Raw genomic sequence first — 57671 nt, 5'->3', positions numbered from 1 at the left:
ACGCCGCCGCACCGCACGCGCCGGTGCCCAGACCGGCGGCGATCAGTGCCGGTACGTGGCCGCGGGCGCGGGTACGGCTCGGGGCCGGGGTGCCGTTCACGCGACGTCGGGGCCGCGACCGTGCTGCTCCGCCGAGGTGAGCAGCGGCTTCTGTGCTGCGCAGACCTCGACGACCCGGTCGAGTTGGTCGAGGGTGTGCGACGCCATGTAGCTGGTGCGCAGCCGTGGTTCGGCGGCGGGCGGCAGGACCGGATTGACGTACACGCCGTCGTCGTACATGCGCTGCCAGGCGGTGAGGGTCTGCGGCGTCCCCGGCGCGGGCAGCGCGACGATCGGCGTGCTGCTGGGGACGGTGCGCACGCCGGCTTCGGCCAGTCCGCGCCGTACGTGGGCGGCGTTGGACTGCACGGTGGTGGCCAGGTGGGGCTGGGCCCGCAGGATGCGCAGGGCGGCGAGCGCCGCCGCGGTGTTGGGCGGCGTGGTCGATGCGCTGAACATCAGGCTGCGGGCGTGGTGTCTGAGGTAGTGGATGGCCTCTTCGCTGCCGGCGACGGCGCCGCCGAGGGAGGCGAGGGACTTGCTGAAGGTGACGGTGATCAGGTCGACCTCGTCGGTGAGGCCGAAGTGCGCGGCCGTGCCGCGGCCCTCGGCGAGGACGCCGAGGCCGTGGGCGTCGTCGAGCAGGAGGCGGGCGCCGTAGGCCGAGCACGTCTTCACGAGGGCCGGCAGGTCGCACACGTCGCCCTCCATGGAGTAGACGCCGTCCACGACGACGAGCCGTCCGGCGTCGTCGGGCACGCGCTCCAGGGCCCGGCCCAGTGCGTCGGCGTCGTTGTGCGGGAACCAGCGGATCTTGGCGCCGCTCAGACGGGCGCCGTCGAGCAGCGATGCGTGCGCGCTGCGGTCCAGGAAGACGTGGTCGCGGGGGGTGAGGACGGAGCCGAGTACGCCGAGGTTCGTCTGGTAGCCGGTGGACATGACGAGTGCGGCGGGCTTGTCGAGGTAGTCGGCCAACTCCGCCTCCAACTCCTCGTGTAACTCGGTGTTGCCGTTGAGGAACCGCGAACCGGTCCGGGAGGTGCCGTACTTCTCCAGGGCCAAGCGCGCCGCGGCCAGCACCTCCGGGTGGCCGGTGAGTCCGAGGTAGTTGTTGGACCCGCACATGATCAGGGTCCGGTCGCCGCGACGGACGGCGGGGCCTTCTTTTCCCTCCAGGGGCAGGAAGAAGGGATAGCGGTCGGCCGCCATGAGGTCCCGGGCCATGGTGAAGGCGGAGAAACGCGAGTAGAGGTCCGCGGGATTACCCCGCTTGGACAATGCAGATATCGCACTCATTACCTTTGTTCCTTGATCGATCGATCAATGATGAACGTGCCGGGTGGGCTCGGTGTGCAGCCGGCCGCACACCGAGAGGCGGGGCAGTGGCATGGTTGTGCGCACACCAAATGGAGGCACGCGAAATGCCCGTGTACGTACGGGCCCATGGAATACGCGCGACAGCCAGGGGGCCAACGCCGGTGTCCCCTTGTCGCGCGTAGGTGATCGCCCGCTCTCCGGGCGGCGTCTGCTAGGCGGAGTTTCCGATCATTCTATCCCCCGTTGGTTCCGCGATGCTGGCAGTAAGCCAGTGACGATGCCTGAAAGTACCCTTGCTGGACGAAAAGTGTCAACGTCGACTTGCGTAAAGCACTTTGACTCACCTGGAATTAATGAATCCGGTTGATCGCAGACACCTTCCCGATCACGTCCGGACTCATCTGACGACATGGTAGGCTTTCGCGACCGTCCAGACGGTCGGGAATGCTGAAAAAGTCAAGAAGGAGCAGGTGGAAGCGTGCGCGACCGGATCCTCGACGCGGTGGAACGACTGCTGGTGAAGGGCGGCGTCGACGCGGTCCGCCTCGACGCCGCGGCGGCCGAGGCCGGTGTGAGCAAGGGCGGGCTGCTGCACCACTTCCCGTCCAAACTCGCCCTGGTCCAAGGCGTCGTCCGACGGCTGGTGGCCCGCTTCGAGGCGGTCCTGCCCGGCCCCGACGCACCCCCGGGCGCCTTCACCCGTGCCTGGTTGGACGCCTCGATCCCGCTGGTGGCCCCCGACGGGGAAGAAGCTCCGCAGTCCGCGGTGCCGGTCGCCCTCCTCGCGGCGGCGGGCGGCCCGGAAGTCCTCGACGTGCTCCGGGAGCGCTACGCCCACTGGCAGGAGCGGCTCGACGCGGACGGACTGCCGCCGGGGGTCAGCTCCCTGGTGCGGATGGCGGTCGACGGCTGGTGGACCGCGCGCCTGTTGGGGCTCGCCACGCCCCGGGGCGTGGACCACGAGCGGCTGCGCGCGCTCGTCGACGAACTGATCGCGCCGCGGCACCCGGACGGCGCGTGATGGGGTACTTACTGGTCGCGGCGGCGATCGTCGCGGAGGTGGCGGCCACGCTCGGTCTGCGCGCCTCCCACGGACTGACCAGGCTCGCCCCCAGCGCCTTGGTCGTGGTGGGGTACGGGACCGCCTTCGTCCTGCTCGCCCAGGCGCTCAAGTCCCTCAACGTCGGGCCGGTGTACGCGATCTGGTCGGGCGTCGGCACGGTCGGCGCCTTCCTCGGCGGCCTCCTGCTCTTCGACGAGGAAGTGCGCCTCGCCACCGTCGTCGGGGTGGCGCTGGTCGTCATCGGCGTGGCCGTGATGTACCTGGGCGGAGGGCTGGAGCACTGATGGCGACGACCCCCCGCGGCCTGCGCGCCGTCAAGACCGCGATGCTGGTGACCGACGTCGGATTCCTGCTGTACTGGTCGGTCGCGCTGCTCAACCTCATTCCGCCGGAGCACGCCTACAAGGACTACCGCGATCCGGTGATGAGCGACTGGAACTACTCGTTCCTCCCCCTGGACGTGGCCGCGAGCGTGACCGGGCTCGCCTCGCTGTACCTGGCCGGCAGCGCCCGACGCCGCCACGACCTCCACCTCCCCCTGATGCTGCTCTCCCTGGCGCTGACCAGCGCCGCCGGGCTCCAGGCCGTGTCCTTCTGGGCCCTGCGCGACGACTGGTCCCTCGCCTGGTGGATCCCGAACTTCCTGCTGTTCGCGTTCCCCGTCCCCGCGATCGTCTACGTACTGCGCGGGCCGTCTGCGCAGCGCGCACCGACGCACAGCTCCGCGTCGAGGGAGGATTCGACAGCGACGACCGCCCGCCCTTGACCGTCCGTCGCCTCCTGTGACGGGTCGCCCTGTTCGGCCGGGTCGTCCGTGACCGGGACGGCCCGGAGGAAGACCGCGGCGAGCACGGCCGCGCCGACCAGCCCGATCGCGCTGAGCACCGCAGCCGTGCGCAGCCCGTCGGCGACGGCGAGCCGCGCCGCCTCGCGCAGCGCCGCCCCCACCCCTTCCGGTAGCCGCTCGGCGACGGCCAGGGCGCCGCCCGCCGTCTCCTTCGCCTCCCGCAGCGCCGAGGCGTCGAGGGACGCCGGCGCCGTCTGGTCCAACCGGCCCTGGTAGACGGCCATGGAGACGCTGCCGAGGAAGGCCATGCCTGCGGCCAGCCCCAACTCGGCTCCGCTCTGGGAGATCCCGGAGGCGAGGCCCGCGCGTTCGGGCGGTGCGGAGCCCACGATGGCGTTGGTGGTGAGCGCGAGCGTCGGGGTCACTCCGGTGTAGACGACGGTGAAGGCGGCAACGGTCCAGGCGAGGCTCGCTTCGGTTGCCGTGGCGGCGACGACCACTGCAGCCGCGCCTGCCGTCGCGAGGCCGCAGGCGATCACCGCGGCCGGCCGCACCCGCCGGACCGCGGCGGGCACCAGCAGCGTCGCGGCGATGCCGCAGAGGACGGACGGCAGGGTCCACAGCCCCGCTTGGAGCGGTGTGAGTCCGATCGCGACCTGGAGGTACTGCATCACCAGCAGTTGGGAGCCGGCCATCGCGCACACCGCGAGGGTCTGGGTGCCGAGCGCCGCGCTGAACGCGGGCAGTCGGAACAGCGTCAGGTCCACCAGCGGCTCGGCCGACCGCCGTTGGCGGCGCAGGAAGACCGCGCCCACCAGCAGGCCGCCGACCACCCAGGCCAGGACCTCAAGGCCGGGGCCCGCGCTGGCGAGCCGCTTCGCCCCGTACACCACCGACAACACGGCCACCAGCGACAGCAGGGCGCTCGTCAGGTCGAACCTACCGGCCCTCGCCCCGCGCTGCTCGGGCAGCAGCAGCGGGCCGGTGACCAGCAGCAGGAGCATCACCGGCACACCGATCAAGAAGACCGAGCCCCACCAGAAGCGTTGCAGCATCGCCCCGCCCACCAGGGGGCCGATCGCCTCGCCCGCGGTGAAGCAGGTCATCCAGATCGCGAAGGCGAAGGTGCGTTGCGCCGGGTCGCGGAACATGGTGGTCAACAGCGCCAGAGTGGACGGCATCACGGTCGCGCCCGCCGCCCCGAGCAACGCCCTGGCCAGGATCAGCAGTTCGGCGCTGGTGGCGAAGGCGGCCAGCACGGACGCGAAGGCGAACGCCGCTGAGCCCACGAGCAGCAGCCGTCGACGGCCGATCCGGTCCCCCAGGGTGCCCATCGTCATCAGGAAGCCGGCGACGAGGAATCCGTAGACATCCAAGATCCACAGCAACTGCCCGCCGGTGGGGCCGAGGTCGGCGCTGAGGCTGGGGGCGGCGACGTGCAGCACGGTGAGGTCCATGGCCAGGACCGTCGTCGGCAGCGCCAACACCCCGAGGCCCAGCCACTCCCGTCGTCCGGCCCGGGCGGGCGGATCGCTTTTCATCAGGGTCATTCTTCGACCATTCCTCACTGAAAAGGAGCGGGAACGGGAAGGGCGGCGCCCGAGCCAACGGGTGACGCACTCCCGCGAAAGGCGCAGCAATAGCCCTTCTTGCGACGTCGAGTGTAAAGCACATGACGGTCGATTAATTCCCTGGAGGAGTAGCGAAAAGTACGCCCTGAGGTGCGAAGACGCAAAGGTGGAGCCAGGTGTGGAAAGGTCACCGAAGTCACCGGGAGGCGCCCAAGTGCGGAAGGAGGAGCCATCCGACCGAATGGCTCCTCCCTTTCGCGCTTTTTCCGTCTCACTTCGGCAGGGTCAGCGCAATTCCTGGTTGATTGCCGAAGCCTGGGTCACCCGGAGAAATGCGTGGGCGAACATGGCGAGGGTGATGTGGCGGTACCAGGCCCGCCATTTCCGCACCGCGTAGCGGTCGAGACCCGCCTCGCGGCGCGCGGAGGCGAAGTGGGACCGTACGGTCGACTCCTGGGCCGCGACCGCGACGAGTTCGTCGAGTCCGGTGCCGGCCGGTGCGTAGCACTGGTACGACCCGCCGCCCGTGCGGCCGATGCGCCACCGCACGAAGCCGTCGGCGGTCGGCTCCTTCGTCACCGGCGGCCCGCTCATGAGGCTGGCCAGCGCATAGGGCGTCCGGCTGGCCTCCAGCGCCGCGCGGAAGGCGGCGCTGTCCCCGTAGTACGGGGTGTCGGCGACCACCCAGCGGGCCGGCGCCCCGGCGTCGAGCGCGCGTTCCACCATGGCGAGGGCGAGGTCTTCGCGGGAGGTCCCCGCCGTCTCGGGGATGCCCGCCCGCTTGCGGTGCACCGGGTCGTCGGCCCGCTGCGGCGGTACGAGCAGTTCCCGGTCGATGGCGCAGCTGACCCCGCGCGGGTCCACGTGCAGGAGGAAGAGCCCGATCTGGTAGTTGTCCATCCGGCCGGACGCCGCGGAGTACTGTCGGGCGACGCCCGCCGAGTCGTGCCCCTTCTTCAGGAAGGCGTCCTCCGCGATGACGAGGACGGACTCGTCGGAGCCCATGCACGCCAGGACCATGTCCCGGGTCCGGTCCCGGACCCGGTCCTCGCTCCACCGGGCCGTGGTGAGCAGCCGGTTGCGCCCGTCGTCCGCCCCTGCGGCGGTCCGCTGCGGGTCCGGCGGGGTGAGCAGCCCCTGGAGGTAGTCCTGGGCGTGTCGGCGCGGCTCGGCCCGGGTGAACTGGTCGTCCAGCCACTCGAAGAAGTAGCTGAGCGGGCCCGGCGCTCCGCTTTCGACGGGGTTCTCCCACATGATTCCTCGGCCTTCCGGGGGTCGATGAACTCGCCACCGGTCGGCCCCGGCAGGACGATCGCATCCGTCGACCCTATGCTGCCGGCGCTCGCACCCCCGGCGGTCGCACCTCCGGCAGTCACGCCTCCCGGCGGTCAGGCCGGGAGCGAGCGCAGCGCCTTGGCCAGGTGCGGGCCGATGACGGCGAGGGCGTCCGGTTCCATCATCCGCAGGTGCTCGGCGGCCACCGGCACGACCGTGAGGTCCCCCTCGACGTGGGGGCGCCAGCGGTGCGCCATGCCGGGCCCTTGGTCGCCCTCTGCCGAGGCGAAGACCGTGAGGGCGCCGTCGTACGGATGGGTCGCCGATGCCGCGTCCAGCAGCCGGATGTTGTTCCGGGTCACCTCCAGCAGCCGCGCCTCGACCTGTTCCCCCCTCCCCCCGGGGCCCTGCCACGCGTGCCGGCCGTCGAGCGCCACCGCGCGGACGTCGCGGGGGTCGGCCGCCGTCTCCTCGTGGCCGCTGCCGACGGGCCACGCGTCGATCGCCGCGAGCAGCGCCACCCGGTGGCCGAGGGCGCGCAGCCGCAGGGCGAGGGAGTGCGCCACGGTGCCGCCGAAGGACCAGCCCGTCAGGAGGTAGGGGCCCTGCGGCTGCTCGTCGGTGATCTGCCGGCAGTAGTCGGCGACGAGTTCCCCGTAGCTCCGGGCGAGCGGGGCCGCGCCGTCGAGCCCGCGGGCCTGGAGGGCGAGCACGGGGTGTTGACGGGGGACGTACGGCAGCAGCCCCGTGTAGCTCCAGCCCACCCCGCTGCCCGGGTGGACGCACCACAGCGGCGCGCCGTCGCCCTCCCTCAGCCGCAGCAGCGGGGCGAACGCCGCCGGTGCCGCCTCGTGGTCCCGCAGCAGCGCGGCGACCGTCGGCCGCAGGAAGACCTGCTGGACGGAGACGTGGACGCCGGCCGCGTCCCGGGCCCGTTGGACCAGTCGGGGGACGAGCAGTGAGTGTCCGCCCAGTTCGAAGAAGTTGTCGTCGACGCCGACGCGGTCCGCGGCCACCTCCAGCACCTCGGCGAAGACCGCGCGCAGCGCCGACTGCGCCGACGTCAGGGGGGCGGCCGGGCCGCTGCCCGCGTCCGTCGCGGCGGGCGACGCCGGCGGCGCGGGCAGGGCCGCTCGGTCGAGTTTTCCGCTGCGGGTCATCGGCAGCGCGTCCAGCGCCACCACCGCAGCGGGCACCATGGGCTCCGGCAGGGTGTCGGCCAGCGCCCGTCGGACGCGGGCGGGGTCGATCGGCTCCGCGCCGTTCGCGGGCACCACGTAGGCCAGCAGTCGACGGTCGTCGGCGGAGCGCTCCTGGACGACGACCGCGCACCGGGCGACCTCGGGCAGGGCGCCCAACGCGGTCTCCACTTCGCCCAGTTCGATCCGGTGGCCGCGGATCTTGACCTGGTCGTCGACCCGGCCGACGTACTCCAGTGCGCCGTCGGGCAGCCGGCGGGCGAGGTCGCCGGTGCGGTACAGCCGTGAGCCGGCCGGGCCGAAGGGGTCGGCGACGAAGCGTTCCGCGGTGAGCGCGGGGCGCCCCAGGTAGCCGCGGGCCAGCCCCCACCCGGCCACGTACAACTCCCCCACCGCGCCCGGCGGCAGCAGTCCGAGGGCGGCGTCGAGGAGATACAGCCGCATGCCGTCGAGGGGTCGGCCGATGGGCACCGGGCCGGGCGGGGTGGGGTCGCCGGGCGCGATCCGGTGGTCCGTGCAGTTGACCGTGGTCTCGGTCGGGCCGTACAGGTTGTGGACCGCCACGTCGGGGTGGCGCCGGCGCCAGCGCTCCAGCACCGGGCCGTTGAGCGCCTCGCCGCCGAGCATCAGCGTGTGGCTGGGGTGGGCGGCCCGCGGCAGGGTGTTCATGAGTTCCAGGTGGCTGGGGGTCACGTCCATCTGGGTGGGTGGCGTCCGCTGCTCGGCGACCGGCCCCGCCCCGGCGTCGACGCGCACCCGTCCGCCGCTGACCAGCGGTGGGTAGAGCCCGGTGACCGCGGCGTCGAAGGAGATCGACGCGGTCAGCAGGCTCACCCCCGCGGCGCTCGGATAGCGCGCGCGACAGTCCCGCACGTAGGCGGCCAGTGAGTGGTGGGTGATCACGACACCCTTGGGGCGGCCGGTGGAGCCGGAGGTGTAGATGACGTACGCGGGGTGGGCCGGCCGCAGCACCCGCACCCGGTCGGCGTCCGCCACCGGGGCCGACTCCCCCTGTGCGCCGGCGTCGACCTCCATCACCGGGCAGCCGGGGGCGGTGCCGGGCGCGCACCCCGGCTCGGTCAGCAGCAGTCGGGGGGCCGCGTCCTCGATCATGTGGGCGATGCGCCGCTCGGGGTGCTTCGGATCAAGCGGTACGTAGGCAGCGCCCGACGTCACCACCGCCAGCAGCGCCACCACCAGGTCGAGCCCGGGCCGCAGCAGGACGGCCACCCGGTCCTCGGGGCCGACGCCCCTTTCGATCAGCGCCCGGGCGAGCCGGTTCGACCGGGCCGCCAGCCCTCCGTAGGTGAGCCGGTCCGCCGCGCACTCCACCGCGACGGCCCCGGGGGTGCGCGCCGCCTGCGCCGCGAACAGCTCCGGCAGCAGGTCCCCGTCGACGGCCGGCGACGAACCGCCGGCGCTCAGCTCCGCCCGCTCCTCGGGGGTGAGCAGCTCCACCCGGCCGATCCGCAGGTCCGGTTCGGCGGTCACGGTCGTCAGCAGCCGTAGGTACCGTTCGGCCAGGAGCGCGACGGAGCCGTGGTCGAACAGGTCGCTGGCGTAGTCCACCGCGCCTTCCAGTCCGGCGGCGGCCACCTGTTGCCCGGTGCGCAACTCGGTGAGGTGGACGGCGATGTCCACCTTGGCGCCCTGTCCCCTCAGCGGCACCACGGACGCGTCGAGGCCGGGCAGCGCGGGCACCGCGTGCACGTCCTCCACCAGGCTGAGCGCCACTTGGAAGAGCGGGTTCCAGGAGGCGGAGCGGACCGGGCGCACCTCTTCCACCAGCCGGTCGAAGGGCAGGTCCTGGTGGGCGTACGCGGACAGGCCGCGCTCGCGCACCCGGGCCAGCAGCTCCCGGAAGGTGGGGTCCCCGCCGGTGTCGGTGCGCAGCACCAGGGTGTTGACGAACATGCCGACGAGGTCGTCCAGGCCCTCGTCGGTGCGGCCGGCGACGTCCGCGCCGATGGGGATGTCGGTGCCGGTGCCGAGCCGGGTGAGCAGTGCGGCCAGGGCCGCCTGGAGGACCATGTGGAGGGTGGCGCGCTCGCTGCGGGCCAGCTCCAGCGCGGCCCGGTGGAGTTCGGGGCCGATGGACAGGGGCACGGAGCCGCCGCGGTAGGAGGCGACGGCGGGCCGCGGCCGGTCGGTGGGGAGCGGCAGGCATTCGGGGAGCCCGGCCAGGGCGTCGCGCCAGTAGGCCAGTTGCTCGCTGACGAGGCTGTCGGGGTCGCGGTCGCTGCCGAGGAGTTCTCGTTGCCACAGGGTGTAGTCGACGTACTGCACCGGCAGCGGCTGCCAGTCGGGGGCGCAGCCGCTGGTGCGGGCGCGGTACGCGTCGGCGAGGTCGCGCAGCAGCGGGGCCAGTGACCAGCCGTCGGCCGCGATGTGGTGCACCAGGACGAGCAGTACGTGGTCCCGCTCGCCGAGCACAAACAGGTCGGTGTGCAGGGGTGGTTCACGGGTGAGGTCGAAGGGGTGGCGCACCGCGGCGTCCAGGGCAGCCGCCAGCTCCGCCTCGCGCACGGTGCGGACCCGCAGCGGCGGGCTCGCGCCCCCGGCGTCGAGCACCACCTGCCGCGGTACGCCGTCGGGGGCGGGGAACACGGTCCGCAGGCTCTCGTGCCGTGCGACCAGGTCGGCGAAGGAGGCTTGCAGGGCGGCCCGGTCCAGGGCGCCGCGCAGCCGGTAGGGCAGGGCGATGCGGTAGCCGGTACCGCCGTCGAGTCCGTCGAGGAAGAGGGTGCGGGCCTGGGCGTACGAGAGGGGGATCACGGCGTCACTCCCCCCGGGGCATCGGACGCAGCGCCGGCCTGCGCCGTCGACCGCCGTCGGACCCGGGCAGGGCGGCGGCGAGCGCGGCCGGCGTCGGCGACTCGAAGACGGCCCGCACCGACAGCTCCACGCCGAGCGCGGAGCGGACCCGGCTGGTGAGCCGGGTCGCCAGCAGGGAGTGGCCGCCCAGGTCGAAGAAGGACTCGTCGATGCCGACCCGCTCCAGGCCGAGGAGTTCGGCGAAGAGCCGGCACAGGGTCTCCTCCTGCGGGGTGCGCGGCGCGCAGACCTCTACGTGTCGGGAGAAGTCCGGTGCGGGCAGCGCCCGGCGGTGCACCTTTCCGCTGAGCGTCAGCGGCATCCGGTCCAGGAACACCAGGGCGGACGGCACCATGAAGTCCGGGAGCGCGTCGGCGGCGAAGGCGCGCAGGGCCTGCTCCGTGGTCCGCGTGCCGGGGTGCGTGACGACGTACGCGACCAGGCGCCGGCCGGCGGCGGTGGCGGAGCCGTCGTCGCGGACGACCACGGCCACCTGGGCGACCTGCGGATGGCGCGCGAGCACGGCTTCGACCTCGCCAGGTTCGACCCGGAAGCCGCGGACCTTGACCTGGTCGTCGGTGCGGCCGGCGAAGGCGAGCCGTCCGTCTTCGGTCCAGCGCACCAGGTCCCCGGTGCGGTACATCCGGGTGCCGGGCGGGCCGAACGGGTCGGCGACGAACCGTCCGGCGGTGAGCTGCGGCCGGGCCCAGTAGCCGCGGGCCAGTGCGGCGCCGGCGATGTACAACTCGCCCCGCACGCCCGGGGGCACCGGTCTGAGCCGTCGGTCCAGCACATGGAGTCGGGTGTTCCAGATCGCCGCGCCGATGGGTGCGGTGGGTGCCTCCCAGTGGGCGAGGTCCGATGCGGTCAGGGCGAACGCGGTCACCAGATGGGTTTCCGTGGGGCCGTAGAGGTTGTGCAGCCGGCGCCCCGGTGTGAGGGCCAGGAACTCCCGTAGCCGCGCGGGCAGGCGCAGCGCCTCGCCGCCCTGGTTGACGTCGCGCAGCGCGGGCAGCGCACGGCCCTGTTCCAGCGCGGCGTCGGCGATGGCCTCCACCATCACCTGCGGGGCGCAGATCTCCTCGACGCGGTGCTCGTCCAACCAGCGCACCAGCGCCGCCGGGTCCCTGCGGACCTCGGCGCCGGGCACGGCGACCTGCTTGCCGGCGGTGAGCGGTTCGACGATCTCCCAGGCGGAGACGTCGAAGCTGAAGGCGGAGAACTGGGCGACCGGCCCGCACGGCGGGGTCGGCAGGCCGTCGGCGATCCACCGGGTGTGGAACTGCACCAGGTTCACCAGGGGTCCCGCGGTCATCACCACCCCCTTGGGGGTGCCGGTGGAGCCCGAGGTGTGGATGACGTACACCGGGGAGTGCGGCAGCAGCGGCCCGGTGCGCTCCTTGTCCTGCACGTCGTCGCCGGGGTGCCCGGCGAGTCGGGCGCTGACGGCCGGGTCGTCCAGGAGGATGCGCGGCGCGCCGGACGGCAGGCCGGCCGCAGTCGGCCCGGTGGCGACCAGCACCGTCGGGCGGACGTCGGACAGCAGGAACGCGATGCGCTCCGCCGGGTATCCGGGGTCGAGCGGTAGATAGGCCGCGCCCGCTTTGAGGACGGCCCAGACGGTGGCCACCAGGTCGGCGCAGCGGGGCAGCGCGATCGCCACCACCTGCTCGGGCCCCGCGCCGTGCGCGATCAGTTCGCGCGCCAGCCGGTTGGCCCGGGCGTTGAGTTCGGCGTACGTCAGGTGCTCGCCGTCGGCGGTGACGGCGGTGCGGTGCGGCTCGCTGGCCGCCCAGGACTCCAGCAGTTGCGGCAGGGTGACGTCGGCGATCTCGTGCCCGGTGGCGTTCCACCGCGCGAGGACGCTTTCCCGTTCGCCGGGGAGGAACAGGTCCAGGGAGCCGAGCGGGGCCTCGGGGCGGGCGACGACCTCGTGCAGCAGGAGCAGCAGCCGCTGTGCCGTGCGCTCCACCGTGGGCCGGTCGAACAGGTCGGTGCGGTAGTGCACGTGGCCGTCGAGCCCGGCGGGCTCCCCTGCGGAGGGTGAGGTGTCGTCCAACTCGACGACCAGGTCGAAGTGGGCCGTGCCGGTGTCGACGGGCTCCTGGCGCACGGCGATCCCGGGCAGCTCCAACCGGCCCGCGCGGGTGTTCTGGAGCGCCAGCATCACTTGGAACAGCGGATGGCGAGCCAAGGAGCGGTCCGGCACCAGCTCTTCGACGAGCTGTTCGAAGGGGACGTCCTGGTGGGTGAGGGCGTCCAGGGCCCGTTCCCGTACGCGTTCCAGCAGTTCGGCGAAGGAGGGGTCACCGGTGAGGTCGACCCGCAGCACCAGCGTGTTGCTGAAGAAGCCGACGAGTTCTTCCAGGGCGACGTCGGAGCGGCCGGCGGTGGGGAAGCCGACGGGGACGTCGTCGCCGGCGCCGAGCTTGCTCAGGAGCGCGGCGAGCGCGGACTGCACCACCATGAACAGGCTGGCGCCGCGGGACCGGGCCAGGGCGTCCAGGTCCCGGTGGAGGGCGGCGGGGATCGTCAGGGGGACGGCGGAGCCGCGGGGGGAGACGTCGGCGGGCCGGGGCCGGTCGACGGGGAGGTCGATCTCCTCGGGCAGCTCCGCGAGCGCCGTCTTCCAGTAGGCGAGTTGGCGCGCCACCACGCTGCCCGGGTCGTCGACGGTGCCCAGGGCGTCCCGCTGCCACAGGGCGTAGTCGGGGTACTGCACCGGGAGCGGCGGCAGGGCCGGGGCGCGGCCCGCGCGCCGGGCGGCGTACGCGGCCGACAGGTCCCGCATCATCGGCCGCAGGGACGAGCCGTCGCCGGCGATGTGGTGCATCACCATCAGCAGGACGTGCTCGTCGGGGCCCTGGGCGAACAGCGTCACCCGCAGCGGTACGTGGCGATCGAGCGCGAAGGGCAGCACGGCGAGCCGGGTCAGTTCGGCTGAGAGGTCTCCCGCGGGGGCCGGGGTGAGGGGCAGTGCGGTGTCCACCTCGTCGAGCGGAAGCACCCGCTGGTGGGGCTGGCCGTCGGCGGCGGGGAAGACGGTGCGCAGCGCCTCGTGGCGGTCCACCAGGTCCCGCAGTGCCGCCCGGAGGGCCGGCACGTCCAGCGGTCCGCTCAGCCGGAGCGCGAGGGGGTGGTGGTAAGTGGCGGCGGCCTGCTGCAACTGGTGCAGGAACCACAGCCGTGACTGGGCGTACGACAGCGGGATCCGCTCGGGGCGGGCGGCGCGCACCGGGCCGGACGACGGCGCCGCGGCGCGGGGCGGTGCGGCGTCGGCGTCGAGGGTGGGGTCCGGGTCGAGGCGGGGTGCGAGGGCTGCGACGGTGGGGGCCTCGTACACGGTGCGGATGCCGATCTCCCGGCCGAATTCGGCGCGGACGTGGCCCAGGAGCCGGGCCGCGGACAGGGAGTGGCCGCCCAGGGCGAAGAAGTCGCCGTCGCGCCCCACGCGTGCCGCGTCGATGCCGAGCACTTCGGCGAAGAGCGCGCACAGGGTCCGTTCCGCCTCGGTGACCGGCGGGCGGGCGGCGTCGGCAGGCTGCGGCGGCGGTACGGCGAGCGCCCGCCGGTCGACCTTGCCGTTGGCGTTCAGCCGCAGGTCGTCGACGGCCACGAGTTGGGCGGGGACCATGTGCGGCGGCAGGAAGGCGGCGACCTCCCGGCGTACGGCGTCGAGATCCGGCACCGCACCCGGCACCGGGACCACGAAACCGACGAGCCGTCCGCCGGCGGGGCCGTCGTCCGCGGCGAGGGCCGCGGCCTGGCCGACGCCGGTGCACCGGGCGAGCGCGGACTCCACCTCGCCCAGTTCGATGCGGAAGCCCCGCACCTTGACCTGGCCGTCGGCGCGGCCGACGAACTCCAGGGCGCCGCCGGCGCGGCGGCGGACCAGGTCCCCGGTGCGGTACATCCGGGTGCCGGGCGGGCCGAACGGGTCGGCCACGAAGCGTTCGCAGGTCAGCGCGGCCCGCCGCAGATAGCCACGGGCCAGGCCGGCGCCGGACAGGTACAGCTCCCCCACGACGCCGTCCGGCACGAGTTGGAGTCCGTCGTCGAGGACGTGGGCCGCGGTGCCCGCCACCGGCGGGCCGATGGCCGGGTCGACGCCGAGCGCGGGGGCGGTGCACCGCTGCCGGGTGGCGTCCACCGTGGTCTCGGTGGGGCCGTACGCGTTCCACAACTCGCGGCCGTCGGTGGCCCACCGGTCGACCGTGTCCGCCGGCATGCGCTCCCCGCCGGCGGTGACCATGCGCAGCGCGGGCAGCTCCGCCGGGCGCAGCGCGGGCATCGCCCCGGGGGTGAGGTGGGCGACGGTGACCCGCTGTTCGGCGAGGAGTGCCTGGAGGGCGTGGGGGTCGATGCGCTGGGTGTCGTCGGCGATCACCACGGTCGCGCCGACGGTCAGCGGGACGTACAGGTCGAGCACGGCGGCGTCGAAGCCGAAGGAGTGCCAGGCGAGCACGCGGTCGTCGGAGCGGATCTCGTGCTCGGCGGCGGAGTTGTGCACGAAGGCGGTGATGGCCCGGTGTTCGACGACGACGGCTTTGGGGCGGCCGGTGGAGCCGGAGGTGTACAGGGCGTACGCGGGGTGCTCCGGTCTCAGGTGCGCCAGCGGCGCGCCGGTGTCGAGGTGTGCGGCGGGCGGGTCGTCTCGCGGGTCGGCGCGCAGGTCGTCGGGGAGGTCTTCGGAGAGGTCGTCGAGGACCAGCAGGGGGCCTGCGGGCCATGCGGCGGCAGCCTGCTCGACGAGTTCGGCGACGGTCACCACCAGCGCGGGGGCACAGTCCTTGAGGACGTAGGCGATGCGTTCGTGCGGGTGGTCGGGGTCGACGGGCACATGGGCCGCCCCCGCCTTCTGCACGGCGACCGTCGCCACCACGGCGTCCAGCGAACGGGGCATCAGCAGGGCCACGAACGTCTCGGGAGCCGCGCCGCGGGCGCGCAGTGCGCGGGCGAACCGATCGGCCCGCGCGTCCAGTTCGGCGTAGGTCATGGTCTCGCGCCCCAGCACCAGCGCCGTGTGGTGGGGGGTGCGGGCCGCCTGCGCCGCGAACAGCCGGGGCAGGACGTCGTGTTCGGGCACGAGGGCCGCGATGCCCCGGCCGTCGTGGCGGGCCCGGGTGCGCTCCTGCTCGGTCAGCAGTCCGACGCGGCCCACGGGCGTGTCCGCGCCGACCTCGGTCAGCCGGTGGAAGAGCCCGGTCAGCCGGGCCAGGTGGTCGTGGTGCGCCCGCTCGTCGTACAGGCGGGGGTCGGCGTCGAGCGCGAGGCGCAGGCCGCCTTCGGGGACGTCGTCCCACAGCAGCAGCGAGAGGTCGTGGAAGGGGCCGGCGGACACGTTGTGGGTGGTGTAGGTGCCGCTGGCGAAGATGCCGTGGCAGGGGAACGGGATGACGTTCACGGTCATCGGCCACAGGCTGTCCCCGGGCACCACGCCGAGGTCGCGGCAGAGGTCTTCGGAGCGGTAGCGCTGGTGGCGCAGGGCGGTGCGGATCTGTCGGGAGACCTGGTCGGCAAGCTCCCCGAGGGAGGCGCGGGGGCGGACCGTCAGCCGCAGGGGGACCACGTTCGACATCATGGCCGGCACCACCGGCGGTCCGTCGGCGGCCGACTGGCCCGGGGTGGCCGGCTGGCCCGGCTGACCGGGGGTGCGGCGTCGCACCGCCCGGCGGCCCCGGCCGGCGACGGCGAAGCCGAGCACCACGTCCGCTTGACCGGTGACCCGGCTGACGTAGAGCGCGGTGGCCGCCGTCACCAGCCCCGAGAGGCTGGTGCCCAGGGATCCGGCCGCGGTCCGCAGCCGTTCGGTGTCCGCCGGGGTGACGGGCCGGCGCTCCCTGCGCCCTTCGCGGGCCGGCCCGTGCGGGCGCAGTCCGCTCGGGCTGCGCGGATCGGGACGGTCGGCCAACTCGGCGGTCCAGTGGGTCCGGTCGGCGGCGAACCGCTGCGAGCGGCGGTAGTCGGCCTCGTCGTCGATGAGGGTGCGCAGGGGAGCGAAGGCGCGGCCGGCGTCGGTGCGGCCGGCGGCCACGGCCCCGTAGGTCTGCGCCAGGCGCCCCGCCAACTGGGCGAAGCTGTAGCCGTCGTAGAGGATGTGGTGGCACCCCAGGTAGAAGAGATGCCGGTCGGGCCCCAGTTGGAAGAGTGCGTGGGTGGTCACCGGGCCGGTGCGCAGGTCGCGTAATCGGCGCAGGTCGGCCCGCATCCACTGAAGGGCAGCCGCACGGGGGTCGGCCTCGCCCCGGACGTCGACGACCTCCAGCCGGTGGCCCCCGCCCCCGGTCTCGTCGGCGACGTACTGCCACGGCCCGTCGTCCCCTTCGACGAAGACGAGCCGCAGGACCTCGGCCTCCTCGATGACCCGGTCCAAGGCCGTGGAGAAGAGCGTCACGTCCAAGGGCGCGGAGATGTCCAGGTATTCGGCGACGTTGAGGATCGCGCTGTCCGGATCGAATTTCTGGGCGTACCACATGCTGCGTTGGCCGGCCAGGAGGTCCAGGCGTGCCACTCGACGATCCGGCATCTCACACCTCATATCCATGACAGCGATGACGGCGGCGCGGAAGAACTCCCGGCGCTCTGCGGGAATGGGGCGAAGAACGCAGCCGGGTTAGGAAATCGGGGTGACTCCTGCGGGTGGGGTGCGCGCGGCGGGGCGGTGCCCGCCCGGCCGGCACCCGGGCCGGCGGTGCTACCGCGGAGGTAGCGCGGGCCTGCCGCGGGGCCGGCGGCGACAGCCCGTGCGGAGGTCCGGTCGGGCCGGCCGCGGAGAGTTCCCGCCCCGTGCGCGCTCACCTCGATGCGGTGTTTCGCGTGTCACTGCGTTCCCCGTTCTGACGACGGCGGCAGCCGTCTCCCAAGGCGGTCACGGGCGAAGAAGTGGACATAGTGTGACCTGAGGTCCCACGAAGGGCAACCCCCGTGTTCACCGTGGTCATGCGAAGGGCCCCGGCGCCCGAGGGCGGGCCGCCCCCTCGACAAGGGCACGTGCCATGGGCATCCTGTCACTTGCCCGCACACGGTCGTCACACCGCGAGGGGAGAAATCCGGTCGCCGCCTTCCGGGCGCCGGAGTTCAGCGACGGCGACCGTCCGCGGGCACCGTTTCTCTGCTTCTCTGCTTTCTCTGCTCTCTCTGCACGGAAGTTCTTTCCGCACGGCTCTTCCGCACGGCACGGTTTCTCTGCACAGTGTTGCTTTCGCACAGCGAGTTCTTCGCACGGCGAATTCCCTGACCCATCTGCACGGTGACCTGGGGGGAGCGAGCGGGCATGACGATCGAAGGTACCGAAAGAAGAGCGGTGGCCCACATCTACAATTCGGCCGTGGCGGCTTCGGCGCTCAGCGCCGCGTGGGAACTGGGCGCCCTGGACGAACTGAAGTCGAAAGGGGCGCTCGACGTCACGGCGTTCGCCGGCGAGCGGCGGCTCGACGTGGCGGCGACGACCGGCCTCTTCCGCGCCCTGGCCGCGGTCGACATCGTCGAGCGCGTCGACGACAAGGTCACCCCGGCGCGGAACTTCGAAGAGGCGTACCGCACGCGCTCGTTCTTCCACTGGCTCTCCCGGGGCTGCGGCGACCTCTTCCGCCGGATGCCGGAGCTGTTGCCCGAGCGGAACCGCACGGGCGACTTCTACCAGCGCGACAGCGCCGCGATCGCCCTGGCCTGCCGGGAGATCAGCTCGTTCTGCTACGACCCCTGGTTCGACGAGGCCCTGGCCGGGCTCGACTTCGAGCCGGCCCTGGTGGCCGACCTGGGCTGCGGCAGCGGCGAGCGCCTGTTACAGGTGTTACGCCGCCACCCCGGCGCCCGCGGGCTCGGCATCGACATCGCCGGGCCGTCCCTCGAAGTCGCCGCGGCGGCAGCGGACGCCGCGGGGCTGGCGGACCGGGTGTCCTTCGTCCGGGCGGACGTCCGGGAGATGCCGGCGCGCGACGACTTCGCCGAGGTGGAGTTGGTGACCTGCTTCATGATGGGCCACGACTTCTGGCCCAGGTCCGCCTGCGTGGGCACGCTGCAACGGCTGCGCACCCTCTTCCCCGGCACCCGGCGGTTCCTGTTGGGCGACGCCACCCGCACGGTGGGCGTCGCCGACCGCGACCTGCCAGTCTTCACCCTGGGGTTCGAGGTCGCCCACGACCTGATGGGCACCTTCATCCCGCAGGCCGCCGACTGGGAGTCGGTCTTCGCCGAGGGCGGCTGGCGGCTGCGGAAGAAGCACGCGATCGACGTCGCGGTCGGAGAAGTGATCTACGAGCTCGAACAGCTCTGATCCGTCGCACGCCGACCGAAGGGATGACCGTGCCCCCGCCCGCCGCGCCCCGACTGCACCACATCGCCGTGCAGACCGCCGACCTGGCCAACTGCGTCGCCTGGTACCGGGAGTACTTCGGCTGTCGGCCGACCTGGTCGACCGACGTGTTCTCGCCGCTGACCCGCAGCAGGCTCCCCGGCATCGTCGCGATGGCCGAACTGGAGGCGGACGGGGTGCGGTTCCACGTCTTCGAGTACGACGACGGGGTGGACGGCGCCGCCGGCGACGCGCCGCCGCCCGCCGGTCCCCGGTTCCAACACGTCTGTCTCGTCGCGTCCTCGTCTGCGGAGCTGCGCGCCCGTCATCGCCGCTGGTGGGACGTCTTCGAATCCGGCCGCTTCGCCTTCGCCCGCAGCGAGGGCCCCACCGAGGTCGTCGTCGACGAAGGCGGCGTCGAGAGCTTCTACTTCTACGACGTCAACGGCCTCGAATTCGAGTTCACCCACGTCCCGGGAGGAGCGCAGTGAAGAGCTCGTCAGCACAGGCCGCCCTGGGCTTCTCCGACCGTCCGGGCTGGGACTTCGGCGACTACCCGTACGCCCTTGAGCCCCTGGCGCTCCCCGCGCCGCACCGCTCCGTCACCCTGCCGGCCGGCGCCCTGCCCGCCGCGGCGCGGGACGCCGTGGACCGCTTCCTCGACGAGGCGCACCGGGGGTTCGGCACGACGGACCCCGTGGACGCCGACTCGCTCGAACAGCTCTTCTGGTTCCGTTGGATGGTCGGGCACCACGTCTCGTTCGTCATCTGGCGGCTGCTCGCCGACGCCCTCGCCGACGTCGCCGACGGCACCGGTGACCAGGACGCCGCCGCCGTACGCCTGACCGAGTACGTCCGCGCGTACTGCGGCATGCTCCTGTACACCGGCTCCAGCACCCGGACCGTCTACCAACGCACGATCCGCCCCAGCATGTACCGCCAGCACAACAAGTTCAGCGGCACCTGGGCGCCGGACTACCCGGCCGTACGGAGCCTGTTCCGGGGCCGCAGACCACCGCCGGTCGTCCTCTCGCGGGCGCCCGCCCTGCTGCGGGAGATCGCGCTGACCAACCGGATCCACCTGGGGGTGGCCTCCAAGCTGGTCGACCAGGGCCGCTCACTGCTGCAACACGCCGTCCTGGAGGGCGACGTCGGCAGCCACCGCACGTGGGGCGCCGTCTTCGACTGCTACTTCCTCACGCTGCGCGCGCCGGTGACCCCGTTGGACGTGACCGCGCAGCTGCTGCGCCGGCAGAAGGCGATCGCCATCGACCTGGCGACCAACGGCCTGTATCCGGACGTCGGCGAGGACCCGGACCCGGTGCCGGAGGAGTTGCGCGACCCCGCGGTGGCGCAGTGCGAGCAGGACCTGGTCCCGGCCCTGGTCCGCACGGCGGCGCTGGCGGCCGGGCGCGGCCCCGTCCAGGAAGCGACGGGGCGGGGCGCGACGGGGCGGGTGCGGTGAAGGCCCTGCGCCACGGCGTGGTCCTGCTGCCCGAGCACCGCTGGGAGACGGCCCGGCGCCACTGGCTGCGCGCCGAGGAACTCGGCTTCGACCACGCCTGGACGTACGACCACCTCAGCTGGCGCTGGCTGCGGGACCGCCCCTGGTTCGGCGCGGTTCCCACGCTCGCCGCCGCGGCTGCCGCCACCAGCCGCATCACCGTGGGCACGATGGTCGCGACCCCCGCCTACCGCCATCCGGTCCCCTTCGCCAAGGAGATCGTGACCCTGGACGACATCGCCGGGGGCCGGCTGGTGTGCGGTCTCGGTGCCGGCGCCGGCGGCCACGACGAGGAGGCGCTGGGCGCGCGCGTGCCGACGCCGTCGGAACGGGCCGACCGCTTCGCCGAGTTCGTCCACCTGACCGAGCTGCTGTTGACGCAGCCCGCCACCACTTTTGACGGCACGTACTTCCGCTGTCGCGACGCGGCCGTGAACCCGGGCTGCGCACAGCGGCCCCGGGTGCCGCTGGCCGTCGCCGCCATCGGCCCGCGCGGCCTTTCGCTGGCGGCCCGGCACGCCGACGTCTGGATCACCGCGGGCCGCCCCGGGTGGGGTGAGCCGCTGCCCTACGAGCAGGCCCTGCCGCAGCTCGCGCAGCAGGTCGACGCGGTGGACGCGGCCTGCGCCGCCGTCGGGCGGGACCCCGCCACGTTGCGCCGGCTGGTCGTCACGGGCGCGATGATCAGCGGGGTTTCCACGTCGGCGGACGCCTACGTCGACGCCTGCGGGCGGTTCGCCGAACTCGGCTTCACCGACGTCGTCCAGCACTGGCCCCGCCCCGACTTCCCCTACCAGGGGCGACCGGAGGTCATCGAGGAGATCGCCGGCGCCGTGCTGAAGCCGGAGGGCCACGGGTGATTCCCTACGAGATCGTCCACATGTTCACCAGCCGCCCCTTCGCGGGCAGCGCGCTCGCGGTCGTCCCGGACGCCGCCGGGCTGGGCGAGGGCGCGATGACGGTGCTCGCCGCCGAGTTCCACGCCGCCGAGACCGCGTTCGTCCTGCCCGCCGCCGACGCACAGGAGGACTATCGCGTACGGGTCTTCCAACCCGGCGGCGAGTCCCCCCACGGCAGCCACAGCGCAGTGGGCACCGCGGCGACGCTGGTCAGGCTCGGGCTGCTGCCGGCCGGGGACGCGGTCCAAGGGTGCGGCGGCGGACGCCAGAGCCTGTCCGCGACCGCCGCGGGCGCCACCCTCGTCAGCCGCGGCACGGTGACCACGCGCGCCCTCGATCCGGGGCCGCTGCTGGCCGCCGCCGGCCTGGACCGCGGCGACGCCACCGACGACCCGGCGCTCGCCACCGGCTTCGGGGCCGGCTTCGCCCTCCTGCCCGTACGGGACGTTGGCCTGGCCCGGGCCCGACCGAACCTCTCGCAGATGGCGGCCGACGGCCTCGGCGCGCTGTGCGTCTTCGCCTGGGACCCGGGGAGCCGGACCGTGCGGGCGCGGCTGTTCGCCCCCGGCTTCGGCATTCCCGAGGACCCGGCGTGCGCACCGGTCGCCACCGCGCTCGGCCTGTGGCTGACCGCGACCGGGCGGCTGCCGGCGCGCGACGGCACCCATGCGTACACCGTTCACCAGGGTGTCGAAACGCCCCGGGACGCGCTGCTCGGGTGCACGATCACCCTGGTGAACGGCCGCCCTGTAGAAGGCAGCGCGACCGGCGACGTCACACCGGTCGCCACCGGCACCATCGCCGTCCCGCCCGCACCGCCCCGCTGACCACCACCCGGGAGGACCCTTCGTGCTGCACCGCCCCGAACTCCACGGCACCCGTGGCGCCGTCGCCGCCACGCACTGGCTGGCCTCCGCGACCGGGATGGCGATGCTCGACCGCGGAGGCAACGCCTTCGACGCGGCCGTCGCCGCGGCGCTGGTGTGCCAGGTCGTCGAGCCGCATCTGAACGGGCCGGCCGGGGACGTGCCGATCCTGGTGTACGAGGCGGCGAGCGGGCGCACCCGGGTCGTCTGCGGCCAGGGCCCGATGCCGCGGGCCGCGACCCCCGCGGCGTTCCGACACCTCGGTCTGGCCGCCGTGCCCGGCTCCGGGCTGCTGGCGGCGTGCGTCCCGGGCGCCTTCGGCGCCTGGATGCACGTGCTGCGCGACTACGGGCGGCTGCGGGTCGAGGACGTCCTCGAACCCGCGATCGGGTACGCCGCCGACGGCTATCCGCTGCTGCCGAAGGCCGCGGCCATGATCGAGACGATGGCTCCGCTCTTCCGCGACGAGTGGACCGAGTCGGGGCGCACGTTCCTGGTCGACGGGAAGGCCCCGGCGCCCGGGGCGCGGATGCGCAACCCGGCGCTGGCCGCGGTGTTCCAGCGCATCCTCGCCGAGGCCAAGGCCGCCACCGCCGACCGCGCGGGCCAGGCGGACGCGGCCGTCGCCGCCTTCTACGAAGGCTTCGTCGCCGAGGCGATCGACCGCTTCACGGCCACCACGGAGGCGATCGACTCCACCGGCCGGCGCCACCGCGGGCTGCTCACCGGCGCCGACCTGGCGTCCTGGCGGGCCGGCAGCGAGCCCACGCTGACCTACGACTACCGCGGCCACCAGGTCCACAAGGCGGGCCCCTGGTCCCAGGGCCCGGTGTTCCTCCAGCAACTGGCCCTGCTGGAGGGCTTCGACCTCGCCGCGACCGGGTACGGGAGCGCGGACCACCTGCACACCGTGGTGGAGGCCGCGAAGCTCGCCTTCGCCGACCGGGAGGCGTGGTACGGGGACCCGGACCACGCCGACGTACCCGTACGGGACCTCCTGGACCCCTCCTACGCGGCGGCCCGTCGGGCGCTGATCGGCCCGCACGCCTCGCAGGAGCTGCGGCCCGGGGCGCCCGGTGGCCGCAAGCCGTGGATCCCGCCGGTACGTGACCTCGCCCCCGTGCCGGGCGAGCCGGACTGGCTCCACCAACTGGGCGACGGCATCCCCGCCGTGCTCCAGCGCACCGCGGCCAAGGGCGACACGACGTGCGTCAGCGCCACCGACCGGGACGGCAACATGATCGTCGCCACCCCCAGCGGCGGCTGGCTGAAGAGCTCCCCGGTGGTGCCCGGGCTGGGCTTCCCGCTGGGCACCCGGGGGCAGATGGCGTGGCTGGAGGAGGGGCACCCCAACACCCTCGCCCCGGGCAAGCGGCCCCGTACGACGCTGAGTCCGACGCTGGTGCTCCGCGACGGCCGACCCCTGCTGGCGTTCGGCACGCCGGGCGGGGACCAGCAGGACCAGTGGACCTTGAACTTCTTCGTCCACCACGTCGACTTCGGCATGGGCCTCCAGGCCGCGGTGGAGGCGCGGACCTTCCACACGGACCACGTGCCGACGTCGTTCACCCCGCGCCGCGCGGACCCGCTGACCCTGGTGGTGGAGGACGGCTTCGCCCCCGAAACCCTGGCGGAGCTGCGGCGACGCGGGCACCGGCCGAAGGTGGTGGCGCCGCTGTCGCTGGGCAAGGTCTGCGCGACGGGGGTCGACGCGCACGGCGGCGTGCTCGCCGCGGCGAGCCCCCGCGGCGAACAGGCGTACGCGGTGGCCCGCTAGCCGCACCCCGCGAGGTCCCCTCTGCCCTGGCGCGCCCGGCAAGCGCGGTTTCGCCGTGCGGCGCGCTGTACTGAGGCGTCTGCGACCCGTCTGTGGCTTGTCGCGCAGTTCCGCGCGCCCCTAAAACCCGTTCTGCGCCTGCCCGCAGGGCACAGGGGGCGGAACTGCGCGATCAGCCCACCACCGGCCGGTGGAGGCCAACGCTCCCGCAGGGGAACGGCGGCTATGTCCAACCGTCACGACGAGGTCGCCGCGGGGGCTGTCGGGTCAGGCGCTGCCGTGGACGTCGCAGCCGTGGACGCCCCATCAGGCGGGATGCGATAAGCCCGCAGCGGCTTGTTGACCGCCGCCACCACCGCGACAGCCACCACCGCGGACAGCCCGCCGGTCACCAGGGCGAACGGCGCGGAGGTGACCGACGCCAGCAGTCCGCCGCGGAAGTTGCCGAGTTCGGGGCCCGCGACGCCGATGACGTGCTCCGCGGAGGACACCCTCCCCCGGTAGGCGTCGGGGGTCTCCAACTGGACCAGCGCGCCGCGGGTGATCACCGACACGGTGTCCGCCGCGCCGGCGACGGCGAGGCAGCCGAGCGTCAGCCACAGGGGTTCGGCCAGGCCGAAGCCGGCCAGTGCCAGGCCCCACCCCGCCGCGGCGGTCAGTTGGACCAGGCCGGCGCGGCGCCAGCGCGTGACCGTGCCGGAGAACAGGCCGGCCGTGATGCCGCCGACCGCGACGGCCGTCAGGAACAGTCCGAGCGTCTGCGGATCGCCCCCGAAGCGGACCTCGTTGACGAGGGGGAAGAGCGCGATCGGCATGGCGAGCAGCGTCGCGGCCAGATCGGTGGCCAGCGAACCCCACAGCGTGGGCCGGTTGAAGAGGACGCGCCAGCCGCCGCGTTCCGGCCGACGCCTGGCCGTGCCGCGGGCCGCTGCGGAGGTTCCGGTGGCTCCGGTGGCTGCGGTGCTTTCGGGGGGCATGGCCGGCATGCGGAGCACCGCGATCATCGCGAGTGCGACGGCCACGGCCTGTGCGGCGTAGGCGGCCGAGAAGCCCCAGCGTGCGATCGTCACCCCGGCCAGTGCCGGCCCGACGAGCATGGCCGCCTGGAAGGAGACGTTCGCCAGCGCGAGTCCGGAGGCGACCTGGTCGGCCGGCAGCAGTCGGACGGGGAAGGTGCGCCGGGCGGGTGCGCCGAGCGCGCTGCACGTGCTGCCGAGGGCGACGAGCACGAACAGCAGCAGGACGTTGCGGTTGTCCGCCGCGGCCTGGGCGCAGAGCCCGACGGCGACCAGCAGTTGCCCGACGGTGGTCGCCCGGACGATGGCACGGCGGTCGACCGCGTCCGCCAACACTCCGCCGACCAGCCCGAACACCACCATCGGCAGCCCGACGGCGAGCCCGATGGCGCCGGTGCCCACCGGGCTGCCGGTCAGCTCCCAGACCTGGGCCAGCACCGCCACGGTGGTGATCTGCGCGCCGAGTTGGGAGGCCGAGGTACCGATCCACAGATCGCGGAAGGGGCGGCTCTCGCGCAGCGGCCGGACGTCGAGGAACCGTATCCGCCGCTTCATCGCGGCTCTTCGAGGTGGTCGAGGATCCGCTGGCGCATGGGCCGACGCTCCAGTGCGCGCCGCACCTCCCGGACGACCGCGGTCATCGCGTGCGGCACCTCGGCGTCCAACTCGGCGACGGTCGCGTGGGTGGCCCGCCACTCGGCCTCCAGGAACGGCACGAGTTTCCGGCCGCGTTCGGTCAGGTCGATCTGTCGGGTGCGGGCGTCGGCCGGCCCCGGTTCGGAGGTGACCAGTCCCTCCTTGCGCATCGCGGCGACGGTCTGGCTGACCGCGGAGTGCGAGCGGTCCAGGGAGCGGGCGAGTTCGCGGATGGTCAGCGGTCCGGTGTGCGCGAGCCGGATGAGCGGATACGCGAACCGCGGTCGCACCCCTTGGATGCCGCGGGCCAGGTAGATCTGCTCGATCTCCGCGTCCATGTCGGCCAGAAGTCGGTGCAACGACTGCCAGGGGTCGGGCAGCACCGTGGGATCAGTAGGTGTCACAGCGCTAATATAACAGCGCTGCCACATCTCTCCGAGGCAATTTCCGGGGACCGCCCCGTAGCCGCTTCAGCGCCGTCGGTGGCGTCACTGTCGAGGGGCAGGCCCCTCCCCGCCCGGCTGTTGCCCCCACCCGGGCTGCTGCTGCGGCAGTCCGTACCCGGGGTGGGGGTGCTGCGGATAGCCGGGCGCCTGCTGGTGCGGCGGCGAAGCGACGGGCACGGTGGTCACGGTCTTGCGCCCCATGGCGGCGGCGATCGGCCAGCCGGTGATCGCCCAGAGCCCGCAGGTGAAGATCGACAGGACGAGGTGGAGCGTGTGGTTCGCCCCGCGCTTGTTCACGTATTTCTGCTGGTGCATCAGTTCCCCCCAGTGCGTGGTGGGGGGGGATCGTGGCACGCGGGCGCACGATGTGTCACCGCTGTAAGAGTTAGGTGAAAACCGCTGGTGAACGACAGGGCCGCCGGGCGGAATCAGCTCCGCCCGGCGGCCCCGGCCTCAGGCGTCGGGACCGCAGCAGGCGTCCCGCCGCATCAGTCGTCCCACCTCGCGCCAGCGCTCCTCCTCGTCGGCGCCGAGCCGCCCGGGGAAGATCCGACCGCCGGTGGCGAGCGCGCGTTCGGCGCCGGTGGCCAGGTCGCGCCGGTAGATCCCGAGGAGCCCGTCGCGGTCGTCGCCGTACAGCAGGGAGCGGCCGTCGCGCGCCCACACGGGCCCCAGGAGGTAGCGCCCGGGGGGCGACTGGCGCAGCTTCGTCGGCGGGCCGCCGGAGGTGTTGCCGAGCCAGAGCGCGCCCAGCGCGGCGAACGCGATCTGCCGGCCGTCGGGCGACAGCGCCGGCAGGTGGATCCCGCGCACCGGTCGGGTCCTCGCCTCGCCCAGGTCGTACTTCTTGACCCGGTACGCGGGCCGCTGGACGGGCAGCACACCAGCGAACGGGACGGTCCGCGGGCGCTCGGGCTCGGTGGGGAGTACGAAGGTGAACCGGCCGTCCACGGTGAGCAGCAGTTCCCCGGCGGGGGTCCAGCGCGGGGGCACGGGTGCGACGTCCCCTGCGACGGCGACCGGGCGGCCGTCGACGACGAGGGTGCAGGAGCCCGCCGGCTGCGGAGTGGTCCGCAGGTACGCGAGCAGCGCGCGGCCGGCGCCGGGGCCGAGTGCCGGGGTCATGATCTGTGCGGCCGTCGTCTCGGTGTGTTCGACGGTGACGGGGCCGGCGGCGTCGGCGGGGACCGAGGCGACGGTGCGCGCGTCCAGGGCGACGCCGGTGGCCGTGGTGGTGCCCCGGGCGCGGACGAACCAGATCCGCCGCCCGTCCGGCGACCAGGTGGGATCGAAGTCCTCGAAGGCGCCGTCCTGGTGGGGTCCGTCCTGGTCGGGCAGTCCGGTGAGCCGGGTCGTCTTCCCGCTGCGCAGGTCCAGCACGTGGATGCGGTACGGGCTGCCGGTGACCGGGTCCCCGCCGCGTTCGGACGCGAAGGCGAGCCGGGTTCCGTCGGGCGACCAGGCGGGGCCGCGGTCGTCGAAGGGCCCGTCGGTGCGGCGGCGCAACCCGGTGCCGTCGGTCCGTACGGTCCACAGGTGGAAGCCGCCGTCCCGGTAGGCGGCGAACGCGACCGAGCGGCCGTCCGGGGAGTGCACGGGGCGGTTGGGCTCCAGGCCGGCCGGCGTCAGGGCCCGCGCCCTGCCCTCGTCGGGCGGCACCGACCACAGCACGCTCTGCACTTCGGCGATCAGCCCGCCGCCGGTGGGCGACGGGCTGGCGGCGCCGTTGGTGGCCGCGGTGAGCACCAGCGGGCGGGGCCCGGCCCGGACTTCGGCGGCGCCGGCGGGGGCCGGGACGGTCGCGGCGGCGCCGGTGGCGAGTGCGGCACCGACGGCGCCGGTGGCGGCGAGCAGTCTGCGGCGGGTGAAGGCGGTGTTGCCGGCGGCCTCGTGGTCCATGCGCATGGTCACTCTCCTCGTCAGGGGCGAACCCCGTCGGGGGTGGAGCGCTCCCGGACCGACGGGCCTCCCCGCGGCCGGGCCCCGGACAGCATGGCTCTTCCCTTGCGCCACAGCGGCACCGAGGACGCGTCATTCACCCATCGTTCACAGACGGCGGGTGGTCGGCGGGCCGTCGTTCACGGTGCGCCGCCCAGCGCCTTGCGGCGCAGTTCGCGGCAGGTGGCGGTGAGGATGCGGGAGACGTGGACCTGGGAGAGCCCGAACTCGGCGGCGATGCCCGCCTGCGTCATGTCCCGGAAGAAGCGCAGGTAGAGGATGTGCTGTTCCCGTTCGGGGAGGCGGGCGATGAGGTGTCTGACCGCTTCCCGGTCGACGACCGTGTCCAGGCCGGGGTCCGGTTCGCCGAGGGTGTCGGCCAGGGCGGACACCCCGTCGGGCGCCGTGCCCAGCGGCGCGTCCAGGGAGAGCGCGGTGTGGGAGTGCAGCGCCCGCAGCCCTTCTCGTACCTCGCACTCGTCCAACTCCGCGTGGTGCGCGATGTCGGCGGCGGCGGGCTCGTGGCCGCCCGCGCTCAGCTCCTGGTGGGCGATGCGCACGCGGTTGCGCACCTCCTGGATGCGGCGCGGGACGTGCAGCGCCCAGGAGTGGTCGCGGAAGTGGCGGCGCACCTCGCCGGTGATGGTGGGTACGGCGAAGCTCTCGAACGCGCTGCCCCGGCTCGGGTCGTAGCGGTCGACGGCCTTCACCAGGGCGAGCGCCGCGACTTGGCGCAGGTCCTCCATCGGCTCGCCCTTGCTGCGGTAGCGGGCGGCGATGCGGTGCGCCATCGGCAGCCACGCCTTCGTCACCTCCTCCCGGACCCGGTCGCGCTCGCGCCCCCGGGGCAGGGCGGCGAGTCGGTGGAAGGCGGTGGTGGTGTCGGGGGCGTCGTCGTGCGGACGGGTTCGCCGTGCGGCACGGGTGGCGGGCGTGCTCATGAGACCTGCTCCAACGAGTCGGCGTCACGGTGCTGGCCCGCGGGGCGCCGGTGGTTGGTCGGGCGCGGTCGGCCGCGCCCGCCGGCCGTACGGACCGGCTGCGTCCGGCCCCGGCGGGCCGTGCCTGCGTTCGGAAGCACGTACTGCGCGCGTGCCCCGCCGACACCGGCGCAAACCCCCGCTCCGCCCGCCGCCGGTCGGTCTCAGCGCCCGAGGGCTCGGGCGAGTTGCTGTTTGTTCATCGTGGACCGGCCTTCGACGTTGCGCTTCTTCGCCTCCTCGTACAACTGGTCCTTGGTGGGGCCCTGCGCCCCGCTGTGGGAGCGCTGTCCCCCGCGCTGGGAGGCAGACTTGGGGTCGCGCAGCGAGGTCCGGCTGGCGGTCTTCGACTCCCCGGCGCGGGCGCGTTCCTTGTTGACCGTGCGGGCGGCGATCTCCTGCGCCCTGCGCGGTGACTCGCCGCGCTTGCGCGCGGACTCCTCGACGTGTTGGTACTGCCGTTCCCTCTTGGCGCTGGAGCCTCGCGGCACGTCCGTTCCTCCTCGTCCTGCGCGCGACGGTGGTGTCCCGCGCTCCCACCACCGTGGGCCGCGCCGTGCCAGGGCCCGCAACGGCCACGGCCCGGCCGGCGGCGCACCGCCACCCCTACGGGTGACCGGAGCTCCGCTTCCCGTCCGCGGGAGAGGCGTGGTGCGCCCGGGTCCACAGCGGCAGGGCGAACCAGCACAGGACGAACCAGAGCGCCATGGGAAGGACCAGCCAGGTGACGAGGGAGTTGTGGAGGGCGACCCTGAGGATCAGCAGGAGGGCACAGACCATGGTGCACAGCAGCAACACCAGGCCGACGACGGTGAGCCGGGAGGCCCAGTCCACGGTCTGCGGCTTGACCCGCCGGCCGGTGAGCATCCGGTGCAGCGCGACCGGTCCGACGAGCGCGCCGGTCGCGGCGGCGCCCAGGAAGACGGTCACGACGTAGATGGTCCGATCCGTTTCGGACAGGGTGATGAAGCGCGGCTGGAAGACGACGGTCAGCAGGAAGCCGAAGAGGATCTGTACGCCCGTTTGGGTCACCCGCACCTCTTGGAGGAGTTCGACCCAGCGCCGGTCCGCCCGCTCCTCCTCGGTCTCGTGCCGCCCCCGGTCCCGTTCGTCCCGGTCCCCGCCTTCGTCGTCCGCGTCGTTCCCGTCGTTCACCGAGTCCCGCCTCCCTTCCTGGCGCACCGGCAGCGGCAGACACCACCTCAGCACGCCTTCCCGCACCCGGCAGGGCGGGCGCCGGGCGCGCGGGGGCCGACCCTTACGATGGCCCGATGATCACGGGGCCGTCCCCGCCTCATCGTCGTACGCACCGGTCGACGGCGGGCACGGCCGGAAAGAGGGGGACCACGGTGGAGATCGGGCTGGCGCAGACGATCAAGGCGCTCCGGGGCGAGTTGGCGCAGGCGGTGGCGGACGGCGAGGGGCAGCCGATCCGGTTTCGGGTGCAGTCGGTGCGGTTGGACGTCCAGGTGGCGGTGACCACGTCGAAGGAGGCGCAGGGCGGGGTGAAGTTCTGGGTGCTGTCCGCCGGCGCCGGCGCCGCTGAGGGCGCCTCCACGGCGCACACGGTGTCGTTGGAGCTCACTGCCGAGACCGCCGACGGCGGCCCGGTCCTGACGGAGTCGGCGCGCGGGGCCGTGCTGGAGGACTGACGCCGTGGCTGAGTCGACCCGCCGGTGGCGCCCTCGTCCGTGCCCGCTGTCGTGCCCGCTGTCGTGCCCGTCGCCGAGTCTGTCGCCGTGTCCCAGTTGAGCGCCGTGCACCGGGATCGGGCCTTGGAGCGGGTGGCGATGGTGGTCCGTCGCGACGCTTGCGGCACTCCCCGGTTCAGTGCCTCCGGCTGGCTCCTGGCCTCGCGCCTGGTGATCTGCGCCGGCCACGGCTTCCCCAGACCCGGCGACGGATACAGCGAAGGCGACCGCTACGAGGTGCGGCTGCCGGGGCTCGCGGGCGAACGCGTGCCCGTCGCCGCCGTGGTGCGGCACCGGGAGCCTGACGTGGACCTGGCGCTGCTGGTCCTCGCCGACGGCGGGCCCGCCGTCGCTCCGGCCCGGTGGGGCGTACTCGCGGACGCCGTGGGATCGGTGCCGTTCGTCGCCGTCGGCTTCCCCGACCACGCGGCGCGCCACCAGGTGCCGACCACGCGCCAACTGACCGGGGCGATCCTGCTGGGCTCCTTCCTCGGGAGCGACGAGATGGAGCTGGCCCTCAGCAGCCCCGCCCCGCGCCAGGCCGACGGCTCCCCGTGGCAGGGCGTGTCCGGCGCGGGCGTCGTCACCCACGACGGCGTCCTGGTCGGCGTGTGCACGAGCCATCACGTGCCGTCCGGGGCGGCGAGCCTGACCGCGACCGGGTTCGCCCGGCTCGACCGCGACGGCGAACTCGCCCGGCTGCTCGCGGAGCACGCGGTGGAGCAGGTGCCGCTGGACCACCTGCTGCCGCTGGCGTACGCGCCGGTGGGCCGTGGCCGGATACGCGCCCACGCCGACGTCGTGCGCGGACTGCTGGGGCGACGCAGCTATCTCGACCAGGACCGGCTGCCCTTCGTCGACCCGGGAGCGGACCACGCGGCACACCCGGACCGGCTGTTCGCCCGGCTGGGGTCCGCCGGCGCGCGCGGGGCGCTGCTGGTCGGGCCGGCCGGTTCGGGCAAGACGCGGACCTGCTTCGAGGTGGCGCAGCGGGCGTCCCGCGCCGGGTGGCACGTGCTGCACGTACAGCCCGACAGCGCGGTGACCGTCGACGACGTGGCGCAGGCCGCGCTGTTGGGAGGGCACCGCCGGGTCCTGCTGGTGATGGACTACCTCGACGCCTGTCCGCAGGTGGATCTGCGGGTCCTCGCCGACGAGCTGCTTCCGGAGGCACGGCGGCGCGGTGTGACGCTGGCGTGCGTGGCGTCGGTGCGCCCCGGGTCCCTGCGCACGGTCCAGCGCCGCGGCAGCTCCCTCGTCCTCGACGAGGTGTTCGTACGGGAGGACTGGGCGCACCAGTCCGCGGTCATCGCCCGGGTGGTGCGGTGCGCGGCGCCCGAGACCGTGCGCCGCTGGGGCGACGCGGCGCTGGTCCGGCTCTGCGGGCGGCGGCCGGTGACGGCACTGCTGATCGCCCGGGCGATCGAGGAGCAGGGACTGGCCCGCCGCTCCCCCGCGACGGCGGCCGGGGTGCGGCCGGGTGAACTGCTGGACTGGCTGCGCGAAGGCATCCGGCGCGACGCGCTCACCTCGGAGGCCGACCCCGGCGGGTCCCCCTTGGCCTTCGCGGCCCCCGACGTCGGGCAGCTCGCCTTCACCGTCGCGGTCGCGGCCAGCCCTCAGCCGCGGCGGACGGTGGAGCACGCCGTTGACGCCTTCCTCGCCTCCTCCGCCACGGCGTCCGCCGTCTCGTCCGCACCGTTCGACGGGCGGCGGGTCGTGGACACGCTGCTCTCCCTGGGGTGGCTCGACGAGGTCGGCGACCAGGTGATCGCCGTGCACGACATCGTCACCGACGAGCTCCTGCTGCAGTCGCTGATGCCGCCTCCCGGGTGGGGCACGGACACGGCCACGGCCGGGGCGCTGTTCGCCGCGCTGGCCCGGCACGCACCCACGTTCTCCGTGTTCACAGGCCATCTGCGCCGGATCGCCGCGGATCTGACGGCCCATGGCCCGACCCACCGGATCGCCGCATTGGAGCGCTTTTGCGCCGAGTGGCTCACGGTTCGGGCGCAGCAGCTCGGGCAGCTGCTGGCGGACGCCGGCGAGGACGGCGGCCGGGCGCTGTTGGCGATGGTGACGAGCGGACCGTGGCGGGGGTTCGACCCCGCCACGTGGGACGTGCTCGTCGCGCCGTGGCTGGCCCGCGCCGAGGTCGCCCACACGGCTCGGCCGTTCCTGACGGCCGCGCTGCACAGCATGGACGCTCCTCCCTCTCGGCTGGTCGAAGCCGCGGTGGACTGGCTGGTGCGCCGGGGTGGGCAGACCGACACCGAGCACCTGCTGCTGGCCCTGCTGGAGCGCACCGACCTCTCCGCGCGGACGCGGGACCTGGTGGTCGAAGCCGCTCTCGACTGGGTCTGCGCCAGACCTTCTTGGCGGCACACCCCGGTCCTGTGGAAGCTGCTGCTCGGCATGGACCACCCCGAGGAGCGGTGGGAGCGCGTCGCCGCGGGAGTGTCGGCGTGGCTGTCGCCGTACCGCTCCTTCAAGGTCGCCTCCGTGGTGCGCGCCTTCTTGCAGCGCCCGGGCGTCGAGCCGGCTGCGCGGTCGGCGTTCGTGCAGCGGGTGCTCGGCTGGCTGCGCGCCGAGGTGCGCCGGGAGTCGAACATCGGGCCGACGCTGGGCGTGCTGTTGGAGCTCGACGACGTCCCCGGTGCGGACCGTGCACTGCTGGTCCGCTGGGCGCTGGACTGGCTGGACGAGAGCTGGACGCATTCCAGCAGGGGCCGGGTCCTGCGGGCGCTGCTGGCCTCGGACGACTGCCCGCAGGCGCTACGTCCGCGGCTGCTCGCCATGGCCAGGCAGTGGGTGGAAGAGACCCCCGCGGAGTCCTCGACGCTCGCCCGGGTGCTGCACACGCTGCTCACCGACGAGGGCGCGCCGGAAGCCGCGGGCTCCCTGCTGGCGCGCCTGGACGCCGACCCTGACGGGCCGTCGACCCCGGCCGTCCTCCTGCGGCTGCTCGTCAACCGCGACCGACTCGACGGCCGGCAGGTGCGCGCCGCCGTCGCGCACGCGCTCGCCTGGCTCGGCGACCATCCGGAGCACGAGTCGTTCGGTGCGCTCCTCGCTCCCTTGCTGAACGTTCCCGATCTACCGTCCGACCAGCTCCGACGGGCCGTCGACCTCGGGTGCACGACGCTGCCGGCCCGGGGGGACGACCATACGTTGATGGCCGTACTGCTCAGCCAGGCCTCGGGGTTGACGCCCGGGCAGGCGCGGTCGGTCGCCGAGGTCAGCCTGGGCTGGCTGGCCCGGCACGAGGGCAAGCCGCAGCGCTCGGTGCTCGCCTCCTTCCTCACCCGCACGGACCTCCCCGTGGGCCAGGCGCGCATCGGCATCGACATCGCCCTCGACCGGCTGGCCGCCGACCGCTCCACGAAGTCCGGCGCCCTCCTCGCCGGGGTGCTGCGCCATCCGGCCCTCGACGCGTCGCGCCGGGACCGGGCGGCGGACTGCGCCCTGCGCTGGCTCGACGTGCACGGCTCGCTGCGCAAGGCGCACCGGGTCCTGCGGGAACTGCTCGCCCTGCAGGACCTCGCTCCGAGCCGGCGCGAGCCCGCCGAACGACTGGCGGCGGCGTGGCTTGCCCGGCACGGGGACCCGTTCTAGAGGATGGTCACGATCGCGCTGTTGACCTGCGGGAAGCTCCCGCTCGGCGGGTTGTAGCCGGCGGGGAAGTACACGGTGCCGACCGCGCCGGTCTGGTACTGGCCGGCGCTGTAGGGGTACTCGGTGGTCGCACCGCCGATGTGGTTCGCGTACGTGGAGCGGGTCCGGGAGCTCACCAGGCTGTTGTAGCGGTACAGGCCCACGGTGACGCTGATCTGCTGGACGGTTCCGGTGCAGCTCACGCTGGCGATGCCCTGTACGCCGCCGCCGAAGGGGCCGCCCCAGTAACGGAACGGGTTGGTCGCGGTGAGGGTGCAGTTGATGTCGACCTGGGACTGCGCGGCGGTGCGCACGATGCTGGCCCCGGCGGCGCCGGTGCCCGTGCGGTAGCTGGTGGCGCCCTTGGGGACGGTGAAGGTGTGCTGCGACGCGACGCTCGGGGTGAGCCCCGAGGGGCCGCCGGAGACCGGTGCTGTTTGTACGGCCTGCGCGGCGCCGCCGGTGGCCAGGGTGCCCGCCGCCAGTGCGCCGACGGCAAGGACCGCGAGGGCCGTGCGGGACGCGGAGGTTCTTCGGTTCACAGCCATGGATCTCTCCTTGACGCAGAAGGGATGCAAAAGGGCATGAGTGGATTCGCCATTGCTTCGACTCACCGCGGCGCCGCGAAAAATGGGCGCATCGGCGCAGCAGGATCGGGGGTGACCTTCCTCCTGGTCACCCCGGACATGAAGGACCGCGGGTAACTGCCGCCTATTGAGCGGGATTTACTGACGCGCCGGGAATTTCCGCGATTTCCTGTGCGGCGCGATTCATGTTCCGGCCTTGCGGACCCCAGCGTCAACCTGGACTTGGCGAATGTCCGGAAGGCGGTGCGGCAAGGGCTTTCCGGGAAATCCGGCGGGCACCAGGAGTCTCACACGTACACGGAAATACGGATGCGTCAGATCCGCTTTTCGGGTGCCGCGCTCTGTCCCCGCGGGTGAACGGCTGCATATGCCGTACGGGACTGCCGCGGCCCGCCGCCCGCGCCCCGACCGGGGACACGGCTCGGGACCGTACGGATTTCGGACAAGGACTAGGGCGCTTCTGACGGATCTTGCTGGGCTCGCGTGCCCTGGCACCGCTCCCCCTGGGCCTCCGGCCCGGGAGGTGCCCCACCGCTTCGACTCCCTCCTCCGCTGGGCCCCCCGTGCCCGCAGGGCACAGGGGGAAGATCCACGGCACCAGACCCCGCTCACTCACCCAGCCTGATCCGTCAGAAGCGCCCTAGGCGCCGTGCCCGGGTGCGGCGCGGATGTGGGGGGCGACGTCGGTGATGAAGCGGGTCGCCTGCTCTTCGGGGTCGGCGTCGACGGGCCAGAAGAGGAACGAGTCGAAGCCGAGGTCGGCGCGGTAGCGGAGCAGGGTGTCGACCCAGAAGTTCGGCGGCCCGGTCAGCCGGCGGCCCTCGGCGGCGGGGGCGCTGCCGTCGGTGATGGTGCCCATCACGTTGTAGACGCGCCGGATCTCGCGCACGTCGCGCCCCGCGTCCGTCGCGGCGGCGTCGATCTCGCGCTGCATCGCGGTGATCGCCTCCGGCGGCGCGAAGCCGTTGGAGGGCAGCCAGCCGTCGCCCAGCCGTCCGGTGATCCGCAGCATCCGGGGGCGGTACGCGCCGATCAGGAGTGGCACGGGCCGGTCGGCGAACGGGCCGGGGCGGGCGCCCCGCAGATGGTGGTAGTCGCCGTCGAACCGAACGGCGTCGTCCGTGCCGGGCCCGTTCATGGCGCGCATCACCCGAAGGGCTTCCTCGAAGGCGGTGACGGCCTGCCCGGGGGTGCGCTCGGGGCCGCCGTACGCGGCGGTCGCCGGCGGCGCGGCCCCGGCGCCCACCCCGAGGGCGACCCGGCCGCCGGTGAGGATGCTCAGCGAGTGGGCGGCCTTGATCAGGGGCGCCGGGGCCCGCAGGACCGTGCTGGCGACGTTCGGCATCAGCGTCAGGCGTCCGGTCCGGGCCGCGAGGGTGGCGATCAGGGTCCAGGCGTCCAGGAACTCCGGGTGGTACAGGTGGTCCTGGACTCCGACGAAGTCCACCCCGCCCTCGTCCGCGAGGCGGGCGAGCCGGTGCGCCGCCGCGGCGTCCGCCGCGGACGGGTCGATGTTGAGGCCGACGGAGCCGGCGGGGATGACGTCGCTGCTCATGGGTGTGTGCTCCTCGCTGTCGGTGCCGAGCCGAGCCGGGCGGACCGGGCCCTGCGTCGGAAAGGGCTACCCGATTCGTGCCGGGCTCTCCCGGGTCGGGCCGCTCGAATCCGGACGTGCGAACGCGGCGTACGGATCGAGGCGGGCGGATCGGGGCGTGCGGGTGCGGCTGCCCGGCGGCAACGTGCGCCGCGACGACAGGGATGCGGCTCAGGCCCGTAGATAGGCGAGGACGGCGAGCACCCTGCGGTGGGTCTCGTCGGCCTGCGGCAGGTCCAGCTTGGTGAAGATGCCGCCGATGTGCTTGCCGATCGCCGCTTCGGAGACCACCAGTTCCTTGGCGATCGCGCCGTTCGACTTCCCCTCCGCGATCAGCGCCAACACCTCGCGCTCGCGCGGGCTCAGCCGCTCCAGCGGATCGCGGCGGCGGCGCAGCAGTTGGCGCACCACCTCGGGGTCGACCACCGTCCCGCCGTCGGCGACCTCGTGCAGCGCGTCGACGAACTCCTCGACCTGGCCCACCCGGTCCTTGAGGAGATAGCCCACGCCCGTGCCGTCGCCGGAGTCCAACAACTCGGCGGCGTAGGTCCGCTGGACGTACTGGCTGAGGACGAGGACCGGCAGCGCCGGCCGTTCCGCGCGCAGCCGCACCGCCGCGTGCAGCCCTTCGTGTTGGAAGTCGGGCGGCATCCGCACGTCCGTGACGACGACGTCCGGGGAGTGTTCGGTGACCGCGGCGACGAGCGCCTGCGCGTCCCCGACGGCGGCCACCACCTCGTTCCCGCAGCGGTGCAGCAGACCGATGAGGCCGTCCCGCAGCAGCACGCTGTCCTCCGCCAGCACTACGCGCAGCGGTCGGCCGCTTCGGTCAACGCGCAAGGGAACTCCACACGTAGCAGGGTCGGTCCACCCGGCGGAGAGGACAGGGAGAGTCTGCCATCGAGCACCGACACCCGGTCCGCGAGGCCGGTGAGCCCGCTGCCCGCCGAGGGGTCGGCGCCGCCCCGGCCGTCGTCGCCCACCTGGAGGAAGAGCCGGCCGCCGCGGTGGCCGCCGTGCACCTGCGCGCGGTCGGCCCCGCTGTGCTTGGCCACGTTGGCGAGGGCCTCGCGGACGACGAAGTACGCGGCGGACTCGACCGCCTGGGGCGGCCGGCCCGGCAGCTCGAAGTCGACGTCGACGGGGACGGACGAGCGCTCCGCCGCATCGGCGACGGCGGCTTCGAGGCCGTAGTCCGCGAGGATCTTGGGGTGGATGCCGCGGATCAGTTCGCGCAGTTCGGCGAGTGCCTTGCCGGCCTCCTCGTGGGCCTTGGCGAGGTGGTCGGCGAGCGGGCCGGGAGGTGCGTCGAGCCGGGCCAGGCCGAGGGCCATCGTCAGCCCCACCAGGCGCTGTTGGGCGCCGTCGTGCAGATCGCGCTCGATGCGGCGCCGCTCCGCCTCGAAGGCGTCGACCAACCGGACGCGGGAGCGCGCCAGTTCGACGACCCTGGCGTCCAGGTCGCCCTCGCGGGGTGCCGTCAACAGCCGGGCCAGCCCCGCGCGGGCGCCCGCCGCGGCGCCGAGCGCGTACGCCCCGAGCGCCAGCAGGAGCACCCCGAGCACGGCGGCGCCGAACGCGCCCGGCCAGGTGGTGACCAGCCACGCCTTGAGCACCTTGGTCTCCCGTCCGTCGCCGACGGTGGCCAGCAGCAGCGGGGTGGCGAGGACGGACAGCGGGACGAGCAGGGCGACCGTGACGAGCAGGGCGTCGATCGGCCACAGCACCACGGCGAACAGCAGCGCGTGCCCGAACTCCCGCCACGTCGCCCGCTCCCGCAGCCGCGTGGTGAGCCAGGCCCACAGCCCCGGCACGGTCGGGTCCCGGTGCTGACCTGCGGCCGGAGCGCGGTCGACCAGCCGCAGCCGCAGCCGCTCCGTCGCCGCGACCGGGACGCCGCCGAGTACGACCGCGGCCAGCAGGGGCAGCCCCACCACGGTCAGTGCGAGCGTCCCGCAGACGACCGCGACCGTCACGAGCGCCACCAGCGTCACCGCGCCGGCCACCGCCCCGGTGGTCAGGTACGCCGCCGAGCGCCAGGGCCACCAGGACAGCAGGAAGGCCGGCCGTGACATGGCCTGCCAGACGTTCCCAGGAGTCATGCGGATCACGGTAGGTGGCCGCATCCGCCGGCTGCCATCGGGCCCGGGCCCCCTTCGGGGTAGGTCTGGCCCTACCCCCGGTTCTCGGTCCTGCCGCACTGCGCCGCCCGACCCCGTTGCCGTTTCGTGGAGCCCTGCACCGACCGCGACCCGAGTGGGGACCATGAGCGACGACGCGATCCAACTGCGCTGCATCACCCGGAGGTACGGCACCGCCGACACCTCCGTCACCGCCCTCGACCGGGTGACGCTGGACTTCCCCCGGGGGTCGTTCACCGCCGTCATGGGCCCCTCCGGGTCCGGCAAGTCGACGCTGCTGCAGTGCGCCGCGGGCCTGGACCGGCCCACTTCGGGCTCGGTCAAGGTGGCCGGCACCGAGCTGACCGGGCTGAGCGAGCGGGGGCTGACCCTGCTGCGCCGCGAACGCATCGGCTTCGTCTTCCAGGCGTTCAACCTGCTGCCGTCGCTGACCGCCGAGCAGAACGTGGCGCTACCGCTGCGGCTCGCGGGCCGCCGGCCGAAGAAGGCGCGGGTGCGTGCGGTGCTGGAGCAGGTCGGCCTCGGCGACCGGGCGCGGCACCGGCCGACGGAGCTGTCCGGCGGGCAGCAGCAGCGGGTCGCCCTCGCACGCGCCCTGATGACCCGCCCCGACGTGCTGTTCGGCGACGAGCCGACCGGGGCGCTCGACTCCCGTACCGGCCGCGAGGTGCTGGCGCTGCTGCGCGACACCGTCGACGTCGACGGGCGCACCGTCGTCATGGTCACCCACGACCCCGTCGCCGCGTCGTACGCCGACCGCGTCGTCTTCCTCGTCGACGGGCGCGTCCACGGCGAACTCCGCGGCGCCCGCGCCGAGGACGTCGCCGGCCGCCTGGCGACGCTGGAGGCCGTGCCGTGTTGAGTTGCGCCCTGCACACCCTGCGCGCCCGCTGGGTCACCTTCGTCGGCAGCTTCGTCGCCCTTGCCCTGGGCGTGGCGCTGATCACCTCGATGGGGCTGGCCCTGGCGTCCTCGCTGGACGCGCCCGACCGGCCGCCGGAGCGGTTCGCCGCCGCGCCGCTCGTCGTCAAGGGCCAGGACACCCTTGAGGTGTCCACCCCGCTCGGGAGGCGCACCCACGAGTTGGCGCAGCCGCGCGCCGTACCGGATGCGACGCTCGCCGGGCTGCGGAGCCTGGGCGCCGTCGTCGAGGACCGGTCGTTCCCCGTACGGGCCGGCGGAGGCCCCGCCGACCTGGTGGGCCACCCCTGGTCCACGGCCGCGTTCGCACCGTACGGACTCGACGCGGGCCGCGCGCCCCGGGCCGCGGACGAGGTCGTCGTCAGCGGCGCCTGGGCCCGCCCCGGGACCCGGCTGACGACGGACCGCGGCGCGGTGCGCGTCGTCGGCACCGTGGCCGGGCTCGGCTTCGAGAACGCGGTGTTCTACACCGATGCCCGCGCCGCCGAGCTGTCCCCGCTCAGCCGTCAGCTCGTGGTCGACGCCGACCCGGCGGCGGTGCGCGCAGCGGTGCGGGACGCCCCGGGCGTACGGGTGTTGACGGGGGACGCTCGGCGGTACGCCGACGCCGACCCCGACCGGGACGGCGAGGCCCTCACCGCGATGAACGCCATGTTCGGCACGGCCGGCGGCGTCAGCGGCTTCGTGTCCGTGTTCGTGGTCGCCTCGACCTTCGCGTTCGCGGTCGCCCAGCGGCGCCGCGAGTTCGGGCTGTTGCGCGCCGTCGGGGCGACGCCGGGCCAGATCCGCCGCCTCGTCGTCGCCGAGGCGCTGGCGGTCGCTGCGCTCGGGTCCGCCGCCGGCTGCGCACTGGGCTCCGTGGCGGCGCCGCGGCTCGCCGCGTGGGCGGTGTCGCAGGGCCTGGCCCCGGACTGGTTCGCCATCGGTACCCACCGCTGGCCGTACTACGCGGCGTTCGGCACGGGCCTGTTGGTGGCGCTCGGCGGTGCGGTGGCCGCGTCCTTTCGGGCCGGGCGGACCGGTCCCGTACAAGCGCTGCGGGAAGCGTCGGTGGACTCCCGGCCGATGACGCGGGGCCGTTGGCTCGGGGGCGCGACCCTGTTGCTGGCCGCCGCGGTGACGCTGGCCTGGGCGCTGGTGACGGACCCGGGCGACCTGCTGCACCGCAAGACGTACGTGAGCCGGCCGATGCTGCTGATCACCGGGGTCGCGCTGCTCGCGCCTGCGCTGGTGCGCCCGCTGGTCCGGCTGGTGGCCTGGGCGCCGGCCCGGCTGCCGGGCGCCGTGGGGATGCTCGTACGGGAGAACGCGTCGGCCGGTTTGCGGCGCACGGCGGCCGTGGCGGCGCCGGTGCTGGTCACGGTCGCCCTCGCGGGCTCCCTGCTGGGCACCACCGCCACCCTCAACGAGGCGCGGGCCGCCGAGGTCCGGGCGCGCACGGTCGCGGACTTCGTACTGCCCGCCCCGGGCGCCGGCTTCGACGACGCGACGCTGGAGCGGCTGGCGGCGGTCCCCGGCGTCGAGGTGAGTGCGTCCGCGGCGAGCTCCGTGTACGTCCTTGAGGAGGGCACGGCGCTCATCAGGTCCGACGCCAGGGCCGCCGATCCCGCGCTGCTCGCGACCACGTCCCGACTGCCGCTCACCGCCGGTTCGTTGACCGACCTGGACGACGACTCGATCGTCGTGAACGAGGAGTGGGAGCGGCACGCCGTGGGCGAGCGGGTGGACGTGTGGCTCGGCGACGGCACCAGGAAGTCCCTGCGGATCGCCGCGGTGATGGCCGTCGGCACCGGTGACAACGGCGCCTACGTCACCCCGCGCAACGCCCCGTCGGCGCCCGTCGACCGGGTGGACGTACGGCTCGCGGGCGGCGCCGACGCCGATGAGGTGGCCGGGGCGCTGCGGGCGGCGGCGGGACCGTCGGGCGGTCGGGTCCTCACCGGGGAGCAGTGGGTGCGGGCGAAGCACCCCGAGACCGACCGCAGGACCCTGATGGGCTTCTTCCTCGTCCTCGGGATCGCCCTGCTCTACACCGGCGTCTCGCTGGCCAACACGATGGTGATGGCGACCTCCGACCGGCTCCGCGACCTGGCCGTGCTGCGGCTGACGGGGGCCACCCGGCGGCAGGTGCTGAAGCTGGTGGGCGCCGAAGCGCTGTTGGTGGTCGCGGTCGGGGCGGTGCTGGGGGCGCTGGTCGCCGGGGTGAACCTGCTGGGCGTGTGGGGTGCGCTGGGGCTGCTGTCGGTGTGGGCGCCGGTCCAGGTCCCGTGGGGGACGCTGGGCGCGGTCGTGGCCGTGTGCGCTGCCTTGGCGGTGGTGTCGGCGCTCGTGCCGGCGGGGCTGTCGCTGCGGCGGGGCGCGGCGGATTCGGCGGGCGTGCGGGAGCCTTGAGGCGGCGCCCGTGGGCCCCTCTCAGCGGGTGGCGGCCAGTTCGTCGAAGAGGGCCCGCAGGGTCGTGTCGGTCGGCGTGTGGGTGGGTTCGTACTGGTCCGTGATGGTCGCCCGGGGCAGGAGCGCCGCGGTGGCCTGCACCGCGCGGTACGGAACGAGGTCGTCCGCGGGCGTGTGCCACAGCCGCGCCGGCTGTCGGACGTCGCCGGGCACGAAGCCCCAGGGGCGGACCTGAAGCCGTGCCTCGCGGGCCGGCCCGTGGTGTTCGTGGCCGGCCATCTCCGCCAGCGCGGCCAGTGCGGTCGGGAACTGGGCGAGCGCGGCGGCGAACCGGGGGGCCGCGGCGGCGAAATGGGCCCTCATCTCGTCGGGCGGTGCGCTGCGGTAGAGCTCCCAGACGGGCTGTGCCGGTTGCGGGTAGCAGCCGCGGACGGCGGGGTCGCAGACGTAGGGCAGACCGCTGAGCACCCACGCCCTGCGCACGCGCGGGGCGAGCCCGGCGGCCAGCGCGTAGGCGTAGGGCGCGCCGGCGGAGATGGCCGCGACGTCGAACTCGGTGACCGCCAGGGCGTCGAGCACCGGCCGCATGAGGGCGCTCCACTCGGCGACGGCCGTCATCTCCAGCGGCGGCGTGAGGCCGTACCCGGGCCGCTCCACCGCGATCAGCCGGACGCCGGCCGCAGCGGCGTACTCGTGCCAGAAGTCGGGCAGGACGGCGGAACCGACCAATCCGTGGTGCAGCACCAGCGGGTGTCCCGAGGGGTCGCCGTACTCGGCGACGCCCCACGTCGGCCCGCCGCCCCCGCCGATCAACCGCCGCTCGGCCATGACGCCTCCCGCCTTCGCTGCCAGTCAGGTCCTGTCTCGGTCGCCCTTCCAGCGTTGGGCGGTGGTGTTGGCCCCGTCAAGCGCCTCGCGGATGACGGGCTTGACCCCTTCGGGTGGCGTTGCCCGGCGTGTGCGGGTGGCCGCGGCTGCGCGCGCCGCGCCACCGGGAGACTCGGCGCCATGGCTGCGCAACCGGCGGTGAGGTGCTCGTGATCGTGACGGCGGTCTCGATGCCGGAGGTGACCAGTGCGCGCGTGACCCTCACGGAGGCACGCCGCATGCTCGACGAGACCCGCTTCCTGCTCGTCGACATCGAACTGACGCAGGAGGACGCCGCGCGGCAGGACGCGCAGGAGGCCGAACCGCTCGCCGGCTCGCTGGGGCTGGACACGGAGGAGATGGCCTGGTTCGGCCGCCAGGCGGAACCGGTCCGGGCCGACCTGGTGGGCGGCCTCCTGTGTCTGGTGGTGCCGTTGGTCCACGGCGAGCGGGTCGCCCACGTCCACGCGCTGGCCAACGACCGCTTCCTGGTGACCGCGCACCGCGGCCCGGCGTTCCTGGCCGAGCGCATCATGGGGCACCTGACGCGGGAGCAGCCCCACGACTCCGTCGCCGTCTTCTTCCTGATGCTGCAGGAGGCGCTGGCGACCTTCCGGCAGGCCGCGGTCGCCGCGCTGCTGGAGGTGGAGGAGTTGGAGGACGAGATGTTCCAGCAGCGGCGCCCCGAGCAGGTGTACCGGCTGGCACAGCTGCGCCGGCGCTCCGCCCTGCTGCACCACTCGCTGCTGCCCTACGTCCACGTGGTGGACGAGGTCATCACCCGCAGGCTGATGGGCCCCAACTTCCCCAGGGAGCGACAGCGGCTCGCCCGGGAGTTCCAGCACGCGGCCCGCTTGGTCCTCACGACCATCGAGAGCCTCCAGGACGCCGCCCGCCGGGCGTTCGCCAGCTACTCGTCCCTCGTCGCCGGCGAGCAGAACGGGGTGATCAACCGGCTGGCCATCGTGTCGGTGATCTTTCTGCCGCTGTCGTTCCTGTCCGGGTTCTTCGGGATGAACTTCACCTTCCTGACGGACAAGTTGGAGACCAGGGACGACTTCTGGTTCCTTGCCGTGGGTCTGCAGACGGCCGTCCTGTTCGGCTCGCTCTACGTGCTGCACCGCACCCGCATCTGGCGTCGGTTGCGGGACGAGGACTGACGCGCCCGCGCCCGCCCGGCGACGCCGTCGGCGCTGCGTACCCTTGGGGCCGTGCCCCCACCCTCTCTGCAGCGCGTTGCCGTCCTCGTCCTCGAAGGAGCGAAACCCCTGGACGTCGGGATCCCGGCGCAGGTGTTCACGACCCGCGCGAGCATGCCGTACGAGGTGCGGGTGTGCGGCGCCGTCCCCGGGCCGGTCGCCGGCGGCGACGGCCTGTCGTACCACGTCGCGCACGGCCTGGAGGCGCTGGCGTGGGCCGACCTCGTCTTCGTGCCCGGCTACCGCTTCCCTGACCGGGAGGACCCGCCGCCCGCGGTCGTGGCTGCGCTGGTCGCCGCCCACGAGCGGGGCGCCCGGCTCGCCGCCATCTCGACCGGGGCCTTCGCGCTCGCCGCCACCGGGCTGCTCGACGGCCGGCGGGCCACCACGCACTGGCACTACACCCGTGCGCTGGCCGAGAAGTACCCGCGCATCCGGGTCGACGGGAACGTCCTGTTCGTCGACGAGGGCTCCGTTCTGACCTCCGCCGGCGCCGCGTCGGGCATCGACCTGTGCCTGCACGTGCTCCGGCGCGACCTGGGCGTCGCCGCCTCCAACCACGCCGCGCGACGGCTGGTCGCCGCGCCCTACCGCAGCGGCGGCCAGGCCCAGTACGTGCCGCGCAGCGTGCCCGAACCGCACGGGGAGCGGTTCGCGGCCACCCGCGAGTGGGCGCTGCACCAGCTCGGCGAACCGCTCGGCCTCGACGTGCTCGCCCGGCACGCGGCGGTGTCGGCGCGCACCTTCTCGCGGCGGTTCGTCAAGGAGACCGGTTACACGCCGATGCAGTGGGTGATGCGGGCCCGCGTCGACCGGGCGCGGGAGTTGCTGGAGCGCTCGGAGTTGGGCGTCGAGCAGATCGCCGCCGAGGTCGGCCTCGGTACGGGCGCCAATCTGCGGCTGCACTTCCAGCGCGTGCTGGGCACGACGCCGAGCGAGTACCGGCGCACCTTCGCCGGCGGCGAGTAGCCCGGAGCGGGTGGCCCGGAGCGGGTGGCCCGGGGCGGGTGGCCGGCGGCGAGCATGCGGGGGCTTCGGCCGACCACGGGCGGGGTGTCGCGATCCTTGCGGATCGTGGCGATCATGCCGCTGTCCGGGGCGCGGGCGGCGCGCGAGGCTGGTGGGGAACCGAAGGGACACCGACATGACTCGCATCGCCATCAACGGATTCGGCCGCATCGGACGCAACGTGCTGCGCGCCCTGCTGGAAAGGGACAGCGCTCTGGAGGTCGTCGCCGTCAACGACCTCACCGAGCCGGCGGCCCTCGCCCGGCTGCTCGCCTTCGACTCGACGTCCGGTCGGCTCGGGCGCCCGGTGACCGTCGACGGCGACTCCCTCGTGGTCGACGGCCGCCGCATCAAGGTCCTCGCGGAGCGCGAGCCGGCGAAGCTGCCGTGGGGCGAACTCGGCGTGGACCTCGTGTTGGAGGCCACCGGCCGCTTCACCTCGGCCGAAGCCGCCCGCGCCCACCTCGACGCCGGTGCGGCGAAGGTCCTCGTCGGCGCGCCGTCGGACGGCGCCGACGTCACCCTGGCGTACGGCGTCAACACCGACGCGTACGATCCGGCCGCGCACCGCATCGTCTCCAACGCCTCCTGCACCACCAACGCTCTCGCCCCGCTCGCCGCGGTCCTCGACGAACTCGCCGGGATCGAGCACGGGTTCATGACGACGGTGCACGCCTACACGCAGGAGCAGAACCTCCAGGACGGCCCGCACCGCGACCCGCGCCGGGCCCGCGCCGCCGGGGTCAACATCGTGCCGACGACGACCGGTGCCGCCAAGGCGATCGGGCACGTCCTGCCGAACCTCGACGGCAAGCTGTCGGGCGACTCGATCCGGGTCCCGGTCCCGGTCGGCTCGATCGTGGAGCTGAACACGACGGTCGCCCGCGACGTGACGCGCGACGACGTCCTCGCCGCGTACCGCACGGCCGCGCAGGGCCCGCTCGCGGGGGTCCTGGAGTACTCCGACGACCCGCTGGTGTCGTCCGACATCACCGGCAACCCGGCCTCCTCGATCTTCGACTCGGCCCTCACCCGGGTCGAGGGCCGCCACGTCAAGGTGGTCGCCTGGTACGACAACGAGTGGGGCTTCTCGAACCGGGTGATCGACACCCTGGAGCTGCTCGCCCGCGGCTGAGCCGGGCGGCTTCGCACCACCACGACGGCCCGCAGGAACGCCCGCGGGCCGTCGTCGGCGTTGGGTGGCCGAGAGCGTTCGCACCCTGGCCGAGAGCCTTCGCACAGTGGCCGTGCGCCGGCGCACCGGGGGGTAAGTTCCTCCCGGGGTCGCTTGAGGCGGTGCGCGGGAGGGAGTCGGCGATGGTGGTGTGGCGATGGATCGGCCGGGAGGTGCGGCCGGTGCCCGAACCCTGGGCGACGCCGCTCGTCTGGGCCGCCGCGTACGGCGGCGCGTTCGCCCTCGTCGCCCTGCTCGACGCGGTCGGCGTGCTGGACCGCACGGGCCTCGCGCTCGTGGTGCTCTCCTTGATGGCGGCGTTCTTGGGCATGCGCGGCCGGCTGCTCGCCGCCCCCGGCACCGCGGTGTTGTGCTGGGCCTGTCTGAACGTGCTCGGCACCGAGCCGACCGGCGAGATCTCCTGGGCCGGGCACCGGGACCCCGGCTGGATGCTGTGCCTGCTCGCCGCGACGGTCGTGGGCACGGTCGCCGGGCGCGTCCTGCACGCCCGGGCCGCCTACCGCCGCATCACGCCCTACGGCGAGTCAGGCTGAGCGGACGGCACTCGCGCGGGCCCCGGTCCGCATCTTCCGGCCGTGATTCCGGCCGTCGGTATCCGGTCAGCTCCTCTCGTCCGGCCGTAGGGCGTCGAGGATGAGGTCGAGGCCGTAGTCGAACTCGTCGGCGTGGTCGTAGCCGGGCCGTAGCGCGTGTTCGGCGGCGAGTTCGGCAAGGTGGGGATAGGCGTCGGCGGGCAGTTCCCGGAAGATGGCGTCCGCCACCTCCTCCAGCTCCCCCGGGGCGCCGAACGGCAGGCTCAGCTCCTGCAGCACGAAGCCGTACACGTAGGCGTCGACCAGCGAGACGGCGTGCGCGGTCATCTCGACGGAGAACCCCGCGGTGCGCAGCGTCCCGATGACGGCGTCGTGGTGGCGCAGGGTCGCAGGGCCGGGGCGGCTGCGGGAGTCCATCAGGGCGACGGCCCACGGGTGGCGCAGGAGCACGGCGCGGGCGGAGGCCGCCCGGCGGCGCACCGCGCTCTGCCAGTCGGTGTCGCGCGGCGGCAGGTCGATCTCGGCGAAGACCGCGTCCACCATGCCGTCGAGGACGTCCTCCCGGCCGCCGACGTGGTGATAGAGCGACATCGCCTCGACGCCCAACGGCTCGGCGATCGCCCGCATGCTGAGCGCGGCCAGGCCCTTGTCGTCGGCCACCGCCATCGCCGCGCGGATCACGCCCTCCCGGCTGAGCGGTGTGCGCGCGGGCGCTCGGCGCCGGCCCTTGCCTTGCTGGGGCATCCGGTTCCCTCCGTCGTTCCCGTTGACTGCCTTACAGTATAAGGCTAGCTTGCCTTACACCATAAGGTTGAGGGTGGACGCCCTCGGGAAGGGGCTGCGCCATGAGCGCGGAACGCAGGAAGAAGGTCTGTGTCGTCGGGGCTTCGGGGAAGCTCGGGCAGTACATGGTCCGGCACGCGCTGGAGCGCGGCTACGAGGTCGTGGGCGTGTGCCGGGAGCGGAGCGTGCCCAAGCTCGCCGCGTTCGACGGCCGCATCACCGTCGTCCCCGGACCCACGAACGACCCGGAGGTCATCCGGCGCGCGGTGCAGGGATGCGACGGGGTGTTGACGGTGCTGGTGCCCTGGGGCGTGCAGCAGTACTCGTCGGGAACGGCGCAGGCGGTGCTCGACCACGCCGCGCCGAACGCGCGGCTGGTCTTCTCCTGCGGCTGGCACATCACCCGCGACGGCAAGGACCACTACTCGCGCACGTTCACCGCGGCCCTGCGGGTCTCGGCCGTCCTGGGCAAGCTCGTCCGCGCCGTCGAGATCGACGACCAGGTGGAGGCGTGCCGACGGGTCTTCGCCAGCGACACCCGGTGGACCGTGGTGCGCGGCAGCACCCTGGAGGAGGGCGAGAGCCAGGGGCTGCCGGTGTGGAGCCGGCACGTGGGCGACCCGGTCCTCGCCAGCAATCTGACGCGCCGGGTGGACTACGCGCTGTTCATGGTGGAGGCGCTCACCGACGACGCACTCGTCCGGGAGGCGCCGGCGATCGTCGGCCGACTCACGCCGAGCGCCCTCGCCCACACCGCCGAAGCCTCATAGGGCGCGGTGCGCGCCCGGCGGGACCGGGTCGCCCTCCGGCGGGTCAGCGGGTGGGGACCTTGTGGACCGCGGTGTCGTCGGGGTCCAGCCGTCGGCCGTCCGCGGAGAGCACTTCGAGGGCGCGCAGGGGCCGCCCCTGCCGGCGGTCGACCAGGTGCGAGTGGGGCTCGCCGGGGGCGAAGAAGTGCTCCTCGCCCCACTGTCGCAGGGCGACGACGACGGGGAAGAGCGCCCTACCCTTCGGGGTGAGCACGTACTCGCGGTAGGCGCTGCCGTCCGACGCGGGGACGGACTCCAGGACGCCGCCGGCGACCAGGGCGCGCAGGCGCGCGGTGAGGATGTTCTTCGCCACCCCGAGGCTGCGCTGGAACTCCCCGAAGCGCCGGCTGCCGTCGAAGGCGTCCCGGACGATCAGCAGGGACCACCAGTCGCCGATCGCGTCCACCGATCGGGCGACGGGACATTCACTGTCGTCGAAGCGCGTCCTGGTCACCACGGCGCCCCTCACTTCCCTATTGGTTGCAACATGCTACCGACGAGGCTACCGTCATGCACTGGTAGCAAGTTGAAACCAGATGTGCGGGGGTGGCCGATGGCGGGCGAGTGCGAGGTCGTGACGGCGCGGGTCAAGGAGCGCGGCGGGGCGGACGGCGCCTTCGCCCTCTCCCGGGGCGTCGTCATGTTGTTCGCCGTGGCCTGCGGCGCCGCGGTGGCCAACGTGTACTTCTCCCAGCCGCTGTTGGTGACGATGGGCCACGACCTCGCCATGAGCCCGGCACTCGTCGGCAGCGTGGTGACGCTCACGCACGTCGGCTACGGGCTGGGGCTCTTCTTCCTCGTGCCGCTGGGCGACATGGTCGACCGCCGACGGCTGGTCGTGGCGCAGTTGCTGCTCCTGGTGGGCGCACTGGCCGCGGTCGCCACCGCCCCCACGGCTGCGGTCCTGCTCGCCGGCATGGCCGCGATGGGCCTGCTCGCCGTCGTCGCGCAGACGCTGGTCGCCTTCGCGGCATCGCTCACCGCACCGGCGGAGCGCGGTCGGGTCGTCGGCCTGGTCACCAGCGGCGTGGTGATCGGCATCCTGCTCGCCCGCACCGCGTCGGGCCTGCTCGCCGATCTCGCGGGCTGGCGCTCGGTCTATCTCGCATCGGCAGTGCTGACCGCGCTGCTCGCCCTGGTCCTGCACCGGGTGCTGCCGCGCCCGTGCAGCACGGCGGCGGCGCCGCTGCGCTACGGACGGCTCCTGCGCTCCACGGTCACCCTGTTCACCCAGGAACGGCTGTTACGGCTGCGGGCCCTGTTCGGACTGCTGGTCTTCGCCTCCTTCAGCACCCTGTGGAGCAGCGTCGCCCTTCCGCTGAGCGAGGCCCCGCACTCCCTGTCGCACAGCGCGATCGGCGCGCTGGGGCTGGTCGGCGTCGTCGGCGCCCTGGCCGCGACCGTCGCGGGCCGGCTGAACGACCGCGGGCACTCCCACCGGACCACCGGCATCGCGCTGGCGCTGCTCACCGTCTCGTGGCTACCCCTGGCCTTCACCCGCGGCTCGCTCGGGGCACTGCTCGTCGGGGTGGTCCTGCTCGACCTCGCCGTGCAGGCGGTGCACGTCACCAACCAGACCCTGATCTACGCGCTCCACCCGGCCGCCGGCAGCCGGCTGATCGGCGGCTACATGGTCTGCTACGCGATCGGCAGCGCCACCGGAGCCATCGCCGCGACCTTCCTCTACACGGCGGCCGGCTGGGGCGCGGTGTGCGCCCTGGGCGCCGCCTTCAGCGGCCTCGGGTTCGCGCTGTGGGCGCTGGTGCGGTCGGACGCGGGGCCGCGGGCGGCTACTGCTCGGGGAGTTCGGCGCGCACCCGACGGGAAGGGGTGAAGACGTAGAGGCCGAGGACGGCGGGCGGGTCCGCGAGCCCCGGCCCGCCGTCCTCGATCCACGCCTTGATGTCCCCGGTGGCGTCCGCGTCGTTGACCAGGCCGAGCCACACCGGCCGGCCGCCGGCCCTGCGCCCCTCCGCCGAGGGCTGGACGACGATCACGTTGGCCTGGTCGCAGGCGTCGATGCAGTCGGTCACCCGGACGGTCGCCGTCCCCGCCAACTCGGCGCGCAGATCGCGCAGTTGGGCGGCGTGATCGAGCCCGGGTATCTTCGGGCTGCCGCAGCAACAGCCCCGGCACACGGTGACGGTGGGCCGCGGCGCCCCGGGCGCGGGGGCGGCGCGGCGCGGGCGCTTGCTCACGCGGTGTCCTCGGCAATCTCGTCGGGTGCACCGGCGCGGAGGGCGCGGGCGGTCGGGCACTGGTCCGACGATGATCGTATGACCCGCGCGCCCGGCGCGGCACCACGCCTCGGGTGTCCCTCGTCACGCCGCGCACACATCACCCCAGGGCCTTTCCGTAGAGTCCCGCGCGCTTCCCTGCGCCTTTGGACATGGCCGCCGCTCTTCCTGCGGGAGCCCTGGTCTCTGCGGCCCGTCCGCGGCTTGTCGCGCAGCTCCTCCCCCTACGCCCAGGGGCGTGGGGGACCCCCAGCGCCTCTCAATGCCTCCGCCTCCTGCCCGCAGAGGAGTGACGGTGCAGCGAATCCGTGACGCTGCCGGACGGGGAGCCGGGGCCCTACGGACACGACCTATCCCGCCGTCCGCGCCGACGGCGTGTTTGCGTCAGCTTCCCCCTCAATGGGTGACGTTGGTCCTCAACGAGCCGCGCCCGCCCTACACTTCTACACGCATGTAGAAGATGTGCGGGCGGGCCGTCGTACGCCCCGACGTCGACGACGGCACTGACGCGCACCCTCCCTCCCTACCACCGGGCATCCCGGACAGAACGACGAAGGAGTGAACGCCAGATGGTGTTCAAAAGGCTGCTTGGCTCGCTCGGCGTGGGCGGACCCACGGTGGACACGGTCCTCCATCCGGGCGCGGTGCTGCCCGGCGCCATCTTGACCGGGCAGGTCGAACTGAAGGGCGGCGACGCGGACTTCGACATCGACCAGGTCACCCTGGAGCTCCTCGCCCGCGTCGAGGTCGAACACGACGACGGGGAGGACGAAGGCACCGTCGCCTTCGACCGCTTCACCGTCGGCGGCGGCTTCCGGCTGGCCGCCGGCGAACAGCGCAGCGTCCCCTTCGGCCTCACCGTGCCGTGGGAGACCCCGATCACGGAGCTGTACGGGCAGCCGCTCGGCATCGTGCTGGGGGTGCGCACCGAACTGGCGGTGGCCGGCGCGAAGGACAAGGGCGACCTCGACCAGCTCATGGTGCGCCCGCTGCCGGCGCAGGAGGCCGTGTTGGAGGCCCTGGGCCAACTCGGCTTCGGCTTCCACTCCGCCGACCTCGAATACGGCCGCATCGGCGGCACCGGGCAGCGCCTGCCCTTCTACCAGGAGATCGAACTCACGCCGGCGCCGCAGTACGCCCACGCCATGCAGGAGTTGGAGGTGACCTTCCTCGCCAACCCCGGCGGCATGGAGGTCGTGCTGGAGGCCGACAAGCCCGGCGGCTTCTTCTCCGCGGGCCACGACGCGATCAACCGGCACGTCGTCAGCCACGACGGCGTTCCCCACCGCGACTGGAAGGAGGTCGTCGACGCCTGGCTGAGGCAACTGCTCGCCACCCACGGGCACCACACCGTCCCCGCGCCGTACGAGCACGGCGCCTCGTACGCGAGCCACGGCCACGACGGGCACCACGACAGTCACCACGGAGGCCACGGCGGTCACCACCGCTCCGGCCCCAGCACCGGCACCGTGGTCGCCGCGGGCGCGGCCGGCCTCGCGGTCGGGGTCGCCGGCGGTCTCGTGGCCGCCGAAGTCGTCGACGAGGTCGGGGACTTCATGGAAGGCGAGGAGGACGAGGGGTGAATCCCCCCACCCGACCGCCCGCCCCCTGTAGGGCACCGGCGCGGCACTCCCGTACGACCGTGCTCGTACGCATCAGGGCCCGCGGCTGAGCCACGGGCCGAGGAGAGGGGTGCCGGCGACGACCCGGCGCCCCGCCCGGCGCGGACGCCCCGGCGCGGCACCCGCCCCGTGCGGTCATGCGCCGGCAGCCCGGTCACACCGGGGTGGCCGCGCGCAGGATCAAGAAGAGCGTGACGGCGGAGTTCGCCGAGGACAGCGCCGATGCGGTGGTGCCCGCGGCGGCTCCCCAAGTAGCAAGGCCCACGGTGGTGAAGACCGACGGCCAGAGCCCGCCGGCGGGCGCCGGCCCGAGCAGGGCGGCCACCCGGCGCGGCACCGGCCCCGCCACGGCGAAGCCCGCCAGCGCCGCGCCCGGCCCGCCGCGCGAGAGCAACGCGGACCGGCCGATCGCCAGCGCCACCGTCCGTCGGCTGCCGACGGCGGTGGCGGCCTCCTCGTCCGCCCACCGCTCCGTCGTGTAGGCCACGCTGGTCAGCAGCGGACGCAGGAAGGGGTTGGCGCGCGCCGCGAGTCGCACCGTCAGCACGAACCGGTGGTGACGGCGCGCCAGATGGGCCCGCTCGTGGGCGAACAGGGCCCGTCGCTCCCCCGCGTCGAGCCCGGCGAGCATCCCGGTGGTGACGACGATCCGGCCGCGCCCGCCGGGCAGGGCGTAGGCGTACGGCTCGACGTCGTCCAACACCGCGACCGAGGTGGCGGGCAGCCCCTCCAGGGCGCGTCGTGCCCGGCCGCGCACCCGCCCGTGGTGCCAGGCCGCCCGGCCGCACGCCACGAGGACGGCGACCAACGCGGGGATGGCGGCCCTCCCCGCGACCTCGTCGTAGGGCACCGCCGCGCGCACCTGGGGGTCGGACCAGCCGTCCGGCAGCGGATTGCCGGGCAGTTGCGCCGTGCCGACCACCATCAGCAGCGCCAGGCACAGCGTGCTGCACACCGCGAGCACCCCGGCGACCGCCGACAGCAGCCAGGTCGCCGCCCTGGGGTGCAGGTGGTGCTCGGCGAGGCGGGCGATCGGCCACGCCGTCAGGGGCAGCACCAGCGGCAGGAAGACGAAGACCCCCATGACGCCCCCTATCCCTCGGCTTCCGCTTCCCCGGCACGCTCCAACAGCGCCCGCAGCACCTGCTCGTCGCCCGGCGCCAACGCGGTCACGAACCGGGCCAGCACCGCCTCGCGGTCGCTCTCCCCCTCCAGCACGCGCCGCATCCGCAGCGCCGCAAGCCCCGCTTCGTCGGCGGCCGGGGTCCACACGAAGGACCGGCCCGCCTTCTCCCGCGTCACCGCGCCCTTGGCGAGCAGCCGGGTGAGGATCGTGATCACCGTGGTGTACGCGAGGGAGCCGCCCAGCCGCTCCTGCACCCACGCCGTGCTCGCCGGGCCGGGCGCCTCCTGAAGCACCGCCAGCACCTCGGCCTCCAACTCGCCCTGACCGCGCCGCCGCGGACGCCCCTGCTCCCCCACCGCGTCTCCCTCCGACCGCACCCCGCGCACCGGCGGGCCCTTCATCGTAGCCAGCCGCCCACCCCCTCGGTGGACGGCCGACCACGTGCCGGCGCTCGAACCGCCGGAGGGGCCCCGGTCGGTCACCTGCCGAGGTACGCGTCGTACACGGTCACGCTCGCCCTGCCGCCGTGCCGGTCGGAGACCTGTCCGCGCAACGCCACGGACTTGCCCTTCGCGGGGTTCCCGATCGTGACCTTGCCCTTCGTCACGGGCACCTTCTGCCAGGTGGAGCCGCCGTCGTACGACACGGAGACCGTGAGGGACTTCAGGCCGGCGCCGGCCGCCGGTCCCTGGACGGTCACCGGGAAGGTCGTCGTACGGCCGGCGGGCGCGGTCCCGTCGAGCGCGACGCGGGCGTCGAAGCGGACGGTGGAGAGCGGGGTCCTGGCGTGCTCGCCCGCCGGCGGCCGTGCGCTGCGGAAGGTCCAGGAGCCGTCGATTCTCGTTCCGACTGCGGAGACGGACGGGCTGCGCCCCACCGAGGTCGTCAGGGTGTACTCGGCGTCCTCCGGGCCGACGGCGAATCCGCTCATGCCGTCCAACTGACCCGCGCTCTCCCCGACCTTGGTGGCGCCCCGATGGAGCTCGGTCCGCGCCGATGAGTGCGTCGACCAGCCGGTGTTGCCGCGGCCGTCGGAGAAGAGCGGCACGGCGCCGATGAGGACGTCGTCCGTGCGAGCAACGCCGGTCCGCTCGTCCATCAGCGGCGAGTGGACGGCGGTGCCGAAGGTCATGCGGTGGCTTCCGCCCGGGCGGTGGTCGCGCACCGCGGAGGTGTGGCCCGTCTCCTCGAACCCGTCGGCGTCGAGCTGTGCCACCCGCAGGGACCAGGCGTTGGTCTTCCCGGCCGTGGCGAGGTAGTGGGTCCGCGTACCGGGCAGGTCGAACGGGGACACGGAGTCGAAGTAGAAGCCGCTGGCGGCGCTCACCGCCGTGGAGAGCGCCTTCTTGCCCGGCACGGAGGCGCCCACGGAGGCGGAGACCTTCGCGAAGTCGGTGGCCGTGAACGCCGTGCTGTGCCCGGTGGAGAGCCGCTCGACCCGTCCGCCCGCGGCGCCGTTGAACTGGGTGGTGGTGCCTCGTTCCCACTGAGCGAGGAAGGACTCCGTGAGCGTGGCGCCGCCGGGCCGCTCCGGGCCGAGTTGCGCGGTGCGCAGGCCGTCGAAGGAACCGAAGGTCCGGAAGGTTTCGTAGGGCTCTGCGCCGGCGTGGACGGAGAGCGATCGGTAGGCGCCCGTCATCGCGGCCCTGCGGTCCGGGATGCTCATCCGCACGGGCTCGGCGAGCCGGGCGTCGACCTCGACGGTGGTGTTCTTCGTCAGCGCCAGCTTCGGGTGGGTCAGCCAGTCCGACGACTCACCCGCCGGGGAGGGGACGGAGCGAATCGCGTCCAGGACGTAGTCGCCCTTCGGCAGCCGGAACGTGGCGGTGCTCTCGCCTTCGACCTGCTTACCGAAGACCTCGGCCGCACCGGAGAGCTGGACGAGCCGGCTGAAGAAGTCCCCGCTGGGGCTCCCGTCCGGCCCGGTGTGCTTGAGGGTCAGGTCGTACGACTCGACCTCGCGGTCCACGGCCGCGACGGTCCGCACGGTCTGCCCGCCGCCGGTCGCCACGACGGTGGCGCTGTACGCGCCGTCGACAAAGCCGCCGATCCTGGTGTCGACCGTCACGGGGACGGTGGCGGTGCCGCCGGCCGGCACGGTGACCCGGTCGGCGCCGACGGTGAAGAAGCCGGCCGGGGCGGGCCGGCCCTGCGGGTCGAGGCCGCGGGCCGTCAGCTCCAGCGCGACGTCCCGGTCCCCGAGGTTGCGGTAGGTGATCTCCTTGGTGGCGGGCACGTCGTCGGTGTGCGGCCAGCTCTGCCGGTCGAAGGAGACGGTGGACTCCTCGGCGACGACGGACTGTTCCAGCGCCCGGTCGACGGCGAGCCGGCCCGTGCCCTGCTGGAAGGCGCCGTGGCCGACGTCCTGGGCGGAGGCGGTGAGCACGGACTTGATGCGCTGGCCCGACCAGGCGGGGTTGCGCTGCTTGAGCAGGGCGGCGGCGCCCGCGGCGTGCGGTGCGGCCATCGAGGTGCCGGAGATGGTGACGTAGCCGGGCGGGTTCTCCCGGTGGCGCTCGGCGATCGTGCTGCCGGGGGCGGAGGCCGCGGTGATGTCCACGCCGGGCGCGGTGATGTCGGGCTTGATCGCGCCGTCTCCGTACGTCGGTCCGACGGAGGAGTGCACGTACATCTTGTCGGCGTCGTCCACGCCCCCGACGGTGAGGGCGGCTGCCGCCGTGCCCGGGGAGCCGATCGAGCGGGGTGTGGGCCCCTCGTTGCCGGCGGCGATGGCGAACAGGACGCCCTTCTCCTTGGTCAACTTGTCGACCAGGGCCTCCATCGGGTCCACCTCGGGGGTGTCGAGGCCGCCGAGGCTCATGTTGACGACGTCCGCGCCCTGCGCCACGGCCCAGTCCATGCCGGCGAGGATCGCGGAGTCGTTGCCCTGGCCGTAGTCGTTGAGCACCTTGACGTCCAGCACCTTCGCCCCGGGCGCGACGCCCTTGTGGGCACCGCCCGAGCGGGCGCCGGTGCCCACCGCGGTCGAGGCGACGTGGGTGCCGTGTCCGTGCCGGTCCACGCCGTCGGGCGAGTCGGAGAAGTTGCGTGCCCCGACGACCTGGCCCTTCAGGTCCTCGTGGGTCCCGTCCACGCCGGTGTCGAGGACGGCGATGGTGACGCCCGTCCCGTCGTAGCCGGCCTGCCACGCCTTGGGGGCCCCGATCTGGGCCGTGCTCTTGTCGAGCGAGGCGGAGCGCACCGCGTCCAGCCAGACGCGCTCGACGCCCGGGACGGTCCGCGCCGCGCCGGCGCTTGCGGCGCCGTCGGTACGGGTGAGGGCGGCCCACAGCGCGCCGGGGCTGCGTGCCGGGACGGTCACGGCGTCCGCGTTCAGCGACGGCAGAGTCCGCTGCACCTCGGCGTCGCCGCGCACCTCGGCGCGGGCCGCGGCCCCTGACGGCCCCTCGTACGCGACGATCGCTTTGAGGCCCTTGTCGTAGGACCGCAGGCTCTCGGGGGTACTGAGTCCGGTGACGTCGAACAGCCGGCGGTCGAGGGTGCCCCGGGCCAGGAGCCGTTCGGCGTCCGCCGGGACGACGTAGGTGCGGCCCTTCTCGGTCCAACTGCGCACGGGTATCTTCGTGCGGCCTTCGGCCCGGTCGACGGCGGCTGCCCGGCCGCGGGCGTCGACGCCGACCCGGTCGCCCGTGATGAGGGTGACCCAGCGCAGTTCGCCGGCGGCGTGCTCGCTCGCCCCGGCGGTGGTTCTTGCGGCGGTGTTGGCGAATGCCGTCGTGGTGGTCAGCCCGGCGACGAGCGCCGTGGCCGTGAGGACCGCGGTAGCGGTCCCCGCGACACGGCCCTGACGTGCGGTCGAGAACAAGGTGACTCCCCGCTCGGCGGGGTGATCGACGCGATGGCGAGGGGTGGCCCCGCTTTCCACCCCCGGAGAATGAGAGTGATCATGGCGAGTTCGCGTTGGCCCCCACCCACGCTATGGCCGAAACTGATCCCTCCAACGCCCGTGCCTCGTACGCCCCGGCAGCACCAAGGGAGATGCGCCTCCTACGTAGCGGGAACCCAGACGGTGCCGCGGGCCTCGTACTCCAACATCGCCTCGACGCCGAGGGCCGCGTCGGCGCCGAGTTCGCGTCGTACGAGCCAGAGGGCGAGTTCCAGGCCGGACGTGATGCCGCCCGCGGTCACCAGGTCCCCGTCGTCCACCACCCGGGCGTCCTTGACCACGCCGCCCTGCCGCTCCAGGTCGGCCCGCGCCCGGTGGTGCGTGGTGCAGGGGCGGCCCTTGGTCAGCCCGGCGGCGGACAGCAGCATGGTGCCGGTGCAGACGGCGGCGACGGTCAGTCCGTCTCGTACGGCCGACGACAGGGCGCGCGGAAGGACGCCGCGCCGGATCTCCGCCCACACGCCGGGGTCGTCGCGGCGGCCGTAGCCGCCGCCGGGCACGACCAGGACGTCCGCGGCCCGGGGCGACCAGCCGTGCTCGACGCGCACTTCCGTGCCGTAGGCGGCTCGGAACGTGCCGGGCCCGGTGGCGCTGACGTAGCGGACCTCGACGTCCCGGTCCGTGAAGAACCCGGCGGCGGCGAACACCTCGAAGGGCGCGGCGAAGTCGAGTTCCTCCACCCCGTCGAACATCACGACCTGCACCCGCAACGGCCCGGAGCGTGCCCGCGATCCCTCCGGCGCGGCCCGGGCGGCGGTGCCGACGCCCGTCACCGCCCCCGCGACTCCGAGGGCGGTGGTGGCGCGGAGCACGTGTCTGCGGTCCATGGACTCTCCTTGTCCGTCGGCGTCGCGCGGTGCGGTGGCTTCATCCACAGGAGTCGTCGCGCTGTGAGCGGAAGTTCCCGGCCGGTGATGCCGTCTGTGGCCCGTCTGTGGCTTGTCGCTCAGTGCCGCCTCCTATGCCCTCTGGGCATAGGAGGCGGC

The 57671-nt window shown here is 73.9% G+C and carries 44 protein-coding genes and 1 pseudogene (1 of these 45 running past the window's edge); 20 read left to right on the top strand and 25 right to left on the bottom strand.

Annotation, left to right across the window (positions count from 1 at the left end; all coding sequences use genetic code 11):
• Positions 1-100 carry the beginning of a hypothetical protein gene (locus ABZ842_RS19020; protein ID WP_361537865.1) on the bottom strand. It extends 476 nt beyond the left edge of the window, so only the first 100 of its 576 coding nucleotides appear in the window; its start codon is at positions 98-100; the stop codon falls past the left edge of the window.
• On the bottom strand, positions 97-1335 hold the full coding sequence (locus ABZ842_RS19015; protein WP_361537864.1) for an aminotransferase class I/II-fold pyridoxal phosphate-dependent enzyme: 1239 nt from the start codon (positions 1333-1335) through the stop codon (positions 97-99). The genes ABZ842_RS19020 and ABZ842_RS19015 overlap by 4 nt, the downstream gene beginning before the upstream one ends.
• 499 nt (positions 1336-1834) lie before the next feature.
• On the opposite strand from ABZ842_RS19015, the gene ABZ842_RS19010 reads away from it, so the two are divergent.
• From ABZ842_RS19010 to ABZ842_RS19000, 3 genes are read left to right on the top strand one after another with little or no spacing between them, the layout of a single operon-like run.
• Positions 1835-2377 carry a TetR/AcrR family transcriptional regulator gene (locus ABZ842_RS19010; RefSeq protein ID WP_361537863.1) on the top strand — a complete coding sequence of 181 codons (543 nt, stop codon included), beginning with the start codon at positions 1835-1837 and terminating at the stop codon, positions 2375-2377.
• Positions 2377-2703 (top strand): multidrug efflux SMR transporter, encoded by a 327-nt coding sequence (locus ABZ842_RS19005; RefSeq protein WP_361537862.1) that lies wholly within the window; start codon positions 2377-2379, stop codon positions 2701-2703. Before ABZ842_RS19010 ends, ABZ842_RS19005 begins: the two co-directional genes overlap by 1 nt.
• A complete protein-coding gene (locus ABZ842_RS19000; protein ID WP_361537861.1) occupies positions 2703-3185 on the top strand; it encodes a DUF5360 family protein in 483 nt (160 codons plus the stop codon). Before ABZ842_RS19005 ends, ABZ842_RS19000 begins: the two co-directional genes overlap by 1 nt.
• On the opposite strand, the gene ABZ842_RS18995 is transcribed toward ABZ842_RS19000, so the two are convergent.
• The 4 genes from ABZ842_RS18995 to ABZ842_RS18980 all read right to left on the bottom strand — a co-directional run bounded on the left by ABZ842_RS18995 (position 3095) and on the right by ABZ842_RS18980 (position 16591).
• Positions 3095-4756 carry an MFS transporter gene (locus tag ABZ842_RS18995; protein WP_361537860.1) on the bottom strand — a complete coding sequence of 554 codons (1662 nt, stop codon included), beginning with the start codon at positions 4754-4756 and terminating at the stop codon, positions 3095-3097. The two genes, ABZ842_RS19000 and ABZ842_RS18995, sit on opposite strands and share 91 nt — an antisense overlap.
• A gap of 306 nt (positions 4757-5062) precedes the next feature.
• Positions 5063-6031, bottom strand: coding sequence for a transposase (locus ABZ842_RS18990; RefSeq protein WP_361537859.1), 969 nt, complete (start codon positions 6029-6031; stop codon positions 5063-5065).
• 134 nt (positions 6032-6165) lie between these two features.
• A complete protein-coding gene (locus ABZ842_RS18985; RefSeq protein WP_361537858.1) occupies positions 6166-10026 on the bottom strand; it encodes an amino acid adenylation domain-containing protein in 3861 nt (1286 codons plus the stop codon).
• 4 nt (positions 10027-10030) lie between these two features.
• Positions 10031-16591 carry an amino acid adenylation domain-containing protein gene (locus ABZ842_RS18980; protein ID WP_361537857.1) on the bottom strand — a complete coding sequence of 2187 codons (6561 nt, stop codon included), beginning with the start codon at positions 16589-16591 and terminating at the stop codon, positions 10031-10033.
• Between the two features lie 747 nt (positions 16592-17338).
• Here ABZ842_RS18980 and ABZ842_RS18975 point away from each other — a divergent pair.
• The 6 genes from ABZ842_RS18975 to ABZ842_RS18950 are packed head-to-tail and all read left to right on the top strand — an operon-like array spanning position 17339 to position 23404.
• Complete coding sequence (locus ABZ842_RS18975) at positions 17339-18340, top strand: class I SAM-dependent methyltransferase (RefSeq protein WP_361537856.1); 1002 nt, start codon at positions 17339-17341, stop codon at positions 18338-18340.
• Between the two features lie 29 nt (positions 18341-18369).
• Positions 18370-18849, top strand: coding sequence for a VOC family protein (locus ABZ842_RS18970; RefSeq protein ID WP_361537855.1), 480 nt, complete (start codon positions 18370-18372; stop codon positions 18847-18849).
• Positions 18846-19823 carry a hypothetical protein gene (locus ABZ842_RS18965; RefSeq protein WP_361537854.1) on the top strand — a complete coding sequence of 326 codons (978 nt, stop codon included), beginning with the start codon at positions 18846-18848 and terminating at the stop codon, positions 19821-19823. Before ABZ842_RS18970 ends, ABZ842_RS18965 begins: the two co-directional genes overlap by 4 nt.
• Positions 19820-20722 carry an LLM class flavin-dependent oxidoreductase gene (locus ABZ842_RS18960; RefSeq protein ID WP_361537853.1) on the top strand — a complete coding sequence of 301 codons (903 nt, stop codon included), beginning with the start codon at positions 19820-19822 and terminating at the stop codon, positions 20720-20722. The genes ABZ842_RS18965 and ABZ842_RS18960 overlap by 4 nt, the downstream gene beginning before the upstream one ends.
• Complete coding sequence (locus ABZ842_RS18955; protein ID WP_361537852.1) at positions 20719-21588, top strand: PhzF family phenazine biosynthesis isomerase; 870 nt, start codon at positions 20719-20721, stop codon at positions 21586-21588. The genes ABZ842_RS18960 and ABZ842_RS18955 overlap by 4 nt, the downstream gene beginning before the upstream one ends.
• Before the next feature lie 22 nt (positions 21589-21610).
• Positions 21611-23404, top strand: coding sequence for a gamma-glutamyltransferase (locus ABZ842_RS18950; RefSeq protein ID WP_361537851.1), 1794 nt, complete (start codon positions 21611-21613; stop codon positions 23402-23404).
• 236 nt (positions 23405-23640) lie between these two features.
• Here the strand turns inward: ABZ842_RS18950 and ABZ842_RS18945 are convergent, their stop codons facing one another.
• The 7 genes and pseudogenes from ABZ842_RS18945 to ABZ842_RS18915 all read right to left on the bottom strand — a co-directional run bounded on the left by ABZ842_RS18945 (position 23641) and on the right by ABZ842_RS18915 (position 29575).
• On the bottom strand, positions 23641-24975 hold the full coding sequence (locus ABZ842_RS18945) for an MFS transporter (RefSeq protein WP_361537850.1): 1335 nt from the start codon (positions 24973-24975) through the stop codon (positions 23641-23643).
• Complete coding sequence (locus ABZ842_RS18940; RefSeq protein WP_361537849.1) at positions 24972-25460, bottom strand: MarR family transcriptional regulator; 489 nt, start codon at positions 25458-25460, stop codon at positions 24972-24974. The genes ABZ842_RS18945 and ABZ842_RS18940 overlap by 4 nt, the downstream gene beginning before the upstream one ends.
• Positions 25461-25544: 84 nt before the next feature.
• Entirely contained in the window at positions 25545-25817 is a 273-nt protein-coding gene (locus tag ABZ842_RS18935; RefSeq protein WP_361537848.1) for a hypothetical protein, read from the bottom strand.
• 225 nt (positions 25818-26042) lie between these two features.
• Positions 26043-27401 (bottom strand): annotated as a pseudogene (locus tag ABZ842_RS18930) (amidohydrolase); the annotation flags it as partial.
• A gap of 179 nt (positions 27402-27580) precedes the next feature.
• Positions 27581-28381, bottom strand: coding sequence for a SigB/SigF/SigG family RNA polymerase sigma factor (locus ABZ842_RS18925; protein WP_361537847.1), 801 nt, complete (start codon positions 28379-28381; stop codon positions 27581-27583).
• A gap of 203 nt (positions 28382-28584) precedes the next feature.
• Positions 28585-28911 (bottom strand): plasmid stabilization protein, encoded by a 327-nt coding sequence (locus ABZ842_RS18920; RefSeq protein WP_361537846.1) that lies wholly within the window; start codon positions 28909-28911, stop codon positions 28585-28587.
• Positions 28912-29026: 115 nt separating this feature from the next.
• Positions 29027-29575 carry a DUF6328 family protein gene (locus ABZ842_RS18915; protein WP_361537845.1) on the bottom strand — a complete coding sequence of 183 codons (549 nt, stop codon included), beginning with the start codon at positions 29573-29575 and terminating at the stop codon, positions 29027-29029.
• A 116-nt stretch (positions 29576-29691) separates the two neighbouring features.
• Here ABZ842_RS18915 and ABZ842_RS18910 point away from each other — a divergent pair, with 116 nt between their 5' ends.
• Positions 29692-30072: a trypco2 family protein gene (locus ABZ842_RS18910; RefSeq protein ID WP_361537844.1), complete on the top strand. Its 381-nt coding sequence runs from the start codon at positions 29692-29694 to the stop codon at positions 30070-30072.
• Between the two features lie 87 nt (positions 30073-30159).
• The gene (locus tag ABZ842_RS18905) at positions 30160-33726 is read left to right on the top strand and encodes a serine protease (RefSeq protein ID WP_361537843.1); all 3567 of its coding nucleotides are present in this window, start codon (positions 30160-30162) and stop codon (positions 33724-33726) included.
• Here ABZ842_RS18905 and ABZ842_RS18900 read toward each other — a convergent pair.
• The 4 genes from ABZ842_RS18900 to ABZ842_RS18885 all read right to left on the bottom strand — a co-directional run bounded on the left by ABZ842_RS18900 (position 33723) and on the right by ABZ842_RS18885 (position 38021).
• Entirely contained in the window at positions 33723-34313 is a 591-nt protein-coding gene (locus tag ABZ842_RS18900) for a hypothetical protein (protein WP_361537842.1), read from the bottom strand. The two genes, ABZ842_RS18905 and ABZ842_RS18900, sit on opposite strands and share 4 nt — an antisense overlap.
• Positions 34314-34992: 679 nt before the next feature.
• On the bottom strand, positions 34993-35907 hold the full coding sequence (locus ABZ842_RS18895; protein ID WP_361537841.1) for an LLM class flavin-dependent oxidoreductase: 915 nt from the start codon (positions 35905-35907) through the stop codon (positions 34993-34995).
• 210 nt (positions 35908-36117) lie between these two features.
• Positions 36118-36750, bottom strand: coding sequence for a response regulator transcription factor (locus tag ABZ842_RS18890; RefSeq protein WP_361538022.1), 633 nt, complete (start codon positions 36748-36750; stop codon positions 36118-36120).
• Positions 36750-38021, bottom strand: coding sequence for a sensor domain-containing protein (locus ABZ842_RS18885; protein WP_361538020.1), 1272 nt, complete (start codon positions 38019-38021; stop codon positions 36750-36752). Before ABZ842_RS18885 ends, ABZ842_RS18890 begins: the two co-directional genes overlap by 1 nt.
• A gap of 190 nt (positions 38022-38211) precedes the next feature.
• Here ABZ842_RS18885 and ABZ842_RS18880 point away from each other — a divergent pair, with 190 nt between their 5' ends.
• Positions 38212-38949 carry an ABC transporter ATP-binding protein gene (locus ABZ842_RS18880; protein WP_361537840.1) on the top strand — a complete coding sequence of 246 codons (738 nt, stop codon included), beginning with the start codon at positions 38212-38214 and terminating at the stop codon, positions 38947-38949.
• The gene (locus ABZ842_RS18875; protein ID WP_361537839.1) at positions 38943-41399 is read left to right on the top strand and encodes an FtsX-like permease family protein; all 2457 of its coding nucleotides are present in this window, start codon (positions 38943-38945) and stop codon (positions 41397-41399) included. Before ABZ842_RS18880 ends, ABZ842_RS18875 begins: the two co-directional genes overlap by 7 nt.
• Positions 41400-41420: 21 nt before the next feature.
• Here ABZ842_RS18875 and ABZ842_RS18870 read toward each other — a convergent pair whose 3' ends face one another.
• The gene (locus ABZ842_RS18870) at positions 41421-42227 is read right to left on the bottom strand and encodes an alpha/beta hydrolase (RefSeq protein WP_361537838.1); all 807 of its coding nucleotides are present in this window, start codon (positions 42225-42227) and stop codon (positions 41421-41423) included.
• Between the two features lie 215 nt (positions 42228-42442).
• Here ABZ842_RS18870 and ABZ842_RS18865 point away from each other — a divergent pair, with 215 nt between their 5' ends.
• The 4 genes from ABZ842_RS18865 to ABZ842_RS18850 all read left to right on the top strand — a co-directional run bounded on the left by ABZ842_RS18865 (position 42443) and on the right by ABZ842_RS18850 (position 46201).
• Positions 42443-43426, top strand: a complete 984-nt coding sequence (locus ABZ842_RS18865; protein ID WP_361537837.1) for a CorA family divalent cation transporter — start codon at positions 42443-42445, stop codon at positions 43424-43426.
• Between the two features lie 51 nt (positions 43427-43477).
• On the top strand, positions 43478-44434 hold the full coding sequence (locus ABZ842_RS18860; RefSeq protein ID WP_361537836.1) for a helix-turn-helix domain-containing protein: 957 nt from the start codon (positions 43478-43480) through the stop codon (positions 44432-44434).
• A gap of 175 nt (positions 44435-44609) precedes the next feature.
• Positions 44610-45608 (top strand): type I glyceraldehyde-3-phosphate dehydrogenase, encoded by a 999-nt coding sequence (gene gap / locus ABZ842_RS18855; protein ID WP_361537835.1) that lies wholly within the window; start codon positions 44610-44612, stop codon positions 45606-45608.
• Between the two features lie 182 nt (positions 45609-45790).
• Positions 45791-46201 carry a hypothetical protein gene (locus ABZ842_RS18850; RefSeq protein ID WP_361537834.1) on the top strand — a complete coding sequence of 137 codons (411 nt, stop codon included), beginning with the start codon at positions 45791-45793 and terminating at the stop codon, positions 46199-46201.
• A 66-nt stretch (positions 46202-46267) separates the two neighbouring features.
• Here ABZ842_RS18850 and ABZ842_RS18845 read toward each other — a convergent pair whose 3' ends face one another.
• The gene (locus ABZ842_RS18845; protein ID WP_361537833.1) at positions 46268-46945 is read right to left on the bottom strand and encodes a TetR/AcrR family transcriptional regulator; all 678 of its coding nucleotides are present in this window, start codon (positions 46943-46945) and stop codon (positions 46268-46270) included.
• Between the two features lie 101 nt (positions 46946-47046).
• On the opposite strand from ABZ842_RS18845, the gene ABZ842_RS18840 reads away from it, so the two are divergent.
• Positions 47047-47754 carry an NAD(P)H-binding protein gene (locus ABZ842_RS18840; RefSeq protein WP_361537832.1) on the top strand — a complete coding sequence of 236 codons (708 nt, stop codon included), beginning with the start codon at positions 47047-47049 and terminating at the stop codon, positions 47752-47754.
• 43 nt (positions 47755-47797) lie between these two features.
• On the opposite strand, the gene ABZ842_RS18835 is transcribed toward ABZ842_RS18840, so the two are convergent.
• The gene (locus ABZ842_RS18835) at positions 47798-48250 is read right to left on the bottom strand and encodes a helix-turn-helix domain-containing protein (protein ID WP_361537831.1); all 453 of its coding nucleotides are present in this window, start codon (positions 48248-48250) and stop codon (positions 47798-47800) included.
• Between the two features lie 183 nt (positions 48251-48433).
• Here ABZ842_RS18835 and ABZ842_RS18830 point away from each other — a divergent pair, with 183 nt between their 5' ends.
• Complete coding sequence (locus tag ABZ842_RS18830; protein WP_361538018.1) at positions 48434-49627, top strand: MFS transporter; 1194 nt, start codon at positions 48434-48436, stop codon at positions 49625-49627.
• Here ABZ842_RS18830 and ABZ842_RS18825 read toward each other — a convergent pair.
• Positions 49584-49991, bottom strand: coding sequence for a (2Fe-2S) ferredoxin domain-containing protein (locus ABZ842_RS18825; RefSeq protein WP_361537830.1), 408 nt, complete (start codon positions 49989-49991; stop codon positions 49584-49586). The genes ABZ842_RS18830 and ABZ842_RS18825 overlap by 44 nt on opposite strands.
• Before the next feature lie 608 nt (positions 49992-50599).
• Here ABZ842_RS18825 and ABZ842_RS18820 point away from each other — a divergent pair.
• Entirely contained in the window at positions 50600-51613 is a 1014-nt protein-coding gene (locus ABZ842_RS18820; protein ID WP_361537829.1) for a sporulation protein, read from the top strand.
• Between the two features lie 193 nt (positions 51614-51806).
• On the opposite strand, the gene ABZ842_RS18815 is transcribed toward ABZ842_RS18820, so the two are convergent.
• The 4 genes from ABZ842_RS18815 to ABZ842_RS18800 all read right to left on the bottom strand — a co-directional run bounded on the left by ABZ842_RS18815 (position 51807) and on the right by ABZ842_RS18800 (position 57512).
• Positions 51807-52736, bottom strand: a complete 930-nt coding sequence (locus ABZ842_RS18815) for a M56 family metallopeptidase (RefSeq protein WP_361537828.1) — start codon at positions 52734-52736, stop codon at positions 51807-51809.
• Between the two features lie 8 nt (positions 52737-52744).
• Positions 52745-53134 carry a BlaI/MecI/CopY family transcriptional regulator gene (locus ABZ842_RS18810; RefSeq protein ID WP_361537827.1) on the bottom strand — a complete coding sequence of 130 codons (390 nt, stop codon included), beginning with the start codon at positions 53132-53134 and terminating at the stop codon, positions 52745-52747.
• A gap of 122 nt (positions 53135-53256) precedes the next feature.
• Positions 53257-56604 (bottom strand): S8 family serine peptidase, encoded by a 3348-nt coding sequence (locus ABZ842_RS18805; protein WP_361537826.1) that lies wholly within the window; start codon positions 56602-56604, stop codon positions 53257-53259.
• A 182-nt stretch (positions 56605-56786) separates the two neighbouring features.
• Entirely contained in the window at positions 56787-57512 is a 726-nt protein-coding gene (locus ABZ842_RS18800; protein WP_361537825.1) for a DJ-1/PfpI family protein, read from the bottom strand.
• Positions 57513-57671 lie beyond the last annotated feature (159 nt).

This window comes from Streptomyces sp. NPDC047315, assembly GCF_040643215.1.
In the GTDB taxonomy this organism is placed as follows: domain Bacteria; phylum Actinomycetota; class Actinomycetes; order Streptomycetales; family Streptomycetaceae; genus Streptomyces.
This window is presented reverse-complemented; position numbering and strand designations above follow the sequence as displayed.

Bases quoted from the DNA above. Each gene is read 5' to 3' on its own strand.
- ABZ842_RS19015 (WP_361537864.1), bottom strand. From the start codon at position 1,335: ATGAGTGCGATATCTGCATTGTCCAAGCGGGGTAATCCCGCGGACCTC.
- ABZ842_RS19005 (WP_361537862.1), top strand. From the start codon at position 2,377: ATGGGGTACTTACTGGTCGCGGCGGCGATCGTCGCGGAGGTGGCGGCC.
- ABZ842_RS19000 (WP_361537861.1), top strand. From the start codon at position 2,703: ATGGCGACGACCCCCCGCGGCCTGCGCGCCGTCAAGACCGCGATGCTG.
- ABZ842_RS18995 (WP_361537860.1), bottom strand. From the start codon at position 4,756: ATGACCCTGATGAAAAGCGATCCGCCCGCCCGGGCCGGACGACGGGAG.
- ABZ842_RS18990 (WP_361537859.1), bottom strand. From the start codon at position 6,031: ATGTGGGAGAACCCCGTCGAAAGCGGAGCGCCGGGCCCGCTCAGCTAC.
- ABZ842_RS18980 (WP_361537857.1), bottom strand. From the start codon at position 16,591: ATGCCGGATCGTCGAGTGGCACGCCTGGACCTCCTGGCCGGCCAACGC.
- ABZ842_RS18975 (WP_361537856.1), top strand. From the start codon at position 17,339: ATGACGATCGAAGGTACCGAAAGAAGAGCGGTGGCCCACATCTACAAT.
- ABZ842_RS18945 (WP_361537850.1), bottom strand. From the start codon at position 24,975: ATGAAGCGGCGGATACGGTTCCTCGACGTCCGGCCGCTGCGCGAGAGC.
- ABZ842_RS18935 (WP_361537848.1), bottom strand. From the start codon at position 25,817: ATGCACCAGCAGAAATACGTGAACAAGCGCGGGGCGAACCACACGCTC.
- ABZ842_RS18925 (WP_361537847.1), bottom strand. From the start codon at position 28,381: ATGAGCACGCCCGCCACCCGTGCCGCACGGCGAACCCGTCCGCACGAC.
- ABZ842_RS18910 (WP_361537844.1), top strand. From the start codon at position 29,692: ATGATCACGGGGCCGTCCCCGCCTCATCGTCGTACGCACCGGTCGACG.
- ABZ842_RS18900 (WP_361537842.1), bottom strand. From the start codon at position 34,313: ATGGCTGTGAACCGAAGAACCTCCGCGTCCCGCACGGCCCTCGCGGTC.
- ABZ842_RS18895 (WP_361537841.1), bottom strand. From the start codon at position 35,907: ATGAGCAGCGACGTCATCCCCGCCGGCTCCGTCGGCCTCAACATCGAC.
- ABZ842_RS18885 (WP_361538020.1), bottom strand. From the start codon at position 38,021: ATGTCACGGCCGGCCTTCCTGCTGTCCTGGTGGCCCTGGCGCTCGGCG.
- ABZ842_RS18880 (WP_361537840.1), top strand. From the start codon at position 38,212: ATGAGCGACGACGCGATCCAACTGCGCTGCATCACCCGGAGGTACGGC.
- ABZ842_RS18870 (WP_361537838.1), bottom strand. From the start codon at position 42,227: ATGGCCGAGCGGCGGTTGATCGGCGGGGGCGGCGGGCCGACGTGGGGC.
- gap (WP_361537835.1), top strand. From the start codon at position 44,610: ATGACTCGCATCGCCATCAACGGATTCGGCCGCATCGGACGCAACGTG.
- ABZ842_RS18850 (WP_361537834.1), top strand. From the start codon at position 45,791: ATGGTGGTGTGGCGATGGATCGGCCGGGAGGTGCGGCCGGTGCCCGAA.
- ABZ842_RS18845 (WP_361537833.1), bottom strand. From the start codon at position 46,945: ATGCCCCAGCAAGGCAAGGGCCGGCGCCGAGCGCCCGCGCGCACACCG.
- ABZ842_RS18840 (WP_361537832.1), top strand. From the start codon at position 47,047: ATGAGCGCGGAACGCAGGAAGAAGGTCTGTGTCGTCGGGGCTTCGGGG.
- ABZ842_RS18830 (WP_361538018.1), top strand. From the start codon at position 48,434: ATGTTGTTCGCCGTGGCCTGCGGCGCCGCGGTGGCCAACGTGTACTTC.
- ABZ842_RS18820 (WP_361537829.1), top strand. From the start codon at position 50,600: ATGGTGTTCAAAAGGCTGCTTGGCTCGCTCGGCGTGGGCGGACCCACG.
- ABZ842_RS18815 (WP_361537828.1), bottom strand. From the start codon at position 52,736: ATGGGGGTCTTCGTCTTCCTGCCGCTGGTGCTGCCCCTGACGGCGTGG.
- ABZ842_RS18800 (WP_361537825.1), bottom strand. From the start codon at position 57,512: ATGGACCGCAGACACGTGCTCCGCGCCACCACCGCCCTCGGAGTCGCG.